This window comes from Pseudomonas sp. OA65 (genome assembly GCF_017498305.1).
Lineage (GTDB): Bacteria > Pseudomonadota > Gammaproteobacteria > Pseudomonadales > Pseudomonadaceae > Aquipseudomonas > Aquipseudomonas zanjanensis.
The window spans coordinates 1-57,671 of record NZ_JAGDEZ010000003.1 but is presented as its reverse complement, the minus strand read 5'-3'; the positions used below and the strand labels follow the sequence as shown (position 1 = coordinate 57,671).

General features: G+C 53.1%; 48 protein-coding genes and 2 pseudogenes (1 of these 50 running past the window's edge). 10 read left to right on the top strand and 40 right to left on the bottom strand.

Translation table 11 applies throughout. The features are described 5' to 3' along the window. Positions 1 to 492, top strand: partial view of a fumarylacetoacetate hydrolase family protein gene (locus tag J3361_RS03200; protein ID WP_046061883.1) — the 3' portion only. Its footprint begins 393 nt before the window's first position; only the last 492 of its 885 coding nucleotides appear in the window; the start codon falls outside the window, past its left edge; the stop codon is at positions 490 to 492. A 69-nt stretch (positions 493 to 561) separates the two neighbouring features. Here the strand turns inward: J3361_RS03200 and J3361_RS03195 are convergent, their stop codons facing one another. The 4 genes from J3361_RS03195 to J3361_RS03180 form a co-directional block, all read right to left on the bottom strand. Continuing rightward, positions 562 to 2,385, bottom strand: a complete 1,824-nt coding sequence (locus J3361_RS03195; RefSeq protein ID WP_082097881.1) for a helix-turn-helix domain-containing protein — start codon at positions 2,383 to 2,385, stop codon at positions 562 to 564. A 277-nt stretch (positions 2,386 to 2,662) separates the two neighbouring features. After that, the gene (locus tag J3361_RS03190) at positions 2,663 to 3,412 is read right to left on the bottom strand and encodes a glucose 1-dehydrogenase (RefSeq protein ID WP_046061885.1); all 750 of its coding nucleotides are present in this window, start codon (positions 3,410 to 3,412) and stop codon (positions 2,663 to 2,665) included. 132 nt (positions 3,413 to 3,544) lie between these two features. Continuing rightward, positions 3,545 to 5,680, bottom strand: coding sequence for a methyl-accepting chemotaxis protein (locus tag J3361_RS03185; protein ID WP_207962452.1), 2,136 nt, complete (start codon positions 5,678 to 5,680; stop codon positions 3,545 to 3,547). A gap of 57 nt (positions 5,681 to 5,737) precedes the next feature. Then, complete coding sequence (locus J3361_RS03180) at positions 5,738 to 6,208, bottom strand: 6,7-dimethyl-8-ribityllumazine synthase (RefSeq protein ID WP_046061887.1); 471 nt, start codon at positions 6,206 to 6,208, stop codon at positions 5,738 to 5,740. A 443-nt stretch (positions 6,209 to 6,651) separates the two neighbouring features. Here J3361_RS03180 and J3361_RS03175 point away from each other — a divergent pair, with 443 nt between their 5' ends. The 3 genes from J3361_RS03175 to J3361_RS03165 all read left to right on the top strand — a co-directional run bounded on the left by J3361_RS03175 (position 6,652) and on the right by J3361_RS03165 (position 8,351). After that, complete coding sequence (locus tag J3361_RS03175) at positions 6,652 to 7,239, top strand: flavin reductase family protein (RefSeq protein ID WP_200899315.1); 588 nt, start codon at positions 6,652 to 6,654, stop codon at positions 7,237 to 7,239. A 135-nt stretch (positions 7,240 to 7,374) separates the two neighbouring features. Further along, positions 7,375 to 7,839, top strand: coding sequence for a 6,7-dimethyl-8-ribityllumazine synthase (locus tag J3361_RS03170; protein ID WP_046061888.1), 465 nt, complete (start codon positions 7,375 to 7,377; stop codon positions 7,837 to 7,839). Between the two features lie 287 nt (positions 7,840 to 8,126). Beyond that, on the top strand, positions 8,127 to 8,351 hold the full coding sequence (locus tag J3361_RS03165) for a hypothetical protein (protein ID WP_161798334.1): 225 nt from the start codon (positions 8,127 to 8,129) through the stop codon (positions 8,349 to 8,351). A gap of 606 nt (positions 8,352 to 8,957) precedes the next feature. On the opposite strand, the gene J3361_RS03160 is transcribed toward J3361_RS03165, so the two are convergent. The 12 genes and pseudogenes from J3361_RS03160 to J3361_RS03105 form a co-directional block, all read right to left on the bottom strand. Next, entirely contained in the window at positions 8,958 to 9,602 is a 645-nt protein-coding gene (locus tag J3361_RS03160; protein ID WP_052719906.1) for a TetR/AcrR family transcriptional regulator, read from the bottom strand. Between the two features lie 145 nt (positions 9,603 to 9,747). Further along, the gene (locus J3361_RS03155) at positions 9,748 to 11,241 is read right to left on the bottom strand and encodes an APC family permease (RefSeq protein WP_052719907.1); all 1,494 of its coding nucleotides are present in this window, start codon (positions 11,239 to 11,241) and stop codon (positions 9,748 to 9,750) included. A 256-nt stretch (positions 11,242 to 11,497) separates the two neighbouring features. After that, entirely contained in the window at positions 11,498 to 12,679 is a 1,182-nt protein-coding gene (locus tag J3361_RS03150) for a cytochrome P450 (protein WP_207962451.1), read from the bottom strand. Between the two features lie 20 nt (positions 12,680 to 12,699). Further along, positions 12,700 to 13,140 (bottom strand): flavodoxin domain-containing protein, encoded by a 441-nt coding sequence (locus tag J3361_RS03145; RefSeq protein WP_046061890.1) that lies wholly within the window; start codon positions 13,138 to 13,140, stop codon positions 12,700 to 12,702. A 25-nt stretch (positions 13,141 to 13,165) separates the two neighbouring features. Continuing rightward, entirely contained in the window at positions 13,166 to 14,461 is a 1,296-nt protein-coding gene (locus J3361_RS03140; RefSeq protein WP_082097885.1) for an FAD-dependent oxidoreductase, read from the bottom strand. Between the two features lie 681 nt (positions 14,462 to 15,142). Next, a pseudogene (gene ltrA, locus J3361_RS03135) lies at positions 15,143 to 16,559 on the bottom strand (group II intron reverse transcriptase/maturase). Positions 16,560 to 17,031: 472 nt separating this feature from the next. Then, a complete protein-coding gene (locus J3361_RS03130) occupies positions 17,032 to 17,202 on the bottom strand; it encodes a hypothetical protein (protein ID WP_207962450.1) in 171 nt (56 codons plus the stop codon). Between the two features lie 132 nt (positions 17,203 to 17,334). Further along, the gene (locus tag J3361_RS03125) at positions 17,335 to 18,219 is read right to left on the bottom strand and encodes a ThuA domain-containing protein (RefSeq protein WP_052719908.1); all 885 of its coding nucleotides are present in this window, start codon (positions 18,217 to 18,219) and stop codon (positions 17,335 to 17,337) included. Positions 18,220 to 18,221: 2 nt separating this feature from the next. Then, on the bottom strand, positions 18,222 to 19,907 hold the full coding sequence (locus tag J3361_RS03120; protein WP_046061892.1) for a GMC family oxidoreductase: 1,686 nt from the start codon (positions 19,905 to 19,907) through the stop codon (positions 18,222 to 18,224). A gap of 55 nt (positions 19,908 to 19,962) precedes the next feature. Next, entirely contained in the window at positions 19,963 to 20,568 is a 606-nt protein-coding gene (locus J3361_RS03115) for a gluconate 2-dehydrogenase subunit 3 family protein (RefSeq protein ID WP_207962449.1), read from the bottom strand. Positions 20,569 to 20,614: 46 nt separating this feature from the next. Further along, complete coding sequence (locus J3361_RS03110; protein ID WP_207962448.1) at positions 20,615 to 21,958, bottom strand: DUF1329 domain-containing protein; 1,344 nt, start codon at positions 21,956 to 21,958, stop codon at positions 20,615 to 20,617. A gap of 9 nt (positions 21,959 to 21,967) precedes the next feature. After that, positions 21,968 to 23,764 carry a DUF1302 domain-containing protein gene (locus J3361_RS03105; protein WP_207962446.1) on the bottom strand — a complete coding sequence of 599 codons (1,797 nt, stop codon included), beginning with the start codon at positions 23,762 to 23,764 and terminating at the stop codon, positions 21,968 to 21,970. A 361-nt stretch (positions 23,765 to 24,125) separates the two neighbouring features. Here J3361_RS03105 and J3361_RS03100 point away from each other — a divergent pair, with 361 nt between their 5' ends. Then, positions 24,126 to 26,645 (top strand): LuxR C-terminal-related transcriptional regulator, encoded by a 2,520-nt coding sequence (locus J3361_RS03100; RefSeq protein ID WP_161798337.1) that lies wholly within the window; start codon positions 24,126 to 24,128, stop codon positions 26,643 to 26,645. 95 nt (positions 26,646 to 26,740) lie between these two features. Here J3361_RS03100 and J3361_RS03095 read toward each other — a convergent pair. Then, a pseudogene (locus tag J3361_RS03095) lies at positions 26,741 to 27,227 on the bottom strand (glucose-6-phosphate isomerase); the annotation flags it as partial. Between the two features lie 719 nt (positions 27,228 to 27,946). Between J3361_RS03095 and J3361_RS03090 the strand changes: the two are divergent. Then, positions 27,947 to 28,717, top strand: a complete 771-nt coding sequence (locus tag J3361_RS03090; RefSeq protein WP_046061898.1) for an NUDIX domain-containing protein — start codon at positions 27,947 to 27,949, stop codon at positions 28,715 to 28,717. An 86-nt stretch (positions 28,718 to 28,803) separates the two neighbouring features. On the opposite strand, the gene J3361_RS03085 is transcribed toward J3361_RS03090, so the two are convergent. From J3361_RS03085 to J3361_RS02985, 21 genes are all read right to left on the bottom strand, one after another. Then, positions 28,804 to 29,979 carry an MFS transporter gene (locus tag J3361_RS03085; RefSeq protein ID WP_207962444.1) on the bottom strand — a complete coding sequence of 392 codons (1,176 nt, stop codon included), beginning with the start codon at positions 29,977 to 29,979 and terminating at the stop codon, positions 28,804 to 28,806. Between the two features lie 109 nt (positions 29,980 to 30,088). Next, entirely contained in the window at positions 30,089 to 31,684 is a 1,596-nt protein-coding gene (locus tag J3361_RS03080) for a cytosine permease (RefSeq protein WP_207962442.1), read from the bottom strand. 92 nt (positions 31,685 to 31,776) lie between these two features. Further along, positions 31,777 to 32,664: an alpha/beta hydrolase gene (locus tag J3361_RS03075; protein ID WP_046061901.1), complete on the bottom strand. Its 888-nt coding sequence runs from the start codon at positions 32,662 to 32,664 to the stop codon at positions 31,777 to 31,779. Positions 32,665 to 32,715: 51 nt separating this feature from the next. Beyond that, on the bottom strand, positions 32,716 to 33,552 hold the full coding sequence (locus J3361_RS03070) for an SDR family oxidoreductase (protein WP_152667473.1): 837 nt from the start codon (positions 33,550 to 33,552) through the stop codon (positions 32,716 to 32,718). A 182-nt stretch (positions 33,553 to 33,734) separates the two neighbouring features. Continuing rightward, positions 33,735 to 35,171 (bottom strand): NAD(P)(+) transhydrogenase (Re/Si-specific) subunit beta, encoded by a 1,437-nt coding sequence (locus tag J3361_RS03065; RefSeq protein WP_030139190.1) that lies wholly within the window; start codon positions 35,169 to 35,171, stop codon positions 33,735 to 33,737. Continuing rightward, positions 35,171 to 35,494 carry an NAD(P) transhydrogenase subunit alpha gene (locus tag J3361_RS03060; RefSeq protein WP_003187010.1) on the bottom strand — a complete coding sequence of 108 codons (324 nt, stop codon included), beginning with the start codon at positions 35,492 to 35,494 and terminating at the stop codon, positions 35,171 to 35,173. The genes J3361_RS03065 and J3361_RS03060 overlap by 1 nt, the downstream gene beginning before the upstream one ends. 15 nt (positions 35,495 to 35,509) lie before the next feature. Next, positions 35,510 to 36,631 (bottom strand): Re/Si-specific NAD(P)(+) transhydrogenase subunit alpha, encoded by a 1,122-nt coding sequence (locus J3361_RS03055; RefSeq protein WP_047230082.1) that lies wholly within the window; start codon positions 36,629 to 36,631, stop codon positions 35,510 to 35,512. 53 nt (positions 36,632 to 36,684) lie between these two features. Beyond that, entirely contained in the window at positions 36,685 to 37,764 is a 1,080-nt protein-coding gene (locus J3361_RS03050; protein WP_207962440.1) for a Gfo/Idh/MocA family oxidoreductase, read from the bottom strand. 93 nt (positions 37,765 to 37,857) lie between these two features. After that, positions 37,858 to 38,835: a Gfo/Idh/MocA family oxidoreductase gene (locus J3361_RS03045; RefSeq protein WP_207962438.1), complete on the bottom strand. Its 978-nt coding sequence runs from the start codon at positions 38,833 to 38,835 to the stop codon at positions 37,858 to 37,860. 84 nt (positions 38,836 to 38,919) lie between these two features. Then, positions 38,920 to 40,083, bottom strand: a complete 1,164-nt coding sequence (locus tag J3361_RS03040; RefSeq protein WP_046062120.1) for a Gfo/Idh/MocA family oxidoreductase — start codon at positions 40,081 to 40,083, stop codon at positions 38,920 to 38,922. 101 nt (positions 40,084 to 40,184) lie between these two features. Further along, positions 40,185 to 41,900 (bottom strand): biotin carboxylase N-terminal domain-containing protein, encoded by a 1,716-nt coding sequence (locus tag J3361_RS03035; protein WP_207962436.1) that lies wholly within the window; start codon positions 41,898 to 41,900, stop codon positions 40,185 to 40,187. Continuing rightward, positions 41,900 to 43,498 carry an urea amidolyase family protein gene (locus tag J3361_RS03030; RefSeq protein ID WP_225936061.1) on the bottom strand — a complete coding sequence of 533 codons (1,599 nt, stop codon included), beginning with the start codon at positions 43,496 to 43,498 and terminating at the stop codon, positions 41,900 to 41,902. The genes J3361_RS03035 and J3361_RS03030 overlap by 1 nt, the downstream gene beginning before the upstream one ends. After that, the gene (locus tag J3361_RS03025; RefSeq protein WP_046061906.1) at positions 43,491 to 44,276 is read right to left on the bottom strand and encodes a 5-oxoprolinase subunit PxpA; all 786 of its coding nucleotides are present in this window, start codon (positions 44,274 to 44,276) and stop codon (positions 43,491 to 43,493) included. The genes J3361_RS03030 and J3361_RS03025 overlap by 8 nt, the downstream gene beginning before the upstream one ends. Before the next feature lie 53 nt (positions 44,277 to 44,329). Further along, positions 44,330 to 44,623 carry a putative quinol monooxygenase gene (locus J3361_RS03020; RefSeq protein WP_046061907.1) on the bottom strand — a complete coding sequence of 98 codons (294 nt, stop codon included), beginning with the start codon at positions 44,621 to 44,623 and terminating at the stop codon, positions 44,330 to 44,332. A 34-nt stretch (positions 44,624 to 44,657) separates the two neighbouring features. After that, complete coding sequence (locus tag J3361_RS03015; protein WP_207962434.1) at positions 44,658 to 45,107, bottom strand: OsmC family protein; 450 nt, start codon at positions 45,105 to 45,107, stop codon at positions 44,658 to 44,660. Between the two features lie 45 nt (positions 45,108 to 45,152). Then, the gene (locus J3361_RS03010; protein ID WP_200899316.1) at positions 45,153 to 45,956 is read right to left on the bottom strand and encodes a putative hydro-lyase; all 804 of its coding nucleotides are present in this window, start codon (positions 45,954 to 45,956) and stop codon (positions 45,153 to 45,155) included. A gap of 38 nt (positions 45,957 to 45,994) precedes the next feature. Further along, positions 45,995 to 46,408: a heme-binding protein gene (locus J3361_RS03005; protein WP_046061909.1), complete on the bottom strand. Its 414-nt coding sequence runs from the start codon at positions 46,406 to 46,408 to the stop codon at positions 45,995 to 45,997. Between the two features lie 15 nt (positions 46,409 to 46,423). Beyond that, positions 46,424 to 47,179 carry an SDR family NAD(P)-dependent oxidoreductase gene (locus J3361_RS03000; RefSeq protein WP_046061910.1) on the bottom strand — a complete coding sequence of 252 codons (756 nt, stop codon included), beginning with the start codon at positions 47,177 to 47,179 and terminating at the stop codon, positions 46,424 to 46,426. A 79-nt stretch (positions 47,180 to 47,258) separates the two neighbouring features. Next, positions 47,259 to 48,380, bottom strand: coding sequence for an acetoin dehydrogenase dihydrolipoyllysine-residue acetyltransferase subunit (locus J3361_RS02995; RefSeq protein ID WP_046061911.1), 1,122 nt, complete (start codon positions 48,378 to 48,380; stop codon positions 47,259 to 47,261). 11 nt (positions 48,381 to 48,391) lie between these two features. Continuing rightward, positions 48,392 to 49,393 carry an alpha-ketoacid dehydrogenase subunit beta gene (locus J3361_RS02990; RefSeq protein ID WP_046061912.1) on the bottom strand — a complete coding sequence of 334 codons (1,002 nt, stop codon included), beginning with the start codon at positions 49,391 to 49,393 and terminating at the stop codon, positions 48,392 to 48,394. An 11-nt stretch (positions 49,394 to 49,404) separates the two neighbouring features. Then, positions 49,405 to 50,376, bottom strand: coding sequence for a thiamine pyrophosphate-dependent dehydrogenase E1 component subunit alpha (locus tag J3361_RS02985; protein ID WP_225936062.1), 972 nt, complete (start codon positions 50,374 to 50,376; stop codon positions 49,405 to 49,407). 324 nt (positions 50,377 to 50,700) lie between these two features. Here J3361_RS02985 and J3361_RS02980 point away from each other — a divergent pair, with 324 nt between their 5' ends. Beyond that, positions 50,701 to 51,594 carry a LysR family transcriptional regulator gene (locus J3361_RS02980; protein WP_207962429.1) on the top strand — a complete coding sequence of 298 codons (894 nt, stop codon included), beginning with the start codon at positions 50,701 to 50,703 and terminating at the stop codon, positions 51,592 to 51,594. A gap of 66 nt (positions 51,595 to 51,660) precedes the next feature. Here the strand turns inward: J3361_RS02980 and J3361_RS02975 are convergent, their stop codons facing one another. Together J3361_RS02975 and J3361_RS02970 are read right to left on the bottom strand one after the other, a co-directional pair. Next, positions 51,661 to 53,127: an APC family permease gene (locus J3361_RS02975; RefSeq protein ID WP_207962427.1), complete on the bottom strand. Its 1,467-nt coding sequence runs from the start codon at positions 53,125 to 53,127 to the stop codon at positions 51,661 to 51,663. A 369-nt stretch (positions 53,128 to 53,496) separates the two neighbouring features. Continuing rightward, positions 53,497 to 54,396 carry a LysR family transcriptional regulator gene (locus tag J3361_RS02970; protein ID WP_207962425.1) on the bottom strand — a complete coding sequence of 300 codons (900 nt, stop codon included), beginning with the start codon at positions 54,394 to 54,396 and terminating at the stop codon, positions 53,497 to 53,499. A gap of 112 nt (positions 54,397 to 54,508) precedes the next feature. On the opposite strand from J3361_RS02970, the gene gcl reads away from it, so the two are divergent. The 3 genes from gcl to J3361_RS02955 form a co-directional block, all read left to right on the top strand. Further along, entirely contained in the window at positions 54,509 to 56,284 is a 1,776-nt protein-coding gene (gene gcl / locus J3361_RS02965; protein WP_207962424.1) for a glyoxylate carboligase, read from the top strand. Between the two features lie 46 nt (positions 56,285 to 56,330). Further along, positions 56,331 to 57,113, top strand: coding sequence for a hydroxypyruvate isomerase (gene hyi / locus J3361_RS02960; protein WP_046061918.1), 783 nt, complete (start codon positions 56,331 to 56,333; stop codon positions 57,111 to 57,113). Between the two features lie 71 nt (positions 57,114 to 57,184). Continuing rightward, the coding region (locus J3361_RS02955) for an NAD(P)-binding domain-containing protein (protein ID WP_207962420.1) at positions 57,185 to 57,671 on the top strand (487 nt) is incomplete at its 3' end.

Genomic DNA, 57,671 nt, shown 5'->3' with positions numbered 1-57,671 from the left:
ACAAGCCTCACCCCAAATCTGGACTTCGAAGGTGAACTGGCGGTGGTGATCGGTAAGCCATGCCGCAATGTAAAACCGGAAGAGGCACTCGACTACGTGGCCGGCCTGACCGTGCTGAATGACACCTCCGCTCGCGACCTTCAACTGCGCGGCACGCAGTGGACTCCAGGCAAAGCAATCGACGGTTCGACACCTTGTGGTCCTGCCCTGGTGACCCTGAACGAAATCAGTAACCCCCAAGAGCTGGATATTCAGACGCGGGTCAACGGCGAGGTGATGCAATCTTCCAACACCAGTTATCAGATCTTCTCGATCGCTGACGTGGTTTCGTTTATTTCAAGCTTTCTCGAACTATCACCCGGCGACATCATTGCGACGGGCACCCCTGAAGGCATCGGCAGCAAACGTACTCCGCCATTCTGGCTGAAGGCCGGCGACGTGGTTGAGGTAGAAATCAGCGAAGTGGGGCGTCTGCTCAACGTAGTACGCTAATGCTTGATGAAAATAGTCCCGGACTTGTGCCAGGACTATTTTCATTGTGTTGATGTAATGATGAAACCGTCAGGAACGGACTTCGATCTCAAAGCCTCGTACGGTGTATGAATCTATCTTGCGATACAGTGTCGACCGCCCTATCCGAAGTATCTCGGCAGCACGTAGCCGATTCCCCCCCGCCTCGATCAGCGCCTCTCGAATTTGCTCCAGTTCAGCTCTTTGCAAGCGACTGAGCCGAATCCGCGCCAGCGCGCGACGATGCACTTCTGTCAGATCGTCCAGCCTGACCTCAATCCCTGTCGCTTTGAGTGCCGCCGCCTCGACGACCTCCTTGAGCTGCCGGACATTACCGGGCCACTCAGCCCCCGCCAGTACCTCAAGTAGGCGTGACGATACACGACGTGGTTGAGGCGACGCATTGAGGAAATGGTCGACCAGCAACGGGATGTCATCTCGACGAATACGCAATGAAGGCATCTGAATTTCAATACCCTGCATACTAGAAATTAACGGGAGCATATCGTCAGTCACGGTGGCAAACGTCATGAACACCTTGGGTTGGTCCAGCCCCGAAAGCAATAACGTCAATTGGTCCCTGAACAGCGTCGGCAAACTATCTATGCGATGAAAAACCACCGCGCCACCGTTGGCCAAGTCATCGGAAACTTGTTGAATGTTCAGCCGATTATCCAAGGACAATGCAGTGCATTGATGTGTACGGATAGGCACTCCCATTCGACCAGCCAGGGCGTTGGCCAATAACAGCTTGCCGGTACCGGTCTCACCGACGATATAGGCCGAGATTCCCCTGGCTGCAGCGGTCGCGGCGCCCTCGATGGCCCGCTTGAAGGATGAACTGTTACCAATCAGTTGCTCGAACTGCCCCTTGCTCCCCGTGCTCCGAGACAACCGATTGCGGGAGGAGCGCGCTTCAGACTTGCGCAAACGCATGACAGCGCCCGCATCTCCATCACCACCGTCGACCGGCCGGGCTTGCAGGAACAGTTTTTTTTCCAGACCGCAACTGATCTCGCGCTCGATAGGCTCGTTGCAATGCCGAATCTCTTGGGCATAACCCGCCAACACTGCGTAGTCACTCTGATCAAGCATCTGCATCGCGCTGCGGCTGGCGATGGTGGTCTTTCCGTCCATGGCGATCACCGCATCGGTGCCCCGCTTGCGCAATTCACGCAGATATTCGGACAACAGCAACTGTTCACGCGCAGCCAGGCTGGCGGCCAACGCACTATTGATCTGAGATGCCGCCCCCTGAAGGATCAGCAGAATCGAACGTGGATCCATACCGATCACGAGTCGCTCGGGAAACGCAAGGCTCAGGACCCCGCGGATAGAGCGTCGCAGCGGGTCGCGGATCGGTACCGAGGTGCAATACATATCTTGCAGTGCATCATTGAAGTGCTCGGCGCCCCAAACCTGGACGGCACCACCTTCTTCAATCGCTGTGCCCTCCGAATTCGTGCCGATCTGATCTTCGGACATGCAGCCCCCCAGGATCGGGAAACTCTTCTCCGCACGCTTAACCATCATTGGGTCGCCACGAAAATCAGCGATGGTCCCCATTGAATCGGCCAGGGTCACAATGCCTTGTGATTCCACACACAAGCGTTCAAGCTCGTCAAGAATGGGCCGTGCCGTTTGTAAAATCCTGTCATCCAGGTGCGGCTTGGCGACCAGTTCCATGGTTTTTTGAGCAGGGCTGACCTGACATAGCGCGCTGCGTTGCCACGATCTTGCGATTACCGGGCGTAGCGTGGACAAATCGGTATGCAGGGGGTCACATAGGAATTTTTCTCTGAGCGTGATAATGGCAGATTTAGTAAGTGAACCTGCGGCAACTTCGTGCCGCTTGTTAGTCATTTTAGGGTTCATGTCAATTCTCCGCTCTTGAGAGGCAAGCAAGGCAGTGCAGACCGGCTTTACGCTTGGCGCAGACCTCAAGGGTGTACCGTCCCCCCTCAAGTTCCTGATGAATTGCTCCTCTGCCTAGGTTGAGTTAAACGTCCGCTGACCCTATTCGTCAGAACCCTTCGCAAGTATTCGTTGGGGATGAAACGAGTGGCTGTTGGCGGACGCTGAACCCGAGTAGCTGGCGAAGTGATCTATGAGCAATTGTGATGCCAGACCACACAAGGCCGGTTTGTCTCTATTACTGAGCGGTATAGCCGCCGTCGATGTACAGCTCGGTACCCGTTACGTAGCTCGCTTCATCACAGGCCAGGTACAGCACGCCGTAACTGACTTCCTCTGGACGTGCACCTCGGCCCATAGGCGTAGCGGCTGCGAAGGCATTATTGGATTCGACGCCCTCTTCTTCTGCCATCGGAGTCATTACCAGACCTGGGCAAATCGAATTGACGCGAATGTTGTCCTTCACATATTGCATCGCAGCCGCTTTAGTCATCATGCGCACGGCGCCCTTGGAGGCCTGATAGGAGAAGGAGCCTGCTCCGCCCACCTGGCCGTTGATGGAGCAAACGTTGACGATGGAGCCGCCACCGGCACGCTGCATGGCCGGCACCGCGTGCTTGATACCGAGGAAAACCCCCTGCTGGTTGATCTCCGTCAGTTTGGTCCAGGCGCTGAGTTCTTCTTCGTGAGCGCCTTTCATGGAACCAACGATGCCGGCATTGTTCAGCAGAATATCTACCCGTCCCCAGCGCGCTTCGGCCTCTTTGACGACAGCGATCCAATCAGCCTCGGAGGTCACATCCATGTGGAGATAATGAACATCGTAGCCGGCATCTCGCAATTCTTGCGCCACCGCCGAACCGGGGGCATCGAGCACATCGGTCATCAACACCTTTGCACCTTCGGAAGCGAACAACCGCGTGTGAGCTTCGCCTTGACCACGCGCTGCACCGGTAATAATTGTCACCTTGCCCAAAACTCTATTCATAATTCTCTCCGTTGTTATTAATGGGTTCGCGCCCAGGCATTGTTACTTGCGTCACCTTAGCGCTCTGTCGAGAATGCCGACTGTGTCATTTAGGTACAGACGTCTAAGCCCGGCGGCAAGCGTTCGCGGCACTCAGACCTTGAAGTGATCCATCAGCCGCATCTGCTCGACCGTCAACACATTCAACTGACCGGTGATCTGCGCCGATTGGCTAGCCTGACGGGTCAAGGACTCCGTCACACGACGGATGTTGGCAACGTTGCGGTTGACCTCTTCAGCGACCGCACCCTGCTCTTCGGCGGCGCTCGCAATTTGCAGGTTCATGCTAGTGATGACGGTGACTGCTTCACCGATACGATCCAGAGCCTTGAGTGCCTTGTGAATACTTTGTGCATTGTCCTGGGTCTTGCTGTGACTGTTGTGCATCAGTGTGACGACGCCACGGGTGCGATCCTGGACCTGCTCAACGACGTGACGGATTTCTTCGACTGAGTCCTGGGTGCGTCGTGCGAGAGCCCTCACCTCATCGGCCACCACAGCGAACCCACGTCCACTGTCACCTGCCCTCGCCGCTTCGATGGCCGCATTCAACGCCAGCAAATTTGTCTGCTCCGCAATGCCCCGGATGACATCCAGCACCGAGCCGATCTGCTCGCTGCTGACCGCCAGTGCCTCAACCTGGACCACCACGCGGCTTATCTCTTCACACAGGTTGGTAACCTCAGCCGTACTGTGACGGATGATCGCCATCCCATCCTGAGCCTCATTATCCGCGACCTGGGCGGCAGTGGCTGCACTTGACGCATTGGTGGCAACGTCCAGCGCGGTGGCGCTCATTTCATTCGATGCGGTAGCTACCTGGTCGATTTCCCGAAACTGAACCTGCATGCCTTCGCTTGTTTCACGGGTGACTGTCGAGGACTGGTCGGCGGCAGTTCGGATTTCAATAATGCTTTGCTTGATCCGGGCGACGGTGGGTTGCAATTTGTCCAGAAAACGATTGAACCCGCTCGCCAGCTCACCGAGCTCATCTCGCTTGACGTAATCCAGGCGACGCGTCAGATCGCCATCACCGGTGGCAATCTCCTTGAGCATCTGTGCCACCGAGTTGATTGGACGAATCACACCAGAGGCCATCAGCCATATCAGCGTCAACCCAATCAAAGCTGCAACGAAGCCAACCAACACCGTATTCGTCACCCCTCGAGCCTGCGCGTCGTTCAGTTGCCGCTGCACCGCGAGCGTGTCTTCGAGCAGCACCTGTCGGGGCGCGCCCAGGAGCACATTCCAAGGCATTACACCTTCTGCCACATTCAAAGGGATCGTCGCACGAATCTCTCCCTCGCTCTCGACCACCGCGGTGCCATCTTTTGCCAGATCCTGCACCTTGCCACCCATGTCGGGCGGCAAAGGTGCACCAATGGCTGCGGGATCGACACTGTCCGCCGCAACGACGCCATCGGCGGATGTCACAATGATGTAGCTCTGACCTCCAAACAGACCCGCAGCACTCTTATGTACCCCGGCTTGCAGCGCCGCCAGCGATAGATCGACCCCGACGACGGCCACCACAACGCCATTGACGATGACGGGCATCGATATCGACGTAAGCAGTGCTTTTTCACCGTTGACGGTGTCGTTATAGGGCGATTGCACGCATAGCTGCCGCGTCGTTTTCGGACAAACGAACCAGTTGTTGTAGGGAACACCGCTGGCATTCAGGTCGGTTTTCACTAGATCCGCTTCTGCAATAGTCGAATTCACCGAACTCCCGCCGTAGCGACTCCATTGAGCGGTGAAGCGCCCGGTGTCGTTTCCGCTGTGAGTTGCATCTCCCACAAAAACGGCATCTTGACCATCCAGTGAATCTGGCTCGAAGACGATCCACAGCCCTTGCAAGCCGAGTGCGGTGTTGCGTTCATACAGCTTTTTCACGCTATCGTTGAGCAACTCACGCAATACTGCGGGATTACCGCCGTGTCGCTTCCACCCTTCACTCTGGGCGGTGACTTGATCGGCCAGCGACGTCAGCAGTATCTGGCTCTGACGAAAATAACTGCCCAACACGGCCGTCTGTTCAGACGCCTTGGCCTGAAGCAAGGTCTTAGCGCCCTGGATCATCGCGCGCTCGCTGGCTTGGGCGACTAGCGAATTATTCACGCTGGAAAAGTGGATATTCATGGCCACCACCACAGCAACTATGCCGAGCAGGCACAAGCCTGCCAATACAACAATTTTGACGCGAATAGAGCCAGTATTGAGAGACATGTTTTTCCCGATGACGACAGCCGGACGGATTGATGAGCAACCACCTCAAAGACTTTTCTAGACAGGCCACAACCGTTCAAGAAACTGTCTGAGAGCGGGTAGAGAAGCCTTCAGCTTGCTGATTTGCAGCACTGCATCAGCCGCTTGCCGCCCCTTAGCATGGAAATGTTCGAGCATGACCTGATGCTGTTGCGCATTCTCGGGAGCAGCCTTGGGACACGCGAGTATCGATAACACCAGCACGCCGGTATCCAGCCCTACCCGCATCAAGCCGTTGGTCACGGACTGAGAAAGAAAATGGCCGTGTTGCCACGCGGGGTCTTCCTCGACGTAACCTGCGGCGACAATCACCTTGTAATCGCCCGTTCTGGCTAGGTCCATCGCCACATTGGGAACTGCGAACAGGTCAGACACGACAAATGACGCAATCCGTTCTATGGGAACTTTCTCGCGAAACCCATCGAAGGCCTGCTGAACGAATTCCTCGTGTGCGCCCGCTTTGATAAATGCATAGACAGCATTCTTCATGGCGTTTGGTTCCGTCTTGTTTTTTTGTCTGGACGCACTTGCAACGCTGCCAGATGCCTCTGTGCCCAAAGGCCCGTCAGCCCCCGGACAAACCTCCAGGAACATGGCAGCGTAACAACGTGCTCGGCCAAGTCTCGGGGATCACGACAGCAAAAAACTGTCCCATCTTGAGTCACTTACAAATCGCGCCGACAGCGGCAACGCATGGTCCCGCGTGGGAACGCATGCAACGCCCGCCTCCTATCCGCACTCAACGCGCTACAACCCTCGTTGGCTCAAGTTGGGACAGTTTGACTATTCGTTTGTGAGAGAACCTGAGATCAGAGCAACCCGCCCCTCTGGTAACGAACTCCTGAGTCGAGAGGGGCAGAGATGAATCCCGAACCCTGTACCGGCTGGCGGCCATACAACAACGCGCCGCCAGTTTTGATCATGTGATTTTCATGACAGCTAAACAGCGCTTCGGCGCGAACAAATGCACAACCCTGCAAGCCTGTGGAGATAGAAAAATGTCAGAGCTACAAAGTGCTAGCCATTCCAACTCAGGGGTCGATAAAACCCTGTTCCTGCATGCCATGTCGATTCTGCCAGGCCCGGTTTCGCTGGTAACGACAGGTGAAGGGGAAAACCGCATGGGCCTTACCGTCTCGGCGCTGTGCAGTCTCTCGGCTGAGCCGCCGTCGCTGATCGTGTGCGTGAATAAAAATGCCAGTGCCCATGATGACCTGCTGTCACGGGGCACGTTCGGCGTTAACGTACTCAAACCTGATCAAGCCGACTTCGCCACACTGTTCACACAGCGCGGCGTAGATCGCTTCGCCAGTTCCGAATGGATTCAACGCGTCACCGGCGCGCCCCTGCTGGGCAGCGCGCTAATCGCATTCGATTGCAGGCTGGAGCGCTCTATCGATGGTTTCTCCCACACCATTCTCATCGGCTCCATCGCCGATATCGTGGTAACGCCAGAGGCTCCATCGGAGTGCCTAGTCTGGCACCAACGCCGTTACCGCACCTGTGCAGAGATTGCCTGATCACCGCTTCACACTGTGAACCAACAAGTGACTGATTCGATAAAGCATCACGACTTGAGAGCAGCGCCTGACAACATGATTCGACCTTGGCCATAAGGTGCTGAGGAAACCAAAAAAACAGGATGAGGTAAAAACATGGTCTCCAATCGATATGCATTCATCAAAGCCGGCTGGCATGGCGATATCGTGAACCGGGCGTTGGAGGGGTTCTACGAAAACATCTGTCCGGATCAGATCGATGTATTCGAGGTGCCTGGCGCTTTTGAACTGCCCCTGATGGCTCAAGAGCTTGCATTGACCGGCCAGTACGCGGCAGTGGTCGCGGCAGCCCTGGTGGTAGATGGCGGTATATATCGACACGACTACGTCGCGCAGGCTGTTGTTGATGGTTTGATGCGCGTTGGCCTGGATACCCGCGTGCCGATTCTTTCCGTGTCGCTGACCCCGCATCACTTCCAGGAGACGAATCACCATCGCGCGATCTTCAGTGCGCATTTCCTGGAAAAAGGCCGCGAAGCCGCCAACGCAGCAATCAAAATAGGCATGACCCGGGCCACAGTGTTGGGTAAGCCGCAACGAAAGCTGCAATCGGCAGGCTGATCAAACGCAGCAAACTGCCGAGCGAGCGATCCGACTCGGTCCAAGGTCGCCGCTCTGCAGCAGAGACCGTCGCCGTAGCCATAGCCGTCACATTGCTCCGGACACAGCCAACCCAGCCTCATTCAACGCCAGCACGCCGATTGTCGCGGCGACGGCGAGGTCCTGGATGACCGGGATTTGGCGATCATCAACACGGCGAAACCCGCAGCGCCGCGGCCGATGTCCTGCATGATTCCTTCAACTTCTGGGCGCCGTGACTCAAGCCAATGGCAAATATCAGGAATGGGATGAGTATCGAATACGGATCGAGAGCAACCCCTAGGGTGGACAGTAACCCAACAGCCACCACGGCGATGATCGAGCACAACAGCACCAACAACGTGGTGTGCACGCAACGTGTTTACCAGAACAACACGATGCCGCACATCACCAGCGTCGCCGCGAAGAACGGCTGCATCTGGCGCATGCCGGAGATCAGATCATCCACTACCTTGGAAAAACCGACGATGTGAAGCTCGATGTTGTCGGTTTCGTACTTGGGCCGAATCTGTTCAAGCGAGCCTGACTGCGCGTTGTAGTACAGCAGCTTGCTATCATCCGATTGTGATGTTCTGAAGAGGCAACAGCACAATGCTGGGCTTGAAATTGGAGGCGACGAGTGGACCCACTTCCCTGATCGCTCAACGTTCTGTGATAACTGGTCCAGGCATTTGGCAGAGCCGTTGTAATCATCCGGTATCACCGGCCCGCCGTCGCCCCCTCCTCTGGGACTCGATCCACCGGGTCGCTGGGGTCTACAGCGACTTCATGTAAGATCGGTTGACACCGGGAAGCGAAATGTCTCGTCGTTGATTTTCTTGACCGTCTCAAGACAGGTGCCATCGAAGATGCTGCCTTGTCTAGCTTCGATCACAATTCGCAAGGTTTGCCACCCTTGCCCAACTGCCATCGATTTTCCAGATAGTTCTGCACCGAGAGATCTTTACTTGAGGAAGCCTTAGCTGCCGCACCGTACGGAGTTGATCCGCAATGGCGATGGCCGAAGCTTAATCACTTTGCCCTGTCTAAAATTCAGCTGTTGAGATGATAAATAAAACTCAATACTGAAGTTTTACAAACTAAAAATTTAGCACTCTTCTAGATAGATTAACGCTATAAACTACAGCAGCTTCTAAGCTACCTTCTGATCCGTCCCAGCGCCACCACGAGCCGACACTATCTATAAGCTTCCTCACCACCCTCGCATTAACCGCGCAATCCCGAGCCCCGATGTCTTGCGCTATCGACGCGTACATATAGTCACAAAAATCCTCCCAGTCATCGACTTCTTTGCGCAAACCCTTAGGAAGAACCTTTGCAATCCGATCTGTCGCGATGAGAGCATCCCAAATATCGTTCTCCGGTCGCTGCAACTGCTGACGAACATGGAATCCAATCAATGCAACCCAATATTGCTCGGGGGTACGACAGTTGCCTAGCGCTCCACGCAACGAACGTGCAAAATTGTTGTAATGCCAACGCATTGCGGCGGCAACAATCTGGTCTCGCCCTTCCGGGAAGTGAGAATATATAGTCGGTGGCTTCACACCTGCCGCGGCAGCAAGGCTGCGCATGGAAACGCTAGCGATGCCCTCCCGAGTTGCCACGCGAAGAAATGCGTCGAGAATGACCTGCTTGCTTCGAGTCAAGCTATCCCAGTCGAAGGTGTTCACATAATTTTCAAGGCGTCTCAGCATACCTGCCGCGTTCTCGGTTTCGCGCATCCAATTCACAACCCTAAAATCAGTCTAAGTATTTACCACAGACTACCACAGCAGTGTACTCGAGATAAATACCACTCAATAAGCCTGCGATAGCATAGTAAAATCCGAGTGACATTAAATCACTCGGAAGTAATGATAAGCGACGTCAACTGTGACTGCGTCCCAGTTTTTCAAAGATCTCCGGCTTAACTTTTCTATAGTAACCAGCAAGTACCATTCCAAATAATTGAACAAAAAATAAACTGTACAACATCCAAACACGCTGACCTGGCTCCCCCCCTACCAGCAACTCAAAATTTTTAGCCACCAATACTACCAACCCCATGAAAAAGATCGAAGATATCGCAGGCGCCATAAATGACTTCATAAAACTGGCTTTCTCAAAGCGACCTTTTTTGACGAACCAGGTCAACGCAGAAAAGTTAACCAATGTGAGGAGGAAAATCACTCCGGCAGTGCCCACACCAGAAAGCTGCCCGTAAAGGATCTCTGGCTTTACCTGAAGCAGGATAAACGGACATAGAACCAAGAGAACTAAAAAAGACACGGCCATGGAAGCTTTAAAGGGTGAGGCATGCTGTGGGTGCACTTGTTTGAGAAATGCAGGCAGTGCGCCATCAGTTCCAAGATTGTACAAATAACGAGAAAGCACATTATGAATGGAGAGGATGCACGCAAAAGACGAGGTTAATATCAACAGAGAGATCAGCACATGGTACTTACCATCCACATACTTCGAGAACGCGACTGAAAACATCGTGGCCGGTGATTTTATGGCCGCATCCTGCACACCACTTCCGTATGCCATAATCAATGCATATGCACAGAATGTGTATACCAATCCAATAAATATAATCGCGCCATAGGTTGCGATCGGTATGGTTTTATCAGGGAGGCGAACTTCATCACGGAACAGAGCCGTTGCCTCAAAACCCATAAAGAAAGAAACTACGAACAGCATCGCAAGTGGCAAATTAACATTAGACCGCGTAAATTCGCTAGGAGAAAACGGCGCTTCGGCAGCAATCGAAGTATCCCCTCCGCCTTTTAGTACTGCAAACGCGAAAACTAGACAAACGACTACTTCAGCTACCATTACCCAGGTCAAAACCTTAGCGGATAGCTCTACATTAAAATAGCCTAGAATACCTACAGCAGCCCAGCAAGCCAACGCATACCAGTACCAGGATAATGAGTAACCGGATACTTCTTGATGGAGGTCTGCACAAGCCACACCAAAATATGCCGCTACACCCGTAAGAATCAGAAAATATGAAACTGCGGCCATCAGGCCTGAACCAAGTCCGGACGATTTACCTAGCCCAAAACTAATAAAGGAATAAAAATCCCCTGGGCGCTTAACCGCAGCATTTAATGTGACATAGCCAACCCCAAATATCAAAATCATTGCCGTTACAATGATAAATGCAAGTGGACTTGCTATGCCTCCAAACGACAGTGCAACCGGTATGTATCCGGAAACTGTGGTAAGGGGTGCCGAAAAGGCCAGAACAGTGAGAGCCAAGCTGAATGCGCCCATCTGCCCGGTAAGCTTGACATGATCCGGAGATGTAGAACCCCCAACAACCCCGGCCTCTGCGCTTATCGTCATTTTGAAGTCTCCAATGATAACTTTCATTAATGTGCATTGGCAGATGGGGTCTTGCTATTTCATCATTATTGTAATACCCAGCACTTACGTAGCTTGCAGAAGATGTCTGCTTTTCAGTGTAACCACCATTTGCAGGCAATTAAACACACACAGATTCCTCCTGCAAATTACACAAACATTCATTCATGCTCTTTGATTTAAATACGACCACTTCCTTCCACAAGCATATATACAGCAAAAAAACCTTATTCATAAGACAATATGAGCACCAACCTACACCCTGCTATTTTTTAAAATAGAGAGGAAGCGTGATGTAGTTGCGAATTCGATCATCATTTAAAGTCACAGGCTCTTCTGCCAATTCAATTCCGGAATAGTGCTCCGCAATGACGTTCAGTGAGGCCTCAATTTCTGCTCTGCTGATTACTTGTCCAGCGCATGCATGTACTCCGATGCCGAAAGAGACGTGCTGACTGGCCTCCTGAGGTCGGGTATGGTCAAACTGATTCGGCCGACGGAAAACCGTTTCATCACGATTCACAGCTGCTGTCATGAATCGAATGGAAGATCCAGCAGGAATTTTAACCCCGCGAATCTCTACCTCCTCGGTCGGGTAGCGGGTAAACGATAGTTCTGGAGGGTTTAGCCTAATAAACTCATTGATCATTGCCGCACGCACGTCTGGCTCTTTCCGATATAGATCAAAAAGGCGAGGATCCCTTGCGAAGTGCTCCAGGATAGATGCGAGGACGTAAGCAGGGTTGGGGGCGCCGGAAAAATAAAAGAGCACCAAGGTCTGAATCACCTCATCCGAGGTCATATCGCCAGACGCTTCAAGCGAAAGCATTGCGTCTAATAAGCCATCGCCTGGATTTATCCGTTTTTCTTCAATGATGGCGCGGCACTTTGAGAACAACCAATCGAAACCTTCTCTAGCGCGATTCTTATCAGCCTCAGTTGCTGCCGGAGTCTGCATGCCCACAATCTTCAATGCATTCAATGTTACGAGCTCAATGTCATCCTCAGCGATACCAAGCACTCGGCACATCGTAATATGTGTCGGCACCACACAGATATGATGATGTGCTTCAATGTAGCCATCCTCTTTAACCTGCCCAAGCGCATTTCGGGTGACTTCAGTAGTATGCTTCACCCACTCCTTTACGAGCTTCGGAGTAAACCATTTATTTGTATGGCGACGGACAGCCGTGTGTTTAGGGGGATCGTAGAACAAAATAGTGTCGAGGAAAACACGCCAGTTGTGCGGCTGGACCCACTCAGGCTCTACCATACTCATGGCCGGATGTTTCACAAATTTTATATAGTCCTCATACCGGGAAACAACATATTGACGCTCGCTTTCCTGATACAACGGATAATCTCGCTGCAGCCGGGCGTACCATGGATACGGATTGCGACGAAAATCTGGATGTGCCCAAGGCAGCACTTCATGTGTAATATTCATTGTGTTCCTCCCGGCAATAATCAGTTATAAACCTGCTCAAACCAAGCGTTCGCAACCATCGTCACAGACTTACCGCTCGCAGCATCGTGCCGACCCGTTTCGCCAATTTTAATTGCTCCCAACTCAACCAATTTCGCGGAAATAACATCAATGGCGTTATTAAACTTTTCATAGGTACTATCACCTAGTCCGAATGCAAAAAAATTAACACTACTTAGGTCAGGAGCCTTCTCTACCAATGCTTCAAAGAAAGGCGCAGTCGTTTCCGGAAGTTCCCCCTCTCCATACGTCGATGTAACTACCACTAGCTGCGAAGTCAGTTTCAGCCCGGCTACGGAAACGTCCTCCATTGATTTGATTTCTGCAGTGATGCCTCTGCGACCTAAGCAGGCAGCAATATCATCGGCTGCCATTTCAGAGTTTCCGCTCTCTGTACCAAACACAATCAAAATCTCAGACATTTTCTACATCCTTGACTAAAAATAGTTAATTAGCAACTTCTAACGCATTTACCTCTCCCACACAAAAATTCGCACCATGGGCGATGGTGAGCATTGTTCGAATATCGTTTATCTTTTTTCTACATCTTCCTGATTTTGCCGAGTTTTGCTCATACTCATCAATTCGACGCCAACCGATATAATTAACGACATCGGAAGACAATTCGCGTTCGATTGAAATCAACCCGGGCTTTCCAGCTTTAATTACGCCACTTTCAAAATCAGAAAAAATTGCTTCTGCGACTAACTTGGCATCTTTACGGTTTTCGGCCACCGTACCCTTTGGCCCCCGTTTCAGCCAACCCACTTGATAGATCGCATCCGCGCCCAGGCCTCGAGGCGTAACGGTAGCTTCTTTCGTAGTTCCATTATTGAAGCCAATAGCTGTTATTACGGTGTCAAACATTCTGGCAGTACTGATGCAGGAGATTCTATTTATAGTCGTTAACTTAGCCTGTCCGTACACATTGTCAATTCCACTCGGCAAAGCATTGAAAATGAAATTAACTGAAAGCCTTGAACAATTGCTAGTCTTCCTAGTGTTCGAGGCAGCGGTTAACAACTCCGGAATCGCCCCCCCCTCACCTTTAACAATTCCTTCTACCCTAACGCAGACTCCAGGCAAACTAAGTAGCTCAGCCATCATTGACCCATCACATTTCGCGTCAACCGCGCTGGAACGGCTTACAAGGGTCAGACTTTTTACCTGCTCAACATTAAGCTTTGTACGCACTTCGTCGGATATATCCGACCCCTCAAGTTCACGGTCTGTTTTGGCGATCATACGGATGACATCAATAGCTACATTACCGCTACCGATTACTGCGACATGGCGCCCGAGCTCACGAGTAGTACCATCAGCATTTTTGAGCAGCTCAACTTCAGGATGACCATTCAACGCTTTAAGCAATCTTCCTGCGCCTACAACTGGCGCAGAAGGATGGACATGTATATCCAGATCTGCGTCATGACTGAGACCAGTCGCCAGCACTACGACGTCGTAGGACTCTGCCAGTTTCGAATATGAGATATCTCTTCCAACATTGACGTTGCCTCGAAAGTCGACCCCTCCTTTCTCGAACATTCGTTCAAATTGCTGGATAACTGTTTTGCTACCTTGATGATCTGCCGCGACACCGTAACGCACCAGCCCATAAGGAACAGGTAACGCTTCGAAAATCGTGATTTGCGCCGAACTCCATTTCTTTTGAAGGAACTGCGCGACGTAACAGCCTGACGGCCCACTTCCTACTATGGCTACGGTCGGAAATTTGGCGGACATGGGCACCCTCCTATCTAGAGCGCATGAGGCTCTAATCAAACATGACAATGCTAACAACCCGCACGAACAGTCGTTCGGTTATACCCCAGCAATCAGCGTGCCAATGGGCCCGGCCCCCATTTTTCAAATCTTCAGAGGACGTTTAGATAACGCGGCGCACGGCTTCGGTGCAAAATTCACTTGAGTGATTCGATAATGATGCGCCGTTAGCCCGTATGGTTTTGGTCAGCGGTGTGCTTGCGTTGGTTTGGCTGGGCGGCGCAATTAGGGTATGAGGGGGTCTATGACACGAAAGCTCCACAGACTACCTGGTCGAGCCTTCCATCCCTGGCCAATGGCCCCTGGTGCAGCATTATTCACCGCACAACACCAGATAACGAATAGTATTCCAGCGAGCCTCTCGGGCCGTCGTGGAGCCGCGGTCGGGACCAAGTCAGCTTCAGCCATCGGAATCGCCTTCTGGTTGACCTTAATTTTTTATTTTTGTTGTCCATTACTGTGCCGCTACTTTGCGCAGAAGCGGAACGTGACCAACTTAAGCCTCCGATGTTCGATTGAACTGAATTTCAGAGCCGCTCTACGTTTACAAACTGCCAGATTTCATGATTGAGTAGGAGGCGGCCTCACAGCCGCCGTCCTCTCACACCACCGTACGTACGGTTCCGTATACGGCGGTTCAGGTTATACGGATAAACCGTTGATCGTATCCAGTATCGAGACCAGTCCAAGCTGATCCCATAGTTTCTTCGGTAGCGCCTGATTCATGTGTGGCGCTCCCGAGTTCCACCAAGGGCCTCGGCCATTGGATGCTGACGTCCAAGCACGTCTTTCGTCGATTCCCAGGCGCACCAGGCTACGCGCCCTCGTTGAGGGCTGCTTCCATTGACGCCAAAGGATGCATCGAAGCTTGCGTCGTACCCAGCCGTCCAGTTCCTCAAGGGCTCGCCTGTTCTGACTGAACTTGAAGTAGCCCGCCCAGCCGCGCAGCATCGGGTTTATCCGTTCAATGACGTCCGCCATCTTGTGGCCCCGGGCTCCGCGCAGAAGCTCTCTGAGCCGGTCGCGTAAGCGACCCAGGCTCAGCGTCGCTACTTTCAGCTTCGGCTGTTTATGCCAGCTCATCCCATAACCCAGGTAGTCACAGACCCAAGGCCGCGCCACACGGCTCTTCTCTCGATTCAGCGATAGTTTCAAACGCTGACCCAGGAAGCGCTCAACCCCGGCCAACACCCGTTCGCCAGCGCGACGACTACGCACGTAAATGTTCGCATCATCGGCATAACGCACAAAGCGATGGCCCCGTCGTTCCAACTCTCGGTCGAGTTCATTGAGCAGGATGTTCGACAGCAACGGCGAGAGCGGGCCGCCTTGCGGCGTCCCCTCCTGCCGTCGGCTGACGACCCCGCCCGACATGATTCCGGCTTCGAGGTAACGACGGATCAGCCTGAGCACTCGCTTGTCTTCGACTTGACGCTCGACGTAGGCCATCAAGACATCGTGATTGACCCGATCGAAGAACTTCTCCAGGTCGAGCTCCACGCACCAGCGGTGACCCGCCGCCACATGGGCACGGGCTGTTTCGATGGCTTGGTGAGCGCTTCTGCCCGGACGAAAGCCGTAGCTGTAGTCCGAGAACAGCGGGTCGAAAATCGGCGTGAGCTGTTGCAACAAGGCCTGTTGGATCAGGCGATCTACGACGCAGGGAATACCCAGCTGTCGCGTTCCGCCCTTGGGCTTGGGGATTTCGACGGCGCGCACACCTTGCGGGTGATACTCGCCGGCCAGCAGCCGAGCCTTGAGGATCGGCCAATACTGATTCGTGTAGTCCGCCAGTTGCTCCACCGTCATGCCGTCGGCACCCGGTGCGCCCTTGTTGCTGACCACACGTTGATACGCACGCCGCAGGTTGGCGGGTGCAAGCACCCGCTCCATCAGCGTGTTCGGCTCCGCGTTCGTCCACGCCACAGACGCCGCCGATGCCTGCGCACTGCCAGCCGCAAGCCCTGGATTCTGTCCAGAACTTGGGGTTACAGCCCTCTTGTCGAGAGATTTCTGCTTTTCGGACATTCGACGAGACTCTGACGCCTACTGGCGGCATAACCTGTTCGGCCCTTCATCGCCCCGGTTTCGGCGATTACTACGGCTTCAGCTGACTTCTGCACACTCATCCCGTCGCCTCTCGACGCTCGGTAGCACATTGGCAAGCCTGCAGATCTCCCAGGGTAATCCGCGCGACCTTCCTGCTTATGCCTGTCGGATACGTACCAGTGGTGCCTGCCGGGCTATTCGTTCTGCAATTTTCAGAGCCTCCTCGAACTGCTTGCCAACTGCCCCCCATCCGATAGGCTTCATTTGCATCAAATTCGTCACCGGTTAGTAGCCGAAATTCTGGACGAATCGAACCGTTGCGCCGCCTACGGCATAGAGACCTTTCTGCACTCAGATCTGGCCGAAGCAACAGTTGTCAGCAGCACCCCTAATATCAGCAGCTAGCATCAACTCCAGCGCAAGTGTGTAGCAGATTCGGTGGACTGCTACGACAATCGGCTTGCTCACCCGGCGTGACTGATTCAGGCCAAAGGATCACAGGCGTCTGCTGGAAGCTCGGGAAAGCCCCCCTTAGCGAACTGACCAGCCCACATCTCCAGTTCCAGTTCCAGTTCAGCGGTAACGTTTTTCCCTGCGCCATACAGCACGCCGCAGCGCAGTGTTGGGTCTGTATCCAGGATGCCGTAAGCCACAGCTCACTCGATATAGAGATCGATGTCCATCGCGTTCAATTTTACAGGGTCAAGCCGATGTACAAGACATGGCCCCGTTTTTCAACTTTGACTTTATCGACCATCAATACCCAACCCGATGTCAGAGTGTCGTTAATTCGCAACTGATGCTTTGCAAGGAGCACCACTCTTCCCGCTTGCCCAGATGATCGACTGCTCTACCAATCGTGAATAATTCATGTCTCGATATATTTCAGCGTAATGCCCCAACGCAGAATAAAGCGCTCGCCCATTTCCGAGACAGTGCTTCCAGATCATCGGATGGTCGCTACCCATACTGATATCGGTACCAGCCATCTTCGGCGAATAGCTTGTTTCGTCGATGCTTAGCAGCACCTCAACCCCTGGACGTGGGCTTTTGTCGAACGAATACCACTCATCATCCATAACCCATCTAGATGGCAGGTGGGCAACGATCGGGTCGTCGGGAGACTCGACAACCAGAGTGCCAGATTGTTTCTGCGGGAACAGCGGATGCCCTTTAAACTGAGCCTTAATGAGGTCCTTTACATACCAATCCCAAGCGTACTTGGGATCTCCGCCTGAAGCATGCAATGCCACAAAACCTCCACCATTGCTGAGGTAGGCTTTGAAAGCTTGACGTTGCGGCTCGGTCAATACGTCCCCGGATACGTTGTTCCAGATCACTGTCTGAAATTTGCTTAGGTCCTCCACATTGTGCACAGCCGCATTATCGGTGTGGTAGAGAGACCAGCCGTTCTTTTTCGCCAACTGACTGAGCATCTCATTTGCAGCAGGTATCGCATCCTTATGAATGAAGCCATTGGTTTTGTCGAACACCAGAACTGCTGGCATCTTGACCTTCAAATCGGTAGGACGGTCTTGATCATATTGCGGCTCACGAAACATTCCCTGCGAACGCAGGAAGAAATAGACAAAGGCACCAAGGCATATCACGAACAGAAGCACGATGAGCGACAGGCGACGAATAATTTTCATATATACACTGAGCTTCATAGTTAGATTCGACCTGACTGATACTCGGTCACTGCGTGATGCACGGCTCTGACGGTGAGCGCCATCAAAGTGAGCGAAGGATTCACGCAGGAGGCCGAGGTCATGCAGGAACCGTCCGTCACGAACAGGTTTGGCACCTCATGACTCTGGTTCCATCGATTGAGGAACGAGTCCTCGCGGTTGTGTCCCATACGTGCTGTCCCCATTTCATGGACGCTTGCGCCAGGAGGCGTGCCCGAGAAATCTTGGATCATCACCGCCCCCGCCGCGGCCAACATCTGGTGGGCCTCGGAAACGATATCCTTAATCATCGCCTTCTCGTTCTGTCTATAGACGAATTCGAAGCACGCCAATGGAACGTCGTACGAATCTTTTTTCGTCGGATGCAGGAACATGTGATTTTCATGGTCTGGAAGAACCTCACCAAATCCCGCTACATACATAAGCCAAGGGCCCGGTCCTTTCATGGCCTCCTTGAACTTCGCTCCGATCCCCGGAACCATCGAGAACTTGGAGTTCCAGCCCAAACGTTGAGCCGCTGCCTGGTAACCATAGCCTCGTAGATAGGGCTGATCGTTTTCCTTAAGATTTTTGAAGCGCGGGATGTAGATTTGGTTGGGACGATAGCCGTAGGGGTACTTATCCAGATAGCCAGGCATCACCCCGAGTGCGCCATTGCCGTAGGTATGATCCATCAAGTAACGTCCTAATACCCCGCTGGTGTTGCCCAGGCCATTGGGGAAAGACTCGCTCTTGGAATTGAGCAGAATCTGCGTACTGCCGATAGTCGATCCGCAGAGGAATATCATCTTTGATGTGAACCTCAGCTTTTGACGAGTATTGGCATCAATCAATCGTACAGCCGAAGCACGATTGGTTGCGGGGTCGTAGTCGATACTCTCAACTACGCTATCGCAGCGCAGCGTCAGGTTGCCGGTTGCCTTGGCCGCCGGCAATGTCGAAACAATACTATTAAAATATGCCTTGAAGGTGCAGCCACGCTCGCATTTGTAGCAGTATGTGCAAGCACCTCGATTGTTTTGCGGTTGAGTCTGAATGGCCATTCGCCCCATGGTCACACAGCGCGAATCGCCGTAGGTTTCCCTAACCTTGTTTGCGAAAACCTTCTCGACGTGGTTCATTTCCATCGGGGGTTGGAATTCCCCATCCGGAAGTTGTGGCAAGCCTTCCCTCTGCCCGCTCACACCGATGAATTTTTCTACGTAGCTGTACCAGTCCTTGATATCGGCATAGCGAATGGGCCAATCGCAGCCATGCCCATCTTTCTTGTTGGCTTCAAAATCCAGATCGCTATAACGATAGACATGCCTCCCCCATACTAACGACTTGCCACCTAGCACTCCGCCACGAATCCATACAAACGGCTTATCTGGGTTAAACGCGTAAGGGTTAGCTTTGTCGTTATTGAAGAAGTGGCGGGTGGTTTCGTCAAAAGCGTAAATTTTACTTTGGACAGGATATTCAGAGTCGTAAAGGTCACGCAGGGGCTTGCCCCCGAAAGGGATCTTCCATGGCGGTTGAAACATGCCCTTGTAGTCGATGTCATGCTTGATTTCCCTCCCGCGCTCCAGCACAAGAACTTTTAAACCTTTCTCGCAGAGTTCCTTTGCGGCCCAGCCGCCAGTGATCCCTGAGCCTATGACAATTGCATCAAAATCAGTCTGCATAACTCACCATTAAATAGCTGCCGGGCACAGCGCATCACGCGCTGTGGCCGGAGAATCACCAGATGTACTGGCGCCCACCACTTGCTTGCAGGGTTGCCTCACCGTCGTATCTGCCTGGAACAGGCAAATAGTGCATTTCCGTGCTGGAAGCAGCTTCAGAGGTGTAGTAGCCAACCACTACTAACTCCTTAAGCTTGGTGAAGAAGGGTGCCTCTTGATCGATGTCCCCCTTCCCCATCAAAGTGGCGGGGGTAACCGGTTTCGGATGCGCCTTCGCGTATGCCTGCGCGATGGTTTCGGCGTCTTGCAGGCTGACCGCCTGTTGCGCCGACGTGGAGCTCAGGAAATCCCTACCAAACTCTTTCAGACAGTACTTATCGAGCCCAGTGAGTCCATCAAGGAAGATGGTTCGCTCTCGATGGGTGTACCAATCGGACACCACGTTCTCGATGAAATTGGGAACGCCCGCATCCACTGCACCGGGTGTGTCGGTGCGGGGAATGACGAGGTCTGATAGCACCAAGCAAAGCTGGGCCTGGTGCGAAGTGAGCGGGAAAGTGAGGAGTGGCTTATCGCCTCCCGTCAACGCATTTACCAACCCGCTGGCGGTAATTCCTCCTAGTAAAACGCATGTGTTTGTCAGTAACTGCCGACGAAGCATGTTTAATCCCCCGGAACTGGTTGAAATTGAGTAGCAATGGATTGCGTTAACGCACTCCGGCCTGCCTCAGACGTGCGGGGGTAAAATCTTGCAGATCAGGCTTCACGTCGAAGTTGACTGGCGTTTCTTCCTGAGCAAGGGCGTTGATCGTATAGCGTCCAGAAATGAGGTCGTATTGGCCTTCGCCTGCAGTCCACACGATTTGATGGTCGTAGTAGTTGATGATGTAGGTCTCGGCGAGACGCCACAATTCACCTCGGCTATCACGGCTTTCAGCCACCAGTATCTGGTAGGAGTCTTCATCGAAGTAGAAGTCGCGTTGGGAGTAAACGTGGCGCATTCCTGGCTTCAACTTGGCTCGCACATGCCACACTCGGTGCAGCTCATAACGAGTGAGAGCCGGATTAACGTGGTCGGTCTGAATGATATCTTTGTATGTATTGGTGCGAGAGGCAAAACGGTAGTTGTTGTACGGGACATACATCTCTTTCTTGTCCAGAATCTCCCAAGTGAAGCGATCCGGGGCACCATTGAACATGTCTACGTCGTCCACCGTCATCAAGCCGCCTGCGGTAGGAGTGTCATAGCCGACAGTGGGGGATCGCCGAACGCGACGTTGACCCGGTGTGTACACCCAGGACTGACGCGGAGCGACCGTCTGGTTGACGGTATCTTGGATCAGTCGTACTACACCGGCATCGCGCGGTGGGGCCAACGTCTCCTGAAGGTAGTAGAAGAGCATATTCCCTTCAGTTGAGCCGTCGTTACGAAAGTCGCGGTTGTAGAGGTAGATATCCCGGTTTTTGTTTAGGGTATAGCTACCCCCAGCCTGAATATTGGCCCCTGCATTGGTTCGCTGTACTGCATTTCCACGATAGCGCAGCAAATGGTTCCATAGCACTTCTAAGCCAGACTTCGGTACCGGGAACGGCGTGGCCACCTTCACTTCCGATACACCATTGCCATCCTCTGTCAGCTTAGTGCGCTCGGCATTCACCTTAACCGCGTCGTATACGAATTGCGGGAAGGACGCCGACCTGTGAGTTGGATAGACGTTCATCTTCCAGGTATTAGGGTGTCGGCGCAGCATGGCCAACTGTCCCTCACTGATTTTGTCTTTGTAACTCTCCGCGTTGGCAGCGGTGATAGTCAGAAGCGGTTTCTCTGCTTCGTATGGGTTTTTGTAGCCCTTTACCGAATCAAAGGCATCCTTGGTCATTGTTAGGCCGCCAGTCCAGGCGGGAATCGAACCATTGGCATTGCCGGCTTTTAGTGCACCAAGAGGCGTGAGATCCTTGCCCAGGCGTTCTACATCAGAGGCCGCGAGCACATGGCTGCAGGACACCAACGCCAGTACAGCAACAATTTGAGTCTTATAGAATGCATTCATTACTACACCTCAGAAACTGTACTTGAGATTGAGACTCAGAAAATCGCGGTCACGGTTGTAGCGCCCACCGCCGTTGAACGCCGTGTAGCTGATGCCTGCACCAATTACTTCTTTATAAGTGGTATCCACTTTTGCGGTGTAAGCGCGTTCGCCTTTGTTGTTAGCGCCGTTACGCCCGTTGATGGCGCTGTAAACGCTTACGCCAGGAGAAACGGTGAATTGCCCGAAGATGTCGTTGTACGTTAGAGAGCCAGTGGTTGTAGCGCCCCATGAGCTGTTTGTCATGCCCCCGGGCAGGTCTGGGTTATCAAACGTCTGCTGGGGCAGACTTCCATAGATTCGGTTAGCACTCACTTCGGCAACGATGCTTCCAGAGTCCGCACTCAACACGCCGCTGGGAAGCAAGTAGATACCGGAAAGAGTTGCTTGTGCCCGATCCCTTTTCACATAGCCAGGGATGTATGTCCCTTCGGGTAAGCCCCCAACCACAGCCGGAGAGATCACAGCTCGAGAGGTGTACTTGCTGACAATCGAATCGGGGCGATAACTAAGCTCACCAGCGACAGCCAACCCATCCAGCGGGCCGCCGTTGACTGTTGTATTGAAGCTGAAGCCGTAGAGATCACGCTTGCCTAAGTACTCAGCAAAGTAGGTCGCGCGATTGGCAAACGGAATTTGGCCAACACCAGGCACTGCCACGATGGATCCCGCTTTCGCGCTCACTACTGGTGTCTGTGTGCTATAGCGAAGGTAATAAAGACCGAAGTCCGATTGGTTCAACTCTGGAGCCGTCCAACGCAGGCTAATGCCATATTGAGCATCACCATCCGGCTCGACATCATGCGAGCGAGGCACATAAGTACTCATCAGCAGGGACTCAGCGAGAGCCCTCGTGCCGGCAGGCACACCATTGAGATAGGCACGCACTTCGTCCGGGCTGTCGAACGCAGTGGATCTACCAAGCAGGCCCGTAACAGACTCTTGGATGGCGGAGACAGGCAGATAATCGCAATCATCGTCTCCGATCACATCAGTGGTCGAGAAGAAGGTTCCGCAGGCGTCCAGCTTCGCTGCTTCCCAAGATGAACCCGGCTGCCAGTAGCCCTCAAGGGTCATGTTCTCGGTCAATTCAAAAGAGAACGAACCCATCAGGGTCGGAAGAAAGGCTTCCTTGATTTCTGATCCAGGTGCACGGAGGGCGCCTACATCATAGGGGTTGGTCGCTGAAATGCCGCCTTGAGCGAATATCGACTCGCCCCAGTTGATGACTTGTCGGCCCAAGCGAGCCGAGAACTGATGATTCCCGAGCTCCCAAGAACCATAAACGAATGCATCAAGCAGATCAGCGCTCGAGCCAGCAAGATCCTCACCATCGTCACTGAGTTCACGTTGACGACGGGAGTCATCCTTTAACTCGAAATCATAGAACGCGCGACCACGTACAAACACACCGTAATTTTCCTGGAAGCGCAGATCCAGATCTGATACGACTTTGGCCACCTCGGATACCAATTCTCCCTTGCGGAAGTTCAGATCACCGTCGTCATACACGATGGGGCCATTATCGACACTGCCCCCATTGGAGCGTGCAATCAGCTTCTTTGAGGCAGCCTGTGCTCGGTAAGTGGTGCCGTAGGAGACCGTAGTGTCGAGCGAGCCAGACACAGTTTCGCTTTCAAATTGAAAAGCAAATACTGATCCGCACGGCGCCAGGCATAGAGCCAACGCGCCAAGAGTCAAATTGGGTCGGGAGTAGCCATGGACTGCCGCACGAACAGCTCGGCTTAACTTGGGTGTATTTTGCATCCTATGTCTCACTTGTTTTTATTATTGAGCGCAACCCATGCCTGCATACGGGCGGCAGGAATGGTCATTGCAGACGCGTTTCATCAGCGTGAGCCCACAGCAATGATCGGACTCACGATCGGGTTAAACACTACGTCTCAGGTATGCTTGATCGCATTAACCCCAAAGAACCAAATTAATTCAAATCCATTAACTGACTGATAAATATAGTTTTTCCTACTTCTCAGGAGATATAAGCGTTACCGTAGTTCTTTTAAGAATCTCGCTAGTGCTTTGTGGCTAGTGACGCACTAGGAGGGTTGGCCCCATACTAAAAGCTGAAAAATCAGACAGGCTTCACTGCTATGAGATGAGTAAACCCATGATTCCAGCATCCCCTCCCCCTGACACCAGCCTTCCCCAGCTTCCACGAAAACCAAGAAGCCACATCCTCCGCACATCACTAATGAACAAGGTGCTCTCTCGGGATGTCAGACTGCGCTTGCTCTGTGCCGCTGCCGGTAGCGGCAAAACCACCTTGATGGCGGACTGCGCACGGACCAGGACGGCAGGGCGAACTATCTGGATTTCCATGCACGGGGCGGCGCAGAATAACGAAGGTTTCCTCCAGAGCATCCTTGCGGCCTTTGCCGAGAGTACGCCCGAAAAAGCCAGCGAAGCGCTCGTGACCAAAACGTTGATGGAGGTTTCAAGTTCTGTGTGGATCATGCTCGATGACTACCCGCATCGACCCACACCAGAGCTTGACACCTTGCTGGGGCGGCTGCTGAATTTGCCCAACAATGCTGTTCAATGGTGGGTCTCTACCAGGCGGCGGATTGGTATCAACTTGGCGAAATTGCTAATTGCTGATGAGCTTCTTGAAATAACCGGTCTCGATCTCGCCATTACCCAAGGCGAACTAATCATTCTGTTGGGCGAAGAAAACGATACTAAAGCTTTCGAAAGTACCTTCCGCGACACCCAGGGTTGGTTTGCTGCGGCCTCAATCTGGCTCGCTGTGCAGCAAAGCCAGCGTACCCATCTGAGCAATAATTACCAGATTGAGTCGTTGCTACGCGATTACATAGGGATTGAGCTGCTCGACACACTGCCCGACAAACTTCGGAGGCAGTTGGCTATTCTGGCCGTAGCTTCAGCTTTCAATGATGCGCTTTGCTCGCACCTCCTCGAACTTGATAACAGCCATGCGTGGTTTAGGGACTTAGAAAGTCAAGGCGCTTTTCTCTACCCAATCGCGGAGCATCCTGGCTGGTTTCGGCTAATGCCTACTGCGGCTTCCATTTTGGCGAGAGAGCTGAATGCAGAAGACACCCAGCGCATTCACTTGCGAGCCTGTAACTGGCTGGAAGATCAAGAGCAATACCGCTTCGCAATCGACCATGCTCTGGCTGCTGGCGTACATCATCGAGCGACTAAATTGCTCGAGCAGCTAGCCGATAGACGCCTGCTATACGGATTCCAGTCCACACAAGTTTTTGAATGGTTCAACGATTTGCCCGCTAGCCTTACCCACAGCAGCAGTGATCTGGTGCTGCTCGGTGCTTTTGCATTTGGCGCAACCTTTCAAGTAGAGAAAGCAGCGGTTTGCCTAGAGAGCCTCAACAAATTTCTACCGGCTGCAGACGCTGGGCAGCAACGACGAACATTCAGTCGGGCCCAAGCGCTGCTAGGGCTTCTAGCCCATGCTTCGGGAGATCTTTCGAATGCACAGCTACATTGCCGAGATGCCATTGAACTCCTACCAGTCCAAGATTGGGCGGTACAGTTACTTTGTCGCACCACCCTAATAAACCATGCATTGTTTGCTGGTCAGCTAAAGGTTGCTGACGACCTTTTAGCGTCTGCACGGCAGTTCTTGAAACTGCTAGATAGCGATCTGCCCGCCGTGATAGTGGATAACTACCAAGCTGACGTAATGATGGTGCGAGGACAGTTGACTCAAGCAGAGTCGATGCTCGAACGCAATCTCCTGCTCATCTCCAATACCATTTTTTCCGAGCGCGGGTGGGTTGGCCGTACCCATCTCAAGCTTGGCCAGATACAGATGCGCCTTGGAAAAATGGCGTTGGCAGAGGAACAGTTTTTGATCAGCTTTCGCATAATGAATAACGCATTGGAGCCGGCCGCCTACCAAGCTCTTCTAGCGTTAGCAGATCTAGCGTTGCTGGACGATGAGATCGGCAAGGCATCTAGCCTGGTTGATAAAGCAGCCAAGTTATTGACCGAAAGGAAAATGGCACCCGCAAGCTACTTGGCTTGTTTGGAACTAGCACAAGCCAAAATACTGATCCGTCGCGGCGAGCCCAGCCGCGCAATACCTTTGCTTGAGCGCATCCAGCAACGTCATGCGTCGGGACAATGTACCCAGCCATTCTCCACCTTGGAGCTGCTGCTTGAATGTGAAGGACTGGCGGCTGAAGCTGGAGCGTCCGACTACCCAAAGGCCATCAGTAAACTTCAGGCTGTCATCACTAAAGCGTACTCTCAAGGCTATCTAACCAGCGCCGCTGACTTGACATTTAAACTTGCACTTATCGTCTATAAAGCCGGCAATAAAGAGGAAGCGCGGTTATGGCTTCTTAAAGGGCTTGAAGCCTCCAAGTCAATGCAGCACCGATTGCCAATGGAAAACCTTGAGCGAACCTATCCAGACCTCTGCTCCTCGGTGGAGAGGGATAAACAGTACGTCGTGCTTTCGGATCGAGAAATAGAGGTCTTGCGTTTGGTTGAAGCGTGTCTATCGAATGCCGAAATTGGGCAGCGGTTGTACATCTCGGTGTTTACGGTGAAAAGTCATATACAGCGGATTTGCGGAAAACTTGGAGTAAGGCGAAGAGCTCAAGCTGTGGCTAAAGCTAGATCAATGAGTATCCTCTGAGACTATCGGGCTGTTGAATTTGAATTTGAGGCACTACTGCCTTGGAATAGGAGAACATCATGAATATCAATATTAATCACTTGAGCGATCGATGATAGAGCCTTCCCGAGCTCGACGCCCCACTGATCAAACAGTTAACTCCCAAATAAACCTTTGGACGAACACTTTTTGTTCATAAAGCGATTGAAGCGACTAACGTAGATGGCGTGACTTTTTGCATCATGATCATATTGCTCGGGCGGTTACCGGGAATAATTTTGTGATGCGTGATCCGTACTAGTTCCTCTTTGGATAAGCCCATGCCTTGCAAGATATCCTCAACTTAGGCTCGACTCATACCTTGCATAAGCGCCTGACTTTGCGCCACACAGTTCGCGAACAGCCATTACTGGTGATCAGCCAAGGGATTCTGGCTCATCACCGACGCAATAAAGTCAGCGGGGATCAAGTGGATCCCTCGTGCAGCAGTTGATGGTAGGCATGCTGGCCATTGCACCCCACGCCTCCCCAAATAACAGGTCCAGTCTGGATTGAGACGCCTTGACCATCGTGCCACACCTGCTTGCCATAGGACTCCATATCCCAGGAAAATGGCGGAGAGCCTATCGAATAGCAAAAAAATAAGCACAACCGCCCTATGCAATAAGATCCAATGTCAACAGCAATGTCACCTTTCTACAAGCGTAGCGAGTCATTTAGTAACGCTCTAGTGTCCCCGTTTAGGTAACGATTTGTAGATACGAGACGTAATACGCACCAATGTAGCGCACGCCACCGCTACGATCATTCGAGACCGGCTTGTTAGCTCAACTTCCTCACCTACTTTGCCCCCTGAATCCTGACCAACACCAGCAATCTCGCCAGGGCCATTACCCGTGTCATCTATTGCGATGGGGATCTCGTCTTGGATACGGTACCTTTTAATACCAGCGATTGAATTTAGCGAGTGCATAAATACCTCTAGCCATAGTAAAGGACCACAAAATCCGATGCAAAAAAGACACCAGATTTGGAGAAAAACCGTTTGATAGATTTTTCAAGCGGTACTGAGTCGAGCGATAAATTTGCCGCATCAATTATTAAAGCCATATCGAGGCGATATTATTTTTTTGCCTTGATGCTGCGAAAATTAATTCGGAACAAAACTAGCGTTCTGCGGAACAAAAGGATGAATAAGCACGTGTGGCTTATCTTGCAAGCTCAAAGTGTTTTTTATATACTCGCCAATCCCAAGCGCGGCGATACAGCAAAGCTTGGAGAATATCCTCCGAGGACTAGCTCAATGCTATTGAAGATCAACAATGAGATTTGAATTGGATCGCTTTAACGGCGTGATCATTGACCCTGCTTCGTTACCAAAGACTACAGAGGAATTAAAAAACGACATTGAAACTCTCTTGACCTATCTTGAGACTAATAGAAAATCTCTTTCTTGGGTCTCTCTTCCTATTACTCGCTCCGAGTGCGTTCCATTATTCGTCAGTGCTGGTTTCACGTTTCACAGCTGTCTTCGTGAAGAACTAACATTGGTCCGTCAGCCGTCAGAAGTCACCTTTGTACCGTTTATTCCAACACACACAATTGGTGCAAGCGCGATTGTTTTGAATGAATTGAATGAGATCCTTTTGGTGAAAGAGCGAGGCACCACAGGATTCAAACTTCCCGGAGGGTATATTGAAGCAGGAGAAAAAATCCAGCACTCTATCCAGCGTGAGATATTCGAGGAAACGGGAATAAAAACATTGTTCGAATCCATAGTGGGATTCACCACAATGCATACTCACCAGCTCGGCAAATCCAATCTGCACTTTATATGTAGGATGAAACCACTGACACAGGCAATTAACATTTTGGATATCGAAGAAATTGAGAACGCAAGATGGATACCCTTGAGTTCATACATTTCCGAACCGTGCAATAGCCTTACAGATCGACAGCTGATTAGCACCGTCGCATACTGCACGGGTCTAGTCACGACGGATTTCACAGGCAATATAGAGCCACACAAAAGAGACGAAATATACATATCCCAAAGATTGATGAGCTTTGAAGATCAAGGCCAAACCCGTTAAATTCTCTCGTATTTTAAGCGCAACCTCTGGAAAATTACGTACGATACAAAAAAATGCAAACTTGTATATTCCATTGAAGTCCATTTTCACACCACTCTTCTTTCCAGGTGCTGAGCCACCCAATAGATCAAACACCCTACAAAAGCCATGCCGGCACCCACGTAACCTGTCGATGTCCACCCCCAACCGGCATTAATTGCAAGCCCACCCAACCAAGGGCCAAGCGCATTAGCAAGGTTCAACGCAGCATGATTGGAAGCGGCAACAAGTGACTGACCACGCTTACTGATATCCATCAGTCGCATCTGTAAAGCTGGTGCCAACGCAACCATGCATCCAAGCAACACCGTGGCAAATGAAACTCCCGGCAATGTTCTGGACAAAATAGGAAACGCGAACAGGGCAAAAAAACTGAACAGCATAATGAAATTCACAGCGGCAAATTTTACGCGATCATAAAGCCAGCCTCCTGCAAAATTTCCAATCATCGTACCTACACCAAACAACATGAGCATGGGCGCGATCCAATGAGCTTCCAGTTTAGTCACATTTAAAACAATTGGAGCAAGATAGCTATAGACGCCGAACATTCCGCAAAAACCAACGGCGCCGATTGCTAGAGCCAGCCATATCTGAAGTTGAGCGAAAGGCGCCAATTCCTCTCTAACGTCAAGTCTACGATCATCCTCGACCTCAGGTGCGTTGCGATATAGAAGAATCAAACTCATCAGGCTAAAAATAGTAATAGCGGCAAAAACTGAGCGCCAACCGCACTGCTGACCAATGTAGGTTGCACCCGGCGCACCAACCAGTATCGCTGCCGTAACTCCCAACAGGATTCTACTGACCGCCTTCCCTCGCTTATTGAAGGGAGCCATAGATGCCGCGATCATTGCAGCAACACCAAAATAGGCTGCATGGGGGAAACCGGCCAGGAGTCTAGATAGCAATAATGTTTCATAGTTAGGCGCCAACAAACTAAAGGCGTTTGCACAGGTATACAATCCCAACAGAAAAAGAACCAGCTTTCTCTTTTTGAGATAAACTCCCACAAAAACCATGATAGGAGCACCGACTACAACACCAACTGCATATGCGCTGATTAAATGAGCGACACTCGTCTCAGGTTTTTGAAAAGCGTCCGACAGGCTTGAGATAAGGCCCATCATTGCAAACTCGCCAGTGCAGAAGGAGAACACTCCTATGATCAGGGCCAACTCAACGAGGAATCGCTTGTTTCTAAAAAAAATCAAACTAATCACCTCATCTTATGCAAAAAAACACTCAGCATAGGTTTTTATGCTGAGTGCAAAGCACGCATTGTTCAGTCAAGATCTGCGTAACAATCTGTGTTCCTCCACTACACCACCTTTACTTCGCCTGCACAGCAGAGGCCAGCATACAGTTCCCCTCTCGTCGCGCCGATTGAAGGAAGACGTAGTTACCTTCAGCGCAACCAGCACAGATAGCTTGTTGCTCCGCCGAAGGATCGCGATCCATCTCGATAGCACTGTAAGATCGATTGCACACATGACATTCAATGTGGGTCCGCCAAACATCTGCAACGTCGTCACGAGGGTCCGCAGTTCGCGATATCAAACCACCGTCGACAAATTTTAGAATCGACCAATAACTAAATGCAGCCAGACCGGAGATCAGAATAGGCGCGGTTTCCACGTACCAGCTCCCCTTGGTTCCCGCTTCAACGATTGCAATACCCACTACGGTTGAAATGATCATTGCCCATGCACCTGGCATGATGGCTTTGACCCTGCCCGGTCGGAACTCGAGACCATATTTCACATCTCGGTTGAGCACGTAATGGGTCATGAGAATGGCGACCCAAGAGGTGACCGCTACGCCCTGCCATGCTAGCGCCTTGAGCAGATAGCTGAACACATTTGTAAGCATAAGCAAATATACGCAGCAACCTACAAACAGCACCCACACCCAACGTGGCCAGTTGAGATGTAGGCCGCGAGCGGCAAAGCCAGCGAAGTTCAACGAAGCCACATAATAATTAGCCGTGTTAATCCTAGTCTGACTGATCAGAATAAAAATCAAGCCCAAAAAACCGGCAGCATTCAATATGGCTTCCGCCACACCGCGCTCACTGGCTTGCAACTCAGGAAAAACAGTATTCATTATGAAAACGCCGGCTAATCCATTCACAACGAATAACGCTAGATAGAACACTGGGCCAAAAGTAATTAGGCCATGAAATTTTGCATCAGAAGGTTTCCCGAACCGCGAGAATTCAGCTGTAACCATCATATTGACACAAATACCCATGTACACTATGAACGCCCACATCCATCCGGGAATTACCGGATCGGTAGACGCTGGAATGGACAGAAATGCAGTAGAAAACCCATATTTATTACCGGCCATGACAATAACCAGTATCAAACCAATAATGTAGAGAGGTAGCAACGCACCGTTGAGTTTATCCAGCCAGACCTGAACACTGCCCATAACTAAAGGCAGGGCATAGAGAACTACCAAAAAATACCACCACCGTATATCGCTCTCGGGCGAAAAATACTGGTGGAACGCAACGGCTATGATCGATCCCTCAAACACTGCGTAATACGTCGCCGTTACAGCAAATAGCAATGATGAAATGATCGCACCCGCCCCCCCGAAAATACCTCTCGACAACAAAGCGACCGTCAGGCCATTTTTAATTGAGCGCTGAGAGATGACATAATTTATGCCACCGTAAAAAAGCGCCGAGAGTGTGACCCCAATAATCGCACTCTTACTACCTACGGCTTGAGCGACCGCCACACTTATATATAAATAAAACATCGCACTGAGCACGGACCAAGAGGCCATCGCTAAGCTCCAGCGATTAGTTCTAGCCGACAGGGGTACCACATGCTTCGAATAATCTTCTGCTGATTGCTCGGCCAGAACACGAGGATCATCAGCATAAGTAATGTTTAGCGGCTGCAATTCTGACATGACAGTTCTCGTTATTTAATGGTCTACGAACTGAACGCCCAGACAACAACGCCCTATAAAACACTCGGGCGTTGTAGATCATCCCTACACTCTCACTTTATATTGGAAAAGAACTTCAAGAGTTCATCAACCAAGCCGTTGGGTTGCTCCTCGGGAATATAGTGGCCGCTAAACACCATAGTACCCGAGACATTGGCCGCCACCTTCTTCAACTCGCTGACCAGATCAGGCATCGATCCTTGGTCTGCGCGAACAGCCAGCACTGGCATCTTAAGTAAGGATTTGGCGAACTCACGGTTTTGTTCAGCCGATTGTGTGATCGCCCGGTAATACGCTAGACCGCCTTTCCATCCATTCAGTCGGAACGCACGAAGATACTCCGCAAAATCGTCCTCGGTGAAGATTTGAGGGTTTGCCGCTTTCCGCTGCAGATACCATCTCAGGTAGATGTGCTCACGGCCTTCCAGCAACTCTTCCGGCAAGTCCGGAATGTTGTGGAACGCTACATGCCAAGTCCGCCAAGCCACATCAGACGCCCACGGTAGATTATCGGGCAAGCTGATACCAGGGATGCCCGTGTCAAGGATGGCCAGCCCTGTGACGCTGTCACCGAATTGAGCGCAGTAAGGGTAACCAACCCAGGCACCAATATCGTGAACCACCAAGGAGTGCTTCTCTACACCAACCTGAGTCAAAAATTTTTTCAGCAAGCGCGACACGTTGCCAGTATCACAACTGGACGGACGATCCGAATCACCCTGCCCGGGAAGGTCCGGTGCAATTACACGGTAGTGCTTGCCCAGCAGCGGCAGAACCTTACGCCAGGCATACCAGCTCTGCGGAAAACCGCATACCAGCACCATGACTTCCCCGTTATCGACGCCACCGCTTACATAGTGGATACGGGTGCCGTCTACTGTTTCAAACCCTCGCTGAAATCCTTCAACACCACTGTCCGGCCACTCACGCGTACTAAACATTATCCGCTACCTTTGCATGGAAGATTGACGTTGTTGAGTCACAGATGCATATCAGAAGGGATCACGCGCCGCAGCCAGCCATCCACCATCCATCACGTATTCACTGCCATGGACGAAATCTGCTTCGTCGCCGCCCAAAAAGGCGGCAAGCTTTGCGATCTCGCTTGGCTGGCACCAACGTTGGGCCGGGAATTTTTTGATCGCCGCTTCCATATCCGGAGAGCCCGCGGTTACCGGATCGGCCAGGGCCAGAGGCGTCGCTGTTGCGCCAGGGCAGATCGTGTTAACGCGAATACCGCGTGCACCATATTCAAATGTCAGTTGGCGGGTTAGACCGATGACGCCGTGTTTGGAGGCGGTATACGCCGTTCCGCCGCCAGCAGCACTGAATCCTGACGTCGACGAAGTGTTGATGATCGCGCCTTTGCCTTGCTTAAGCATTTGCGGGATGACAGCACGGGCCATCAGAAACGGCCCGGTCAGGTTGACTGCAATTACTTTATTCCATTCTTCCAGGCTAACTTCATGCGCAGTCGCGTGGCCGTCCAAAATGCCTGCATTGTTGCACAGTAAATCAATGTGGCCCCAACGCTGGATAATGGCGTCCACAGCTGTTTGGACGCTTTTAGGATCGCTCACGTCCACCGCATGAGCAAAGGCAAGGTCAGGTTTGGCCAGTTCGGAAATGGTTTCTTCGGCGCGCTTTGGATTGATATCCAGGACTGCCACATTGGCACCGCGAGCGGTAAATTCATGCACCATGGCGCGGCCCATGCCAGAGCCACCACCAGTAACTATTACCACACGACCGTTATAATTATTCACGTTTTCTACCCCGCCATTATTGATGTCGCCGAAACCACGAACATGGATCAAATGCCAAAACATGTGTAAATGGTCAGCAAATTAGATCAGTACTAAAAAACAGCTAAGTTAATAGAGTCCATCCTTCGAACTCGATATTCCTCTTCCGTCATGATAGGGTCAAATCCCGATTTCCGATTGCCAGCGATAGCCATAGCTTATCAAGCATCATTTGGGATAACCCCAGCGTTGCCGAGTTATTCCGCTCACTCGACAGCCTTAACCATATCTTCAATGACCTTCTTGGCGTCACCGAACACCATCATGGTCTTGTCGAGATAGAACAGCTCGTTGTCCAGGCCCGCGTAGCCGCTGGCCATCGAGCGCTTGTTGACGATGATGGTCTTGGCCTTGAAGGCTTCGAGGATCGGCATGCCGGCGATCGGCGACTTCGGATCGTTCTTCGCCGCCGGGTTGACCACGTCGTTGGCGCCCAGTACCAGCACCACATCGGCCTGGCCGAACTCGGAGTTGATGTCTTCCATCTCGAACACCTGGTCGTAAGGCACTTCGGCCTCGGCCAGCAATACGTTCATGTGCCCGGGCATGCGGCCGGCCACCGGGTGGATCGCGTACTTAACGGTCACGCCGTGGTGGGTCAGCTTCTCGGTCAGCTCTTTCAGCGCGTGCTGAGCCCGTGCCACCGCCAGGCCATAGCCTGGGACGATGATCACCGTGTCGGCGTTGGTCAACAGGAAGGTCGCGTCGTCAGCCGAGCCGGATTTCACTGGGCGGGCTTCTTTGGAGCCTGCAGGGCCAGCAGCATCTGCTGTGTTGCCGAAACCGCCGAGCAGCACGTTGAAGAACGAACGGTTCATCGCCTTGCACATGATGTACGACAGGATCGCACCGCTCGAACCCACCAACGAACCGGCAATGATCAGCATCGAGTTGTTCAGCGAGAAACCGATACCTGCTGCGGCCCAACCGGAATAACTGTTGAGCATCGAGACCACCACCGGCATGTCCGCGCCGCCGATCGGGATGATGATCAGCACGCCCAGGACAAACGCCAGGGCCAGCATCAAGGCGAACGCGCCGAGGTTGCCGGTGAACATGAAGGTCAGGCCCAGGCCCAGTGTTGCCAGGCCCAGGATCAGGTTGAGCTTATGCTGGCCACCAAACTGTACCGGTGCGCCCTGGAACAGGCGGAACTTGTACTTGCCCGAGAGCTTGCCGAAGGCGATCACCGAACCGGAGAAGGTGATTGCACCAATGGCAGCGCCGAGAAACAGCTCCAGGCGGTTACCGGCCGGAATCGAATCACCCAGTTGCTTGACGATGCCCAGGGATTGCGGCTCGACGACCGCCGCGATGGCAATGAACACCGCCGCCAGGCCGATCATGCTGTGCATGAACGCCACCAGCTCCGGCATTTTGGTCATCTCGACGCGCTTGGCCATGATCGAGCCGGCGGTACCGCCGATCAGCAGGCCGACGATCACATAGCCGATGCCAGCTGTCGCTAGCTCCGCACCGAGCTTATAGATGAGGCCCACGGTAGTGAGCACCGCCAGCGCCATGCCGAGCATGCCGAACAGGTTGCCTCGGCGAGAGGTGGTGGGGTGCGACAGGCCTTTGAGGGCCTGGATGAAGCAGATCGACGCGATCAGGTAGAGCGTCGTTACCAGGTTCATGCTCATTACTTGGGCGCCTCTTCTTTTACGGCTTTCGGGGCTTTTTTCTTGAACATCTCAAGCATGCGGCGCGTCACCAGGAAGCCACCGAATACGTTGACCGCGGCCAGGGCCACGGCGAGGGTGCCCATGGTCTTGCCCAGAGGCGTTACGGTCAGCGCGGCAGCGAGCATGGCACCGACGATCACGATCGCCGAAATGGCATTGGTTACCGCCATCAACGGCGTGTGCAGCGCGGGTGTCACGTTCCAGACCACGTGGTAACCGACATAAATCGCCAGCACGAAGATGATCAGGTTGTAGATACCGGGGGAGATAAGCTCTTCCATTGTCTGAATCCCTGCTTAGGCGTTTTTGCGGATGACTTGGCCGTCGCGGCACATCAGGCACGCGGCAACGATGTCGTCTTCCAGGTTCACGTCGAACTGACCTTCCTTGGTGAAGACCAGCTTCAGGAAGTCCAGCAGGTTGCGGGCGTACAGCGCAGAAGCGTCTGCCGCGACTTCACCGGCCAGGTTGGTCGGGCCGCAAATGGTCACGCCATTCTCGATCACGACCTGGTCGGCCACGGTCAGCGGGCAGTTACCGCCCTGGGCTGCCGCGAGGTCGATGACCACCGAGCCGGGTTTCATCTGCGCGACGGTTTCGGCACTCAGCAGTGTCGGTGCCTTGCGGCCTGGAATCAGAGCGGTGGTGATGACGATGTCCGCCTGCTTGGCGCGCTCGTGCACCGCTTGGGCCTGGCGCTGCATCCAGCTGGCCGGCATCGGCCGGGCGTAACCACCGACGCCGACGGCGCATTCACGCTCTTCGTCGGTCTCGTATGGCACGTCGACGAACTTGGCGCCGAGGGATTCGATTTGTTCCTTGACCGCCGGACGCACATCCGAGGCTTCGATCACCGCGCCCAGGCGCTTGGCCGTGGCAATCGCCTGCAACCCGGCCACGCCCGCGCCGAGAATGAGCACGCGCGCCGCTTTCACGGTACCTGCGGCGGTCATCAGCATCGGCATGAAGCGCGGGTAGTGGTGAGCGGCCAGCAGCACGGCCTTATAGCCGGCAATGTTCGCTTGAGACGACAGCACATCCAGGCTTTGGGCGCGGGAGGTACGTGGCGCGGCCTCGAGGGCGAAAGCGGTAATGCCGCGTTCGGCCAGCTTGGCGATGGTTTCGTTGTTGAACGGATTGAGCATGCCCACCAGAACGGTGCCGCTCTTGATCAGCGTCAGTTCGCTGTCGCTGGGGGCGACCACCTTGAGGATCAGCTCGGCCCCGAATGCATCACTGGCACTGCCAATGGTTGCGCCCGCCGCCTCATAGGCACTGTCGATAACGCTGGCCTTGATGCCGGCGCCGCTTTGAACAGTGACTTTATGGCCTTGGCCGATCAATTTCTTGATGGTTTCCGGGGTAGCAGCCACCCGCGTTTCACCGGTCTGGGTTTCGAGGGGAACACCAATGTGCAAGAAAGTTACTCCTTGTTGTTATAAGAATTGGGAAGCCCAACGTGGCTAGTGCTTCAGCGAACGTCCACTTTCGGAGGTAGGGACGCAGGTTCAATCATTCGTACCGAAGCGTGGCTAGGGCCATTTCGGTAAACCTGTGGCTCCAGAGACACAGGCAGACCTGTTGAAACCGATCGCTCTATGGCAATCAAGACACGGAGATCGGCCATCCCCTCTTCTCCATCGTCTATCGGTCTAGAACCGCTGACGATGCACTGGGAGAAATAGGCGATCTGGCCTGCAAAATGGTCGTAGTGCGCAAATTCGATTCGCTTCGAATCTGCAGAGCTCTCAATCTCCATAGCCATCGGCTCTTCGAAGCGGAACCCTGGCTCCATGCTTATCGTTCCCTGGGTGCCTACAACTCGATAGACATCGAGCGGATGCGCAGCAAAACTGCAATAGAACTGCCCCAGACGATTACCTGGGAAGCGTAGCGTCACCGCAATCGAATCGTATATTTCTCTGAAACGCTGGTCATTCTCATCTCTGGAGATAACAGCCAGTACTTCGATTGGCTCGGCAGCAAATACGTGGCGAGCCGCATTGATGCAATAGATACCAATGTCCTGAAGCGGCCCACCCCAATACTCCGCGCGTAAGCGATGATTATCTGGATCGGATTGAAAACTGAAGGTCGCGGAAAAAAAACGAGGGTCGCCAATAGCACCTGAACGAATCGACTTAAGTGCTTCAACAGTGCCGATGTCGTGATGCAAACGGTAACTGGTCATCAATAGAGCGCCGGTCTGCTGCGCAGACCTGATCATGGCCTCGGCATCCGCCAGTGATGTGGCGATCGGTTTTTCCACCATGACATGTTTGCCATGCCTCAACGCACTGATCGCAAACGAGGCGTGCATGGGATTAGGTACGGCAATGTAGACAGCGTCGATAAGATCGCTGCACAGCAGTGCGTCATAATTCTCATACGGTACTACTGTGTCGATACCATATTGTTCCGCGATTTTTCTCGCTTTCTCGGTGTCGCCAGTAACAAGTGCCGTGACAACGGAATTACCGGTTAGCGTTGACGCCGGCAGGAATGCTTTTTGAGAAATCCAACCCAGCCCTACTACTGCATATCTAATCATCTTTACCTCACGATTCCTAACGAAGCTCTGCCGCTAAACTGCGAGAGAAATGGCAGGTGGCATGAAATAACAATATTCCGTCCAAAACCACTTTCACGAATAGAATGAAGGGCACGTCGGTAGAGAAAGATGAATTAATGGTGATACGTTATTATCAGCGATAATCTGTTCGGCTACGGCTGTCGTAATATAACCATCCCAAGCATTTGCGCCCGCATTGGGTTTGCCCGTCTGAATTGTCTTAATCCACGCCTTCGTCTGCTCCTTGTAGGCCTCAAGGAACCTTGGCACCCAATAGGACGGATAAGACAATGCTCTCTGCCCCCCCTTATGAATAACTTTCGAAGGCATGGACGACAAAGAAACAACACCCTGTTCGCCAACGATTTCCGCATGAACGTGATAGCCATACTGGCAGTTCATGTTGACTTCAGTGGTAATGATGACACCACCGTTGGTACACGCTTCAATAACAAGCGGATCGCCTTTTCTTGTCGTGGTGATTCTTATGGTCGAAAATTCGGTGTTGAGCAGCCAGCGAGTAATATCGATCTCGTGCACAAATGCGTTGGAAATAGACATTGAACCGGTCATCCACTCAGGGGCTACCGGGTTGCGATGAATATTATGGACGATCAGCGGCTCACCAATTTCCCCACTGTCGAAGCTATGCTTGAGCATCTGATAGGCGGGATCGAACCTGCGCATATAGCCAACTTGCACTAAGCGCCGGCTTTTAGACATCTCCAACTCAACGATAGCCAACGCCTGCTGCGCATTCATCGCCAACGGTTTCTCGCACAACACTGGCTTGCCCACCTCTAGGCATGCCATAACCAGTTCTGCATGAGTCGAATCAGGCGAGGCAATTAATACCGCATCAATATTATTTGACCGAATCATTTCCAAGGGATCTGAATAGGTCAGCGAACCGCAAGCTGCAGCATCGGCTTTTTGAGGGTCCGCATCACAGACGCCCGCGAGCTTCGCCCCTGGAGTATCCTCTCGCAGGATCCTCGCGTGCTCGCTTCCCATCACTCCCGCACCCACCAACCCAACTGCAATGCTCATCGTCCATCCCCTAAGAACTTGCTACGTGCGTCGTTGGATGTCACGAGATGGGTGTGAACGCTCGCACCCATCTCGAATGCGGTTTTATGCAGTCGGTTGTTCGATCTCTTCCCAGTTGCCACTTACGCCCGAGTTCAAGATCGCTTCAGCGATGCGTTCAATCTGCAAACCATCGTCGAAGTTAGGCGATGCAGGCGCTTTTTCCGCAATGGCTTTGAGAAAGTTGTACCACTCGATAGATTTCACATCGATGTAGCCCTGGCCCATGCCGGCCACCGGCCACAGCTTGTCGCCAAACGGCTGATGCGGACCCGAATAGATAGTACGGAAGCCGAAGGTGTCAGCCGGATCATCAGCGAAAGCCACGCGCAGTTCATTCAAACGCTGGTAATCGAATGCAATTGAACCCTTGGTACCATGGATCTCGAAGCCCAGCTGGTTGTGATGGCCCCAAGCATTTCGGGTCACCTCGATGGTGCCGTAGACGCCATTAGTGAAGTGAATCATGGTCAGTGCTGCGTCATCGACATCCACCTGACCCTTTTCGGAAGACGCCTGACCAGCTGGGCCGAAGAAGCGCCCAGCAGGCAGAGGACGCTCAGCGATAAAGGTTTTCACGATAGAGTTTACAGAAGCGAATTCACCGACCAACAAACGCGCAGCATCGATCACATGAGTACCGATATCGCCCAGCGTGCCTGAACCCGCCTTGGCTTTGTTAAAACGCCACGACAGCGGAGTTGATGGATCGGCGCCCCAATCCTGAAGGTAATACCCGCGGAAGCTGAGGATCTTACCGATCCGGCCTTCATCAATCAGCTTCTTGGCCATTTGGATGGCAGGAGTATGGCGATAGTTATAGGACACCATGGTCACGACGCCGGTCTTCTGCGCAGCTGCTTGCATTTTTTCGGCATCAGCGACGGTCATGGCCATCGGTTTTTCGCACATGACGTGCTTACCGGCCAGTGCGGCTGCAATAGCGATTTCAGCGTGAGTATCATTAGGCGTACAAATATCGACAATATCGATATCAGGACGATTGACCACATCGCGCCAGTCGGTGGTGTATTCTGCAAAACCATATTGTTTCGCAGCATCACGGGCCAGTTCCTCATCGATATCTACGATGATTTTGCGCTCGATCTCTACAGGTGCGCCAAATAAAATCGGAACTACAGCAGTCGCAATGGAATGCGCCTTACCCATAAATCCGGTGCCGATAAGTGCTACATTGTATTTCTTCACGATCAACACTCCCTCCAGCCTGGATTGGCTGTTAACAAAGTCGGGTATTTAGAGTTTTCACTGAACTTCAACAACAAACCGCATAGCAATTCATGGCGATCTCAATAAAGAGCAATGGCCGCCAGAGGCTGACCTATTGAGACCATCGTTCCCGCCGAAACCTTCTGTGTAATGACGCCATCGCTCGCTGCAACAACCAACGTTTCCATTTTCATCGCTTCGATTAGCGCGACTCCATCACCCTTTCTTACAGTCGCACCGTCATCAACCAGCCACTGTTGTAAAGTGCCAGGAATCGGCGCAGTAACATCACCCTCAGCGCCCGCAGCGGGTGACGTACCCGATGAAGTAGGAACGGGCACTCCGCTGAACAATGAAGAGGGAATACCCAACTCGTGCCGTTTGCCGTCTATTTCGATGAAGCACCGATGCAAGTCGGAATTTACTGCCTCGATTCGTGGGCTCGGCGGCACACCGTTGAATTCGGTTTCAATCCAGTTGGTGTAAACGCCGAATTCAGCATCGCCATTGAAACAGGCTTCTTCCAATACCGCCCGATGAAATGGCAGCACCGACGCAACACCCTCAATGGTGAATTCTTTTAGCGCACGACGCGCACGAGCAATTGCTTGCTCGCGCGTAGACCCCGTGATGATCAGCTTAGCCATCATTGAGTCGTAAAGGCCGGGAATAACGGAGCCCGTCTCAACTCCCGATTCGACGCGAACCCCCGGCCCGGACGGAGCACGGAACAGTTTGATTCGCCCCGGCGTCGGCAAGAACCCCCTCCCCGGGTCTTCAGCATTGATACGAAACTCAAAAGCGTGGCCCCTTAATTCTGGCGCCTTGGTAATCGACAATGGCAACCCGTCAGCGATGCGCAACTGTTCAACAACGATGTCTATGCCCGTGGTCTCTTCGGTGACAGGATGTTCGACCTGCAACCGAGTATTCACTTCAAGAAATGAGATTGTTCCATTCCGCGATAAAAGAAATTCGACCGTGCCTGCGCCGGTGTAGCCGGCATGCGCACAGATCGCCCGGGCCGCCTCATGAATTCGATGACTCTGATCAGTAGTGATGAATGGCGCAGGCGCTTCCTCTACCAACTTCTGATTACGACGCTGGAGAGAACAATCGCGTGTCCCTAGAACTACTGTATTGCCGTGCTGATCGGCGATGACTTGCGCTTCGATATGTCGTGGGCGCTCAAGAAATTGTTCGGCATAGCATTCGCCACGGCCAAATGCTTCTACGGCCTCACGCACCGCGGAATTGAACAGGTCGCCCACCACTTCCAGCTTGTGAGCAACCTTCATTCCGCGACCGCCGCCGCCAAACGCAGCTTTAATCGCCAACGGCAAACCCGCTTCCTTGGCGAAGGCTATGGCTTCTGCGGCATTCGCCAAAGGACCTGGAGTACCTTTGACCAGTGGAGCACCGACGGCTTGTGCAATACGTCGGGCTTCGACCTTGTCCCCCAGTGACATAATCACCGAAGGCGAAGGTCCGACCCAGATCAATCCCGCGTCGATTACGGCCTGTGCGAACTCGGCGCGCTCAGAGAGAAATCCATAGCCTGGATGAACGGCATCAGCGCCGGCACGCTTGGCAATGTCAATGATCTTGGAAATATTTAGGTAGGTGTCGCCCGGCTTGCCCGGACCCAGCCCATAGGCCTCTTGTGCAAGCTGGACGTGCAACGACTCAGCATCAGCGTCGGAATAGATGGCCACCGACTCGACACCATAATCCCGAGCGGCACGCATGACACGGATAGCGATTTCACCGCGGTTAGCGATCAATAATTTTTTCATTATTCTTGTTCCTTAGCGATAACCTGGAAATCCACTATTGGGTTGAAGTGAATCTTGCAGCCAATAGGGATCTGCGCAGCCAGACTCAGGTGATGCGAAGCCACCACAGCTATTACCGGATAGCCGCCCGTAAGCGGGTGATCGGTTAGAAACAACACGGGCTGACCGCTTGCTGGAATCTGGATTGAGCCAGCACAGGTGCCTTCGGAAGGCAGTTCATCTTGCCGGGCACGAACCAGCGCTTGAGCCCCCTGCAGGCGTATACCTACACGACTCGATTCGGTAGTGGCCGTCCACGGCTGGCTGAAGAAGATCGAAACGGATTCTGACGTGAACCAATCAGTACGAGGCCCCATCACAACGTCAATGGTAATAAGGTCGCTTCCACAAGGGAGCGATGTACCAGCTAGAGGATATGGGTAGATCGAAACACAAGTCTCGTTGGCAGGCAGCAGGATGTCTCCTGCTTTGATTGGTGCTGGTCCCAATTTAGCCAGTGTGTCGGTGGACCTTGATCCCAACACTCTATCCACGTCAAACCCACCCCGTATTGCCAGGTAGCTACGTACGCCTGAGAGCGGCACACCAAGGGTCAAAAGGTCACCAGCATCAAGAGCAAAAGCGACACCTGGGGAGACTTCTACGGTGCGTCCATGTGCAGACCCAATGCGAATGGGTACATCAGCGCCGGTCACGGCACAAGTTACAGGCTCGCCTGCCTTCAGGGAGAACCCGCCATAAGTGATTTCGACCGCGACTGAGTCAAGCACATTACCCAGTAACTCATTCGCAGTACGCAGAGCAGCAAGGTCGGCGGCGCCTGATTCGGAGACGCCCTGATTACCTAAGCCTGGTCGTCCTGCATCTTGATAGAGGGCCGGACGATCCGTGGAAATAATTTGCAAACCGACGGAGCCTTTGGGTCGCGGTTTAGAAAATGCCTGCGCCGCAGCTTCTGCGGAAATGCAATCTCCTTTCCTGACCTCGCGAAAGCGAACCCGATCACCCGGCGCCAGCAATGCGGCGCGCTCACGGTTCAAATCCCACATCATAGAGGGAGTCGTGCCAAGCAACTGCCAGCCGCCCGGACTGTCTGTGGGGTAAACACCGCAAAATGGTCCTGCAACCGCAACAGAGCCGGCAGGAATTCGCACTCGCGGGCTATTCCGACGCGGTACATCCAACTGATCGTCGTCACAGGTCATGTAAGCAAAACCTGGCGCGAATCCAGTAAAAGCGACGGTGAACGTGGCGGCGCTGTGGCGGCGTATCAGTTCCTCCACAGTCCAGCCCAGGTGAGACGCTACAAATTCCAAGTCTTCGCCATCATAAATGACCGGAATTTCGATCAACTGCCCTACAGACTGGGCTCGGCGATCCAACTCAACGCCACTGATCAACCTGACCAGGTCGTCATGGCTTATGACCAGTGGATCGAAACGAACAAGTAACGTCCGGGCGCCGGGAATTATCTCCTCTATCCCCTCGAAAACCGCAGCAACAATAGCCTCGAACATTGCCAGAGTAGTGTCTAAATCTGGCAACTCAATCAGCACTCCTGTACATCCGGCTCGCCGGAACTGCAGGAAATCACTCACGCCCACCTCCGTTCACTCCAGGAATGAAACTGGCGATATGAACGCCATTGGCAATGAACGCTTCTTTCAACACACGGGCCGTCGCAACAGAAGTCGCATTGTCTCCGTGGATGCAGATCGAGTCGGCTTCAATAGTAATTTCTACGCCGTCAATTGACTCAATCACTCGGTCCTTTACGAGTCGCAGCATGCGTTTTGCGATCACTTCCGGATCGTGAATTACGGCACCTGGGAGTCGCCGGTTCACCAACGAGCCGTCGGCGCTGTAAGCCCGATCGGCGAATGCCTCGCAGACCACTCGAAGTCCTGCTTGACGTGCCTGTTGAACAATCGGCGCCCCTGCCAACGCCAGCAAGGTAAGCTCAGGATCGATTGCCTTGATCGCTGCAATTACATCCGAAGCCTGTCGAGCATCGTTGGCGATTGTGTTGTAAAGCGCACCATGGGGTTTCACGTAGTGGATGGAAGTGCCCGCCGCTTTGGCTAAACCTTGAAGCGCACCAATCTGGTAAATCACATCCCCAATCAGCTCGGCGCTAGAAGGCTCCATTGCCCGGCGACCGAAGCCGACGAGATCACGGTAGCCTACATGGGCTCCAATGACGACACGGCGAGACATTGCCTCCCTAATTACAGACAAGATGCCTGCTGGGTCTCCTGCGTGGAATCCGCAGGCGATGTTGGCACTGGATACCAGATCCAGCATCGCTGAATCATCACCCATCGGCCATGGGCCGAAGCTCTCACCAAGGTCGCTGTTGAGGTCGATACTAACCATATTGTTTATGTCTCAACATTAGTCATAAAACACGGGCACCTATTCGCAGCAACTTAAGAAACGCGCGTGTATTTCGTCAGGGTCGACGCCTTGATCAAATGGCCATATTTCTCACCGAAGGCCTTCGAAAAATCGCTGCTCGAATGCAGTTGCAACGCTGCCTCGTCATCCCAAATTTCGTAGAACAGAAACTCACCTGCATTTTCATTGGAGACATGCAGGTCATACTGCACGAACCCCTTCTCGGTCTTGGCGACTGGTACCAGCGTCTGCAGCGCCGCCCTTAGCTCGACCTCTTTACCCGGCTGAGCTGTAACCGTTGCAACCACAACCAACTTATTGCTCATACGTCACCTCTTCACTTTATTAATCACTATCGATTTAACCGACTCGCACCGAAACTTTGGTCTTGATCGAGTTGGCAATAAAACATCCCTTGTGCGCGCGATGGTGCAGTCGCTCAAGAGTGCGCGCATCAGGTTGCTTATCCGAGCTGAACTGGACCTTTGGATTGAGGGTTATTTCCGATACCCAAAAGCCACCTTCATCACGCTTGTCGACCACGCCCACGGCGTTGTCAGTATAGGTGCTGACCACATATCCCTGACCTTCTGCGAGTGCAAGGAAATACAACATATGGCAACTCGCGAGGGCACTAACCAGGAGTTGCTCGGGATCGGCTTTCTCCGACGAACCCAAGTAGTCCACAGCCGCTGAGGCCATGATCTTCACCTCTGGACTGACGTGAACTATCAGGTCGCGACTATAGGTTTCCGGCTTGGTCGAGTGCGCCGCAGCACTCCACTCCAGATCCACAACATGCTCAGACATTCAGCCTCCTTGAACTTAGTTTCTGTGAACGCACAAAACTGAATATCAAGCCACTGACAACTCGTTAGCATCAGCGGGTAAATCGGTTACCAACATGTAACCAGGCTCGTGGGTAATGGCGATGTCCACATTAGCTTGTTGGATAGCCATTTGCGGGGTGACTCCACATGCCCAAAAACCGAGAATGTCGCCTTCCTGAATAACCGGAACGTCACCGAAGTCAGGCTGATAGATGTCTTTGATACCGATTTCTTCAGGATTACCAATGTGCACCGGGGCACCGTGCGCGAGTGGGAAACGCGACGACAGCAAAATAGCTTGAACCAGATCGCTTGGGCTAAAGGCTCGCATGGATACGACCATGTTCCCTTTGAACGGCCCGTTCTGCACCGTTGGTAAATTCGTCTTGTACATGGGAACGTTGCGCTTGGCCGTGATATGCCTGATCTCAATACCCGCATTCAAAATAGCGTTTTCGAATGAGAAAGAGCAGCCGAGCGCGAAGATGACGAGATCATCTCTCCAGATACTCAGCAGGTTATCCACCGTGTCGATATGAACCCCCTGCCGATATACACGATAACGTGCCACATCAGTCCTGATGTCGATGTCGCCCGCTAAAGGTAAAGAAGGGTCTCCAGGCCTCCCCATGGCTACCAGCGGGCAGCTCTTGGGATTCTTGTCACAAAACCCTTTGAAATCAGCTGCATATTGAGCTGGCAAAATCATTAGGTTTGCCTGCATGTAGCCGTCAGCGTAACCGCTCGTTGGGCCACGTAACTGACCGTCCCGAATCATTTGACGGACTTCCTGCGCTGACTTCGTTTGCATCGCTTTAATCGGTTCCATCGACTGTCACCTGTTCGGCAGTATCAAGGTATGCATATCTATTTTTCTTGGATTGCCGAAACGATCACATTTGCAATCGCTTCGTCGGCCTCTACAGGGCCGCCGGAAACACCCACACCACCGATGACTGAGTCGCCGTCAAAGACTGGAAATCCACCGCCGAACACCACAAACGGACGAGAGCATGAACGTTCAAGCCCGTACAACGCAGCTCCCGGCTGTACAACATCCATCCATGCAGCCGTGGGCTGTCGAAATGCTGCAGCCGTATAGGCTTTGTTCTGTGCAATTTCAATGGTGCCAAATGCAGCATCGTCCACACGGATCGAGGCGATTAGATGACCTCCTTCGTCGACCACCGAGAGCGTTGAGCGCTGATTCAGCTCTTTCGCTTTTCGTATGCCAGCAGTCAAACCAAGAAGTGCTGTCTCATGCGTAATTTTTTTCGCCATGACACCTACCTCATATCAGTTATAAGCGCCGCCACACACATTGATTGCCTGTGCGGTGACGTAAGAGGATTCGTCGGACGCCAGATATACAAATAGGGGCGCCACCTCATTTGGGGTCGCTTGACGTCCCAATGGAATGTTCGCTTGAACGACCGAATCCTGTTTGCTCTTACCGCCCATGAAGTCGATGATTGGCTGATTGAACGGCGTATCAATCCATCCTGGGCATACGGCGTTAACCCGCACGCCATCTTTAGCCAGCTCAATGGCCAGCGAATTAGTAAGCCCAATAATTGCTGCCTTTGATGCAGAATAACAACTCAGACCTGGCCCTCCTCGTTTGCCAGCCAATGAAGACATCAACACGACAGATGAGTTTGTTGCTTCGCGCAAATAAGGCAAGGATTCTTGAATAAATACGAAATTAGCCCTCACGTTGATGGCAAATACTTTATCCCAAGCTTCCATAGCAAAATCTTCAATATTACCGGATAACTGAACGCCAGCATTCAGACACAAAGTATTTATACCACCAAGCCAACCTGCGGCGTTATTTACGACTTCGCGGATTTCGCTCTCGCGCGAAAGGTCCGCCCGGAAAAACTTAACTGATCTCGGGTGACGACTTTGTATTTCCATGCCGCGTTTTTCGTCAATATCAACCACCGCTACAGTGGCGCCTTCGGCAACAAAAGAGTCCAGGATTGCCAATCCTATGTTGGCAACTCCCCCCGTCAAAAGGACGCACTTACCCTTCAATCGATTGGCCATTTTATCCGCCTATACGAAAATTACATATTCAAATTTTTCTGGCGCCTCCAACATCGAGGCGCCAGATCAGAAGTAAGCGTTACTTTGCTTTTGCGATATTTTCAATAAGCAGCCGATTAACCTCTGCGGTCGATTCCATTTGAGGCATATGGCCTACGCTCGGCAGTATATTAAGTATGACGTTTTGTGGAACTTCAGATTCCGTTGGCATTGGCACAATCTCGTCGCGTTCACCCCAAATCAGCAGCACGGGACCTCTGAACTTACTCAACGTCGCCGTAATCGATTGCACTTGCCCTTGTTCGTTGGCAATTACGTCTTTAATTGCTCCGAGGGCCGCAGGAACACCTTCCAGTCGCTTGAACTGCAGGGTCGCCTCGACCATGTCATTGCTAATTTTCGACGGATCGGCGAACAGTCGCTCCAATACTTCCTTCAGCGGACGGCGTCGCTCAGCGGTGACGAAATCATCAAGGAATAGTTTATTAATGGAGGTACTCAGGCCAATAGGCGCTAGAAGGCTAAGCGACGCGACAGCTTCGCCCTTGCGCTCAGTCAAGGCAGCAGCAACAGCCCCGCCGAAGGAATGTGCTATTAGATGGAGCTTGCCTTTAGCCAGGCTATCGATCGCTTTCTCGACCGCGTCGGTCAAGGAACCCAGCACATCCCCCCCGCTAATGGGCGTCGATGCGCCATGACCGGGAAGATCCAACGCCAATACGCGAAAATCTTTGGCGAGCGCGTCCTGGTTGAACATCCACGTGGACAGATCACCACCAAAACCGTGAAGCAAAACCACCGTGTTTTCGCTTTCGGGCCCGATGACCAATGCGTTGATGACCGTACCGTCGCCGACATCGATTTTCTTTGCCGCAACTGCGCCAGACTCTTCGTCAGCATCCTGCTTGATCGAGCTCGCAAACTGAGCAATGAAAGCATCAATGTCTTCATCAGTGGCGCTGTCGTCTGCGACAACAGCCACCAATGCGCCTACCGGGGCGGTATCTCCCTCGGGCACCACAATCCTGCGCAATGTGCCGCTGACTGGAGACTCCACCGCATTGGTAGTCTTGGTCGACTCGACCTCCATAATTTCTTGACCGCGCTCGATCCGATCACCGACCGCTACCATCCACTCAGCCAACAACCCTTCGGTCATGGTCATTCCCCACTTGGGAATGGTGATTGCTTCGATAGACATAGACCCAACCTCTAAATGATGGACTTGACCGCTTTGATCACAGCGTCGGCATTAGGAACATAGGCATCTTCCAAGTTCGGCGCGTAAGGGACCGGCGAGTGAGGAGCCGTTACCATCTTGATAGGCGCCTTCAGGGCGTGGAAACATTTGTCGGCAAGCAGGGCCGAGATATCCGCCGCCATGCCACAGCGCGGATTAGCCTCATCAATGATGACGACGCGGCCGATCTCTTCGGTGAACTCCAGCAGAGTGTCTTCATCTAGCGGCGAGGTGGTCCGAGGGTCAATCACACAAGCAGACACACCTTCCGATGCGAGTTTGCGAGCAGCTTCTTCAGCGACTTGAACCATTCTGCCAAAGGCAATTAACAGCACGTCATTCCCATCGCGAACTACCCGGGCCTCACCAAACGGGACGGTGTAAGCGCCATCCGGCACTTCACCAACCATGTCGTAAAGCATTTTGTGCTCCAGGAAAATAACCGGATCATCATCGCGGATCGCCTGCAACAAAAGCCCTTTGGCATCGTAAGGGTTCGATGGAATCACCACTTTCAAACCGGGGAAGTGCGTGAACACTGGGTAGAAGGCCTGGGTATGTTGAGCTGCCGAACGGGTGCCCGCCCCAAACGTTGCCCGAATCACCAGAGGGGTACGTGCGTGACCACCAAACATGTACCGAAACTTCGCGATCTGATTGACGATTTGATCGAGACACACACCTGCAAAGTCTACAAACATCAGCTCGGCAATCGGACGCATGCCGGTGAGCGCAGCACCCGCAGCCGCACCAACGAATGCTGTTTCGCTGATCGGTGTATCGCGCACTCGTTCCGGACCGAAAGCCCCCAATAGCCCGCGCGTTACGCCAAAAGGACCGCCCCACGCGTCTTTAACACCATTGGCACCGGCACCACCGGTCAGATCCTCCCCCATCATGATTACTTTCGGATCGCGTGCCATTTCCAAGTGAAGGGCATCGTTGAGAGCCTGACGATAAGAAATTTTAGCCATTACGAAGCTCCTTACAGGTACTTGACGTAGACGTCAGAGGTGAGTGCCGAAAGCGGAGGAAGCGGCGCGGCGCGAGCAGCAGAAACTGCTTCATTCACTGCTTGCTCGATCTCCTCATCAATGGCTTTCAGTGCATCCTGTAGGGACTGCGATTCGACCGCGGCACGGAACTTGGTCAGGCAATCTTGTTCGAGGCGCATGGCTTTCTTTTCTTCGGGGGTGCGGTAACTGTCCGGATCACCACTGTAGTGGCCGTAATAACGAGGGACATGAACATGAATCAGACTCGGACCGCCACCATTACGGGCACGCTCAATCGCCTCACCGGCGACGCTATAGACCTTGAACAGATCAGTGCCATCTACTTCTGCGGCAGGGATACCGTAACCAGCAGCTCGCCCAGTAAAAGTACCGGCCGACACGAATTCATTTGCGGTCGCTTCGCCAAAACCATTGTCTTCAATGACGAACACCATTGGGAGCATCCAGATTTTTGCCAAGTTGAGGCTTTCTGCCATGGCTCCCTCGTTCATCGCACCGTCGCCGGCGAATGCTATGGCAACATGCTTGGTCCCCGTTAGCTTGGCAGTCAGCGCTGCGCCACAGGTGATCGGTGCACCACCCGCAACAATGCCGTTGGCACCGAGCATCCCTTTGCGCAGATCGGCAATATGTTGCGAACCGCCTTTACCACCACAAGTGCCAGTGGCCTTGCCGAAAATTTCAGCCATCATACCGACGATGTCACAGCCCTTTGCAATACAGTGGCCGTGTCCACGGTGGGTGGAAGAGATATAGTCCTCATCAGACAAATGCATGCACACGCCCACCGCACTTGCTTCCTGACCAGCGTACAAGTGGGTGTTCCCAGGGATATCACCGGTCCCCATCTCAATCATGATGCGCTCTTCGAAAACGCGGATGGTCTGCATGGCCCGATAGGCTTCGAGCAACCGTTCACGTGATAAATGTTGCGAGAACATTCCACTTCTCCTCATTCGAACTTTGCTTTCGGATTTTTTGTAAGTAGCAAATAGAGCTTTGGCCTACACCATACACTCGACATCAGCTTCCCATGGACGCGGCGGGAACCAAAACCTGTGAACCCATCGTCGCGCGCAGCACTGATAACGTCCAATTGTGATTGCGGATTGCTTGAGATAACGTCCGCTTATCAAATCATTCGACTTTTCCGCTTGAGTGGGAGATCTTGAAAAAAGATTCACCATTTAGTTTGCTGCGGTAACCTGTCTAGGACGCCATCTGGCGAGACAACAAGCTGACGAACCATGATAGAGAGACACTGAATGATCGACTTGAGAAGCCTTCAGACGTTTTATGCGGTCGCTCAACAAGGAGGATTTCACAAGGCGGCGGAGAAGCTTCACACCTCTCAGCCAGCGGTGTCAGCGCGTATCGCGCAGCTCGAGCGCCATCTGAAATGCCGGCTTCTGGAGCGAGACAAACGAGGATGTTTTCTTACGCCCCAAGGCCGGGAATTGCTGACCTATGCGGAACGAATGTTTGCGCTTGAAAACGAGATGATCGAGGCAGTTGCCGGTCATGGAGGGCTTCGAGGCACCGTAAGCTTAGGCGCCTCTGACACCATCGTGCACGCATGGCTTTCCGATCTGCTCAAGCATTTAAACCGTGAGTATCCGGAAATAACTCTAGAGATAGTGGTGGACAGCACAACCAACATGACGGCGGGCCTGGCAGACTTTAGCCTCGATGTTGCGCTGCTGATGGGCCCTGTGAACATAGGCAATGCGGAAAATCTACCGCTGTGCCAATACCCGATCACTTGGATCAAATCTAAAGAGCTAGATATTGGTACCGACACCCCCAGCCTGGCAGTATTAGCTGAATTCCCAATCATTACCTATGCCCGAGTCACCCGACCTTATTGGCAACTCAAGGAAATGTTTGAACGAGAGAATCTGCACCGAACAAAAATTTTCGCCAATTCCTCCCTGTCATCAATCGTGCGCATGACACTCGACGGCATTGGTATCGCTGCTATTCCTCAGCACGTCGTTGCTGAAGAGCTCGCAAGTGGAAAACTTGAAATCGTCAATACTCCACATGAGATGCCAGTCATGTCATTTACAGCGAGCTTTATCGAGCGACCCGATATGCCACTAAACCGTATCGTCGCTCAGCTCGCACAGAAGGTTGCCGCCGATTACTGGCGCATCTGAAAGCAGTGAATGCTGAAATGCGAAACGGGGCCAAGGCCCCGTTTCTCATTTCAACGCTTCCCAATGTTAACAGTGATGAGCACGCCCCAATCGCGCGAATACTTCTGGGCGCTTGAACTTGTAAAACTGAGCTAGCCCCATGCCGGCAAACAGAACTCCAATCAGGCAATACAGCATCCAACGCCGCTCGCCCGGCTCGCCGCCTACCAGCAAGTGGAAGTGGTACGCCACTAAACCGACCAGCGAGACGAAGAAAATCGTGGATATTGCCGGAGCCAGGAATGCTTTGAGAAAACTTGCGCCCTCTTGCTTGCCACGACGTACGTACCAAGTCAAAGCGGACAGGTTGACGATAGTCATCAGGATGATGACCCCGGAGGTCCCTAATCCAGAGAGCTGACCATACAAAAATTCTGGCCGCACATTCATCACGATGAACGGGATCAGAATGGCCAGCACCATGAGCGACACCGCCATGGACGCTGCGAACGGGGACGAGTGCCGAGTATGGATGTTACTGAAAAAGCGTGGGATAGCACCGTCTGTTCCCAGATTAAATAGATAGCGCGAGAGAACATTGTGCGTCGACAGACTCGCAGCAAATGCCGAGCTCAGCACCAAGATAGTGATGATTACCTGGACACGGTTATCGACGAAAAGACCGAAAGCATTGGGGAACATAGTCGCAGGACTGTCGGTCGCCACAGCCTGCGCCGTGTGACCGTACGCCATGATCATCGCATACGCGCAAAGCGTGTAAAGAATCCCAATGAAGATGATCGAGCCGTAGGTGGCACGAGGTATGGTGATATCCGGATTTTTGCATTCGTCACGAAACAGTGCCGTCGCCTCGAACCCCATGAAGAAAGAGACCGCAAACAACATTGCGAAGGGAATATTCACCCCTTCTTTCGTCAACTCTCCCGGCGCGAACGGAGCACCGGTGGCGAGCTCTCCATTGCCGCCTGCCTGGAGCACACCAAAAGCGAACGCGAGGCAAATGACAATTTCAGTCAGCATCACCCAGAAGAGCACCTTGGCCGAAAGCTCCACATGCAAATAACCAAGAATACCAACAGCGGCCCAGCATCCCAAAGTAAACACGTACCAGGGCAACGCGGTACCGGTTAGGCTTTTTTGGAGTTCGGCACAAGAAACGCCGAAATAGGAAGTGACGCCCGCCAGCAGCATGAAATAGGACAAGGCTGCGGCGATGCCAGAACCCAAGCCTGCCGATTTGCCCAAGCCATAGCTGATGAAGGCGTAGAAATCACCCGGTCGCTTGACCGCGTTATTCAAAGTCACGTAACCGATACCGAACAGCAACATCATTATACCGACGATTATAAAGAGCAACGGCGATGCGATACCACCGAACATCAGAGAAACAGGGATATACCCTGCCACTGTCGTCAAAGGCGCCGAAAATGCCAGAACCGTCATGGCTAAACTGAGCGCACCCATACTCCCTGATAGCTTGATCGGCGCACTCTTGACACTCGCCACGCTTTCAGCCTCTAAACTAACTGCCATTTCCTTTCTCCTTCGAATTGTATGCGTACAACTAACGTAATAGACAGATTCAAGTATTACGGTCGGCTATACGCCACTTTTTTTGTTGTAGGGATACTCGGCTTAATGCACACAACTCTGAATGTCCGTTCTTCCTTTCGTTTCTCAGAACGTTCGTTCAGGATCCTTCCGACATCGTATGGAGCGTGCTCATCGCGCTGTGGCAATCGTTGCTCTCGGCACCGATAACGTCAAATTCTTATTGCCGATTGAATCTGATCATAAAAAGCTATCACCCTGACCAGGCGCCGGAACGGCGCAGTGGAGCGACATTTTTAGCGGTAAATCCGTCATAACGCGCTTAAAACAGGTGCATTCCAGAGCGAATCGCTACCAGTATCCAGGTTGCTGGTAAACGGCTTTTAGAAAATCGATAAAGTGTCGTACCTTGGCAGGTAAGTATCGTTGCTGTGGGTATACGGCCTGGATGTCATAATTAGGAAGGGCGAAGTCATCGAGTACCGTAACGAGCTCCCCGCTCATGAGCTCTCTCTGGATCTCCCACGTAGATCGCCATCCAATCCCTACTCCTTGGCGCATCCATGCAAAGAGCAGTTCTCCATCGTTGCAGGCTAGATTGCCGCCGACGCGTATGGCCACTGCTCTGCCGTCTTGCTGAAAGGTCCATCCCCGCTGCTGACCGCCTTGGGAAGTAAACGCCAGGCAGTTGTGTCCAGCTAACTCCTCTAGTGTTGTCGGCGTTCCATGCGCCTTGAAATACGCAGGCGTCCCGCACACGACCCGCCGATTAGAGAACAATTTAATGGCAACATAGTTTGGATCTGTCACCGGACCGATCCTAATACTCATGTCATAACCCTCCCCCACCAAATCCACCAGGCTGTCAGTGAGATTGAAAGACAGCTTCAGGTGCGGGAACTGACGGTGAAAAGCCAAAGCATGTGGCGCAACGTGCAAGCGTCCAAACCCAGCTGGCGCGGACAAAAGCAAGTTTCCGGTAACCCGTTTCGCACTGCTGCTGATGTCCGCCTCGATATCATCAAATTCCCGTATCAGCGACCTCGCTCTCTCAAGCAATTGCTCACCCAATTCGGTCAGGTGCAGCCCACGGGTTGAACGATGCATCAACTTCACACCCAGACGTCTCTCTAGAGAGTCCAGTCTCCGTCCCAACATGGCAGGCGTTACCCCTTCACTGAGCGCCGCGGCTGCAAAGCTGCCCTTTTGAGCAATTTGAATGAAGCTGTGGAGTTCTGTGTAACGAGCCATTCGATACCTTTTATATCGACAGAAAGCATTATTTGGGGGTTCATCGCCTTAAAAAGCTAATCCAAACTGCAGACCTCTACAAAAGATATGGGTTCGGCCCTAGGACTACACCATGGCAAAAATAAGAGCAATAGATGCAGCCGTTTTGGTGATGCGCCGTGAAGGTGTGGACACCGCTTTCGGCATCCCGGGTGCCGCGATCAACCCGCTGTACTCCGCCTTGCAGAGAAACGGTGGTATTGATCACGTCCTCGCTCGTCACGTGGAAGGCGCTTCGCACATGGCGGAGGGTTATACCCGCGCCAAGGCCGGCAAAATTGGCGTGTGCATCGGCACCTCCGGCCCTGCTGGGACCGACATGGTCACTGGCCTTTACAGCGCGTCGGCCGACTCAATTCCGATCCTCTGCATCACTGGGCAAGCCCCCCGCGCTCGTATGCACAAGGAAGACTTCCAGGCCGTCGACATCACCGCCATCGTCAAACCAGTGACTAAATGGGCGACCACCGTCATGGAGCCAGGTCAGGTGCCGTACGCGTTTCAAAAAGCCTTCTATGAAATGCGCTCCGGTCGCCCTGGACCAGTCCTGATAGACCTGCCGTTTGACGTGCAGGTGGCCGAAATCGAATTTGACATCGACGCCTATCAGCCGCTGCCCCTGGCCAAGCCAGCCGCCAACCGGGTGCAGATCGAGAAGGCCTTGGCGATGCTGAATCAGGCTGAGCGCCCATTGCTGGTAGCTGGAGGCGGCATCATCAACGCCGATGCCAGCAAACTCCTAGTGGAGTTTGCCGAACTGACCGGCATCCCGGTGATTCCGACCTTGATGGGCTGGGGCACCATACCGGACGATCACCCGCTGATGGTCGGTATGGTCGGCTTGCAGACGTCCCATCGCTACGGTAACGCGACGATGCTCAAATCCGACTTGGTGTTGGGTATCGGTAATCGTTGGGCCAATCGTCATACCGGCTCGGTGGATGTCTACACCGAAGGCCGCACGTTCATCCACGTCGACATCGAGGGCACACAGATCGGCCGTGTGTTTACGCCTGACCTGGGCATCGTTTCCGACGCGGCCTTGGCCCTTACCGTATTCATCGAAGTGGCTCGTGAGTGGCAAGCCGATGGCAAGCTGAAGGATCGCATTGCCTGGCTCCAGGATTGCCAGCAACGCAAAGCCAACCTGCAGCGCAAGACCCACTTCGACAACGTGCCGGTGAAGCCGCAGCGTGTCTACGAGGAAATGAACCAAGTGTTCGGCAAGGACACCTGCTATGTCAGCACCATCGGTCTGTCGCAGATCGCCGGGGCGCAGTTCCTTCATGTTTACAAACCACGCCACTGGATCAACTGCGGCCAAGCGGGTCCTTTGGGCTGGACGATTCCGGCCGCGCTGGGGGTGGTCAAGGCCGACCCGAGCCGCAAGGTCGTGGCGCTGTCGGGCGACTATGATTTCCAGTTCATGATCGAAGAGCTGGCGGTGGGTGCGCAGTTCAAGCTGCCTTACATCCATGTCGTGGTGAACAATTCCTACCTGGGCTTGATTCGCCAGGCACAGCGCGGTTTCGACATGGATTACTGCGTGCAGCTATCGTTCGACAACCTCAACGCCCCGGAACTCAACGGTTATGGCGTAGACCACATCGCTGTGGCCGAGGGCCTTGGCTGCAAGGCTATACGTGTGTTCGAACCGTCTGAAATTGCCCCTGCTCTTCGCAAAGCCGAGCGGATGATCGAAGAGTTCAAAGTTCCGGTGGTCGTCGAGATTATTCTGGAGCGAGTGACCAACATTTCCATGGGCACCGAGATCAACGCCGTCAATGAATTCGAAGAATTGGCGCTGGTCGGCAACGATGCACCGACGGCCACTTCATTGCTGGACTAACAATTGATTGCTCCCACGGGGGCTTGCAAATTTATGGGAGACCATCATGCCGCGTTTCGCCGCGAACCTGTCCATGCTGTTTACCGAGCAGGACTTCCTCGCCCGTTTCGAAGCGGCCGCCAAGGCCGGTTTCAGTGGTGTCGAGTACCTGTTTCCTTACGATTACAGCTCTGCCGAGCTCAAGGCCCTGCTCGACGGCAACGGCTTGACCCAGGTGCTGTTCAACCTGCCGGCCGGCGAATGGGCCAAAGGCGAGCGCGGCATTGCCTGCCTGCCGGACCGGGTTGAGGAATTCTGCGCCGGGGTCGACCGGGCGATCGCCTATGCCAAGGTGATGGGCAATACCCAGGTCAATTGCCTGGCCGGGATCCGTCCGCAAAACTGTGACGAGGCAATTTTAGAACAAACTTTCGTTGCCAATCTGAGGTACGCCGCCGAAAAGCTCCAGGGCGCCGGCATAAAGCTGGTGATGGAAGCCATCAACACCCGCGACATCCCGGGTTTCTTCCTGAACAACACCGCCCAGGCCCTGTCGATCCGTGAGCAGGTAGGCAGCGCCAACCTGTTCCTGCAATACGACATCTATCACATGCAAATCATGGAAGGCGATCTGGCCCGAACACTGTCGGCGCACCTGGGCGAGATCAACCACGTGCAACTGGCGGACAACCCGGGCCGCAACGAGCCGGGTACGGGCGAGATCAACTACCGCTTCCTGTTCGAACACCTGGATCGCATCGGCTACCAGGGGTGGGTCGGTTGCGAATACAAGCCATTGACCACCACTGAAGCCGGCCTGGGCTGGCTGAAGACCCATAACGCGATCTGACCCGACTCGCTCCCACAGGAAAGCAGTCCCTCATTTGCCTGAAGCAGCGATAACAACAAGAGGATTTTCTCATGGCTAAAATCGGATTCATCGGTACCGGCATCATGGGCCACCCCATGGCACTGAACCTGCAAAAGGCCGGTCACAGCCTGTTCCTGTCCCAGCACCACAACGCGGCCCCGGCCGATCTGCTGGCCGGCGGCGCGGTGGCCTTGGCCAACCCGAAGGAAGTGGCCCAGGAAGCCGAGTTCATCATCGTCATGGTTCCGGACACGCCGCAGGTCGACGACGTGCTGTTCCGCGCCGATGGCGTCGCGGCGGGCGTGGGCGCGGGCAAGGTGGTGATCGACATGAGTTCGATCTCCCCCACCGCCACCAAGGCGTTCGCGGCGAAGATCAATGAAAAAGGCGCGCAGTACCTCGATGCCCCGGTCTCCGGTGGTGAAGTCGGTGCCAAGGCCGCCACCCTGAGCATCATGGTCGGTGGCGACAGCGCCGCCTTCGAACGCGCGCTGCCACTGTTCCAGGCCATGGGCAAGAACATCACCCTGGTGGGCG

Bases quoted from the DNA above. Each gene is read 5' to 3' on its own strand.
- J3361_RS03195 (WP_082097881.1), bottom strand. From the start codon at position 2,385: ATGAACCCTAAAATGACTAACAAGCGGCACGAAGTTGCCGCAGGTTCA.
- J3361_RS03190 (WP_046061885.1), bottom strand. From the start codon at position 3,412: ATGAATAGAGTTTTGGGCAAGGTGACAATTATTACCGGTGCAGCGCGT.
- J3361_RS03185 (WP_207962452.1), bottom strand. From the start codon at position 5,680: ATGTCTCTCAATACTGGCTCTATTCGCGTCAAAATTGTTGTATTGGCA.
- J3361_RS03180 (WP_046061887.1), bottom strand. From the start codon at position 6,208: ATGAAGAATGCTGTCTATGCATTTATCAAAGCGGGCGCACACGAGGAA.
- J3361_RS03175 (WP_200899315.1), top strand. From the start codon at position 6,652: ATGACAGCTAAACAGCGCTTCGGCGCGAACAAATGCACAACCCTGCAA.
- J3361_RS03170 (WP_046061888.1), top strand. From the start codon at position 7,375: ATGGTCTCCAATCGATATGCATTCATCAAAGCCGGCTGGCATGGCGAT.
- J3361_RS03165 (WP_161798334.1), top strand. From the start codon at position 8,127: ATGAGTATCGAATACGGATCGAGAGCAACCCCTAGGGTGGACAGTAAC.
- J3361_RS03160 (WP_052719906.1), bottom strand. From the start codon at position 9,602: ATGCGCGAAACCGAGAACGCGGCAGGTATGCTGAGACGCCTTGAAAAT.
- J3361_RS03155 (WP_052719907.1), bottom strand. From the start codon at position 11,241: ATGAAAGTTATCATTGGAGACTTCAAAATGACGATAAGCGCAGAGGCC.
- J3361_RS03150 (WP_207962451.1), bottom strand. From the start codon at position 12,679: ATGAATATTACACATGAAGTGCTGCCTTGGGCACATCCAGATTTTCGT.
- J3361_RS03145 (WP_046061890.1), bottom strand. From the start codon at position 13,140: ATGTCTGAGATTTTGATTGTGTTTGGTACAGAGAGCGGAAACTCTGAA.
- J3361_RS03140 (WP_082097885.1), bottom strand. From the start codon at position 14,461: ATGTCCGCCAAATTTCCGACCGTAGCCATAGTAGGAAGTGGGCCGTCA.
- J3361_RS03125 (WP_052719908.1), bottom strand. From the start codon at position 18,219: ATGAAGCTCAGTGTATATATGAAAATTATTCGTCGCCTGTCGCTCATC.
- J3361_RS03120 (WP_046061892.1), bottom strand. From the start codon at position 19,907: ATGCAGACTGATTTTGATGCAATTGTCATAGGCTCAGGGATCACTGGC.
- J3361_RS03115 (WP_207962449.1), bottom strand. From the start codon at position 20,568: ATGCTTCGTCGGCAGTTACTGACAAACACATGCGTTTTACTAGGAGGA.
- J3361_RS03110 (WP_207962448.1), bottom strand. From the start codon at position 21,958: ATGAATGCATTCTATAAGACTCAAATTGTTGCTGTACTGGCGTTGGTG.
- J3361_RS03105 (WP_207962446.1), bottom strand. From the start codon at position 23,764: ATGCAAAATACACCCAAGTTAAGCCGAGCTGTTCGTGCGGCAGTCCAT.
- J3361_RS03100 (WP_161798337.1), top strand. From the start codon at position 24,126: ATGATTCCAGCATCCCCTCCCCCTGACACCAGCCTTCCCCAGCTTCCA.
- J3361_RS03090 (WP_046061898.1), top strand. From the start codon at position 27,947: ATGAGATTTGAATTGGATCGCTTTAACGGCGTGATCATTGACCCTGCT.
- J3361_RS03080 (WP_207962442.1), bottom strand. From the start codon at position 31,684: ATGTCAGAATTGCAGCCGCTAAACATTACTTATGCTGATGATCCTCGT.
- J3361_RS03075 (WP_046061901.1), bottom strand. From the start codon at position 32,664: ATGTTTAGTACGCGTGAGTGGCCGGACAGTGGTGTTGAAGGATTTCAG.
- J3361_RS03070 (WP_152667473.1), bottom strand. From the start codon at position 33,552: ATGTTTTGGCATTTGATCCATGTTCGTGGTTTCGGCGACATCAATAAT.
- J3361_RS03065 (WP_030139190.1), bottom strand. From the start codon at position 35,171: ATGAGCATGAACCTGGTAACGACGCTCTACCTGATCGCGTCGATCTGC.
- J3361_RS03060 (WP_003187010.1), bottom strand. From the start codon at position 35,494: ATGGAAGAGCTTATCTCCCCCGGTATCTACAACCTGATCATCTTCGTG.
- J3361_RS03050 (WP_207962440.1), bottom strand. From the start codon at position 37,764: ATGATTAGATATGCAGTAGTAGGGCTGGGTTGGATTTCTCAAAAAGCA.
- J3361_RS03045 (WP_207962438.1), bottom strand. From the start codon at position 38,835: ATGAGCATTGCAGTTGGGTTGGTGGGTGCGGGAGTGATGGGAAGCGAG.
- J3361_RS03035 (WP_207962436.1), bottom strand. From the start codon at position 41,900: ATGAAAAAATTATTGATCGCTAACCGCGGTGAAATCGCTATCCGTGTC.
- J3361_RS03025 (WP_046061906.1), bottom strand. From the start codon at position 44,276: ATGGTTAGTATCGACCTCAACAGCGACCTTGGTGAGAGCTTCGGCCCA.
- J3361_RS03020 (WP_046061907.1), bottom strand. From the start codon at position 44,623: ATGAGCAATAAGTTGGTTGTGGTTGCAACGGTTACAGCTCAGCCGGGT.
- J3361_RS03015 (WP_207962434.1), bottom strand. From the start codon at position 45,107: ATGTCTGAGCATGTTGTGGATCTGGAGTGGAGTGCTGCGGCGCACTCG.
- J3361_RS03010 (WP_200899316.1), bottom strand. From the start codon at position 45,956: ATGGAACCGATTAAAGCGATGCAAACGAAGTCAGCGCAGGAAGTCCGT.
- J3361_RS03005 (WP_046061909.1), bottom strand. From the start codon at position 46,408: ATGGCGAAAAAAATTACGCATGAGACAGCACTTCTTGGTTTGACTGCT.
- J3361_RS03000 (WP_046061910.1), bottom strand. From the start codon at position 47,179: ATGGCCAATCGATTGAAGGGTAAGTGCGTCCTTTTGACGGGGGGAGTT.
- J3361_RS02995 (WP_046061911.1), bottom strand. From the start codon at position 48,380: ATGTCTATCGAAGCAATCACCATTCCCAAGTGGGGAATGACCATGACC.
- J3361_RS02990 (WP_046061912.1), bottom strand. From the start codon at position 49,393: ATGGCTAAAATTTCTTATCGTCAGGCTCTCAACGATGCCCTTCACTTG.
- J3361_RS02985 (WP_225936062.1), bottom strand. From the start codon at position 50,376: ATGTTCTCGCAACATTTATCACGTGAACGGTTGCTCGAAGCCTATCGG.
- J3361_RS02980 (WP_207962429.1), top strand. From the start codon at position 50,701: ATGATCGACTTGAGAAGCCTTCAGACGTTTTATGCGGTCGCTCAACAA.
- J3361_RS02975 (WP_207962427.1), bottom strand. From the start codon at position 53,127: ATGGCAGTTAGTTTAGAGGCTGAAAGCGTGGCGAGTGTCAAGAGTGCG.
- J3361_RS02970 (WP_207962425.1), bottom strand. From the start codon at position 54,396: ATGGCTCGTTACACAGAACTCCACAGCTTCATTCAAATTGCTCAAAAG.
- gcl (WP_207962424.1), top strand. From the start codon at position 54,509: ATGGCAAAAATAAGAGCAATAGATGCAGCCGTTTTGGTGATGCGCCGT.
- hyi (WP_046061918.1), top strand. From the start codon at position 56,331: ATGCCGCGTTTCGCCGCGAACCTGTCCATGCTGTTTACCGAGCAGGAC.